At 40.8% G+C, this 46,909-nt stretch carries 39 protein-coding genes and 2 pseudogenes; 15 read left to right on the top strand and 26 right to left on the bottom strand.

Annotation, left to right across the window (positions count from 1 at the left end):
- The first annotated feature begins 110 nt into the window (after positions 1 to 110).
- From CXF60_RS09280 to CXF60_RS09250, 7 genes are all read left to right on the top strand, one after another.
- Positions 111 to 1,277, top strand: a complete 1,167-nt coding sequence (locus CXF60_RS09280) for a M24 family metallopeptidase (protein WP_102091706.1) — start codon at positions 111 to 113, stop codon at positions 1,275 to 1,277.
- Between the two features lie 18 nt (positions 1,278 to 1,295).
- Positions 1,296 to 2,897, top strand: a complete 1,602-nt coding sequence (locus tag CXF60_RS09275) for a BCCT family transporter (protein ID WP_102091705.1) — start codon at positions 1,296 to 1,298, stop codon at positions 2,895 to 2,897.
- A 61-nt stretch (positions 2,898 to 2,958) separates the two neighbouring features.
- On the top strand, positions 2,959 to 3,729 hold the full coding sequence (locus CXF60_RS09270) for a maleate cis-trans isomerase family protein (RefSeq protein ID WP_102091704.1): 771 nt from the start codon (positions 2,959 to 2,961) through the stop codon (positions 3,727 to 3,729).
- A gap of 71 nt (positions 3,730 to 3,800) precedes the next feature.
- Positions 3,801 to 4,382, top strand: coding sequence for a TRAP transporter small permease (locus tag CXF60_RS09265; protein WP_102091703.1), 582 nt, complete (start codon positions 3,801 to 3,803; stop codon positions 4,380 to 4,382).
- A complete protein-coding gene (locus CXF60_RS09260) occupies positions 4,372 to 5,649 on the top strand; it encodes a TRAP transporter large permease (protein WP_102091702.1) in 1,278 nt (425 codons plus the stop codon). The genes CXF60_RS09265 and CXF60_RS09260 overlap by 11 nt, the downstream gene beginning before the upstream one ends.
- A 27-nt stretch (positions 5,650 to 5,676) precedes the next feature.
- Positions 5,677 to 6,717 (top strand): TRAP transporter substrate-binding protein DctP, encoded by a 1,041-nt coding sequence (gene dctP, locus CXF60_RS09255; RefSeq protein WP_102091701.1) that lies wholly within the window; start codon positions 5,677 to 5,679, stop codon positions 6,715 to 6,717.
- A gap of 94 nt (positions 6,718 to 6,811) precedes the next feature.
- Positions 6,812 to 7,960: a M20 aminoacylase family protein gene (locus CXF60_RS09250; RefSeq protein ID WP_102091700.1), complete on the top strand. Its 1,149-nt coding sequence runs from the start codon at positions 6,812 to 6,814 to the stop codon at positions 7,958 to 7,960.
- A 129-nt stretch (positions 7,961 to 8,089) separates the two neighbouring features.
- Here CXF60_RS09250 and CXF60_RS09245 read toward each other — a convergent pair.
- Positions 8,090 to 8,323, bottom strand: a pseudogene (locus CXF60_RS09245) (PadR family transcriptional regulator); the annotation flags it as partial.
- Positions 8,324 to 8,525: 202 nt separating this feature from the next.
- On the opposite strand from CXF60_RS09245, the gene CXF60_RS09240 reads away from it, so the two are divergent.
- A complete protein-coding gene (locus CXF60_RS09240) occupies positions 8,526 to 8,762 on the top strand; it encodes a hypothetical protein (protein WP_102091698.1) in 237 nt (78 codons plus the stop codon).
- 60 nt (positions 8,763 to 8,822) lie between these two features.
- Here the strand turns inward: CXF60_RS09240 and CXF60_RS09235 are convergent.
- Positions 8,823 to 9,364, bottom strand: a pseudogene (locus CXF60_RS09235) (recombinase family protein).
- 185 nt (positions 9,365 to 9,549) lie between these two features.
- Positions 9,550 to 10,536 (bottom strand): hypothetical protein, encoded by a 987-nt coding sequence (locus tag CXF60_RS09230; protein WP_102091697.1) that lies wholly within the window; start codon positions 10,534 to 10,536, stop codon positions 9,550 to 9,552.
- A 428-nt stretch (positions 10,537 to 10,964) separates the two neighbouring features.
- Here CXF60_RS09230 and CXF60_RS09225 point away from each other — a divergent pair, with 428 nt between their 5' ends.
- Positions 10,965 to 11,582 carry a trimeric intracellular cation channel family protein gene (locus tag CXF60_RS09225; RefSeq protein ID WP_102091696.1) on the top strand — a complete coding sequence of 206 codons (618 nt, stop codon included), beginning with the start codon at positions 10,965 to 10,967 and terminating at the stop codon, positions 11,580 to 11,582.
- Positions 11,583 to 11,860: 278 nt separating this feature from the next.
- Here CXF60_RS09225 and CXF60_RS09220 read toward each other — a convergent pair whose 3' ends face one another.
- On the bottom strand, positions 11,861 to 12,838 hold the full coding sequence (locus CXF60_RS09220; RefSeq protein WP_102091695.1) for a zinc-dependent alcohol dehydrogenase family protein: 978 nt from the start codon (positions 12,836 to 12,838) through the stop codon (positions 11,861 to 11,863).
- A 168-nt stretch (positions 12,839 to 13,006) separates the two neighbouring features.
- Between CXF60_RS09220 and CXF60_RS09215 the strand changes: the two genes are divergently transcribed.
- Together CXF60_RS09215 and CXF60_RS09210 are read left to right on the top strand one after the other, a co-directional pair.
- Positions 13,007 to 13,900, top strand: a complete 894-nt coding sequence (locus CXF60_RS09215; protein ID WP_102091694.1) for a LysR family transcriptional regulator — start codon at positions 13,007 to 13,009, stop codon at positions 13,898 to 13,900.
- Between the two features lie 233 nt (positions 13,901 to 14,133).
- A complete protein-coding gene (locus tag CXF60_RS09210) occupies positions 14,134 to 14,358 on the top strand; it encodes a hypothetical protein (RefSeq protein WP_102091693.1) in 225 nt (74 codons plus the stop codon).
- Between the two features lie 326 nt (positions 14,359 to 14,684).
- On the opposite strand, the gene CXF60_RS09205 is transcribed toward CXF60_RS09210, so the two are convergent.
- The 7 genes from CXF60_RS09205 to CXF60_RS09175 form a co-directional block, all read right to left on the bottom strand.
- On the bottom strand, positions 14,685 to 15,911 hold the full coding sequence (locus CXF60_RS09205; RefSeq protein ID WP_102091692.1) for an NADH:flavin oxidoreductase/NADH oxidase family protein: 1,227 nt from the start codon (positions 15,909 to 15,911) through the stop codon (positions 14,685 to 14,687).
- Positions 15,912 to 16,008: 97 nt separating this feature from the next.
- Entirely contained in the window at positions 16,009 to 16,317 is a 309-nt protein-coding gene (locus CXF60_RS09200) for an ArsR/SmtB family transcription factor (protein ID WP_102091691.1), read from the bottom strand.
- A 395-nt stretch (positions 16,318 to 16,712) separates the two neighbouring features.
- Entirely contained in the window at positions 16,713 to 17,486 is a 774-nt protein-coding gene (locus tag CXF60_RS09195) for an HAD family hydrolase (protein ID WP_102091690.1), read from the bottom strand.
- Positions 17,486 to 18,622, bottom strand: a complete 1,137-nt coding sequence (locus CXF60_RS09190; RefSeq protein ID WP_228707093.1) for a TIGR03364 family FAD-dependent oxidoreductase — start codon at positions 18,620 to 18,622, stop codon at positions 17,486 to 17,488. Before CXF60_RS09190 ends, CXF60_RS09195 begins: the two co-directional genes overlap by 1 nt.
- A gap of 108 nt (positions 18,623 to 18,730) precedes the next feature.
- Positions 18,731 to 19,717, bottom strand: a complete 987-nt coding sequence (locus CXF60_RS09185) for an ABC transporter substrate-binding protein (RefSeq protein ID WP_102091688.1) — start codon at positions 19,715 to 19,717, stop codon at positions 18,731 to 18,733.
- Between the two features lie 77 nt (positions 19,718 to 19,794).
- Positions 19,795 to 21,477: an ABC transporter permease family protein gene (locus tag CXF60_RS09180; RefSeq protein WP_102091687.1), complete on the bottom strand. Its 1,683-nt coding sequence runs from the start codon at positions 21,475 to 21,477 to the stop codon at positions 19,795 to 19,797.
- A gap of 56 nt (positions 21,478 to 21,533) precedes the next feature.
- Positions 21,534 to 22,412: an ABC transporter ATP-binding protein gene (locus CXF60_RS09175; protein WP_102091686.1), complete on the bottom strand. Its 879-nt coding sequence runs from the start codon at positions 22,410 to 22,412 to the stop codon at positions 21,534 to 21,536.
- A gap of 251 nt (positions 22,413 to 22,663) precedes the next feature.
- On the opposite strand from CXF60_RS09175, the gene CXF60_RS09170 reads away from it, so the two are divergent.
- Positions 22,664 to 23,539 (top strand): LysR family transcriptional regulator, encoded by an 876-nt coding sequence (locus CXF60_RS09170; protein WP_102091685.1) that lies wholly within the window; start codon positions 22,664 to 22,666, stop codon positions 23,537 to 23,539.
- 284 nt (positions 23,540 to 23,823) lie between these two features.
- On the opposite strand, the gene CXF60_RS09165 is transcribed toward CXF60_RS09170, so the two are convergent.
- The 6 genes from CXF60_RS09165 to CXF60_RS09140 all read right to left on the bottom strand — a co-directional run bounded on the left by CXF60_RS09165 (position 23,824) and on the right by CXF60_RS09140 (position 31,307).
- On the bottom strand, positions 23,824 to 24,549 hold the full coding sequence (locus CXF60_RS09165) for a DUF3726 domain-containing protein (protein WP_102091684.1): 726 nt from the start codon (positions 24,547 to 24,549) through the stop codon (positions 23,824 to 23,826).
- Positions 24,533 to 26,272: a hypothetical protein gene (locus tag CXF60_RS09160; RefSeq protein WP_228707092.1), complete on the bottom strand. Its 1,740-nt coding sequence runs from the start codon at positions 26,270 to 26,272 to the stop codon at positions 24,533 to 24,535. Before CXF60_RS09160 ends, CXF60_RS09165 begins: the two co-directional genes overlap by 17 nt.
- A 135-nt stretch (positions 26,273 to 26,407) precedes the next feature.
- Positions 26,408 to 28,087: a BCCT family transporter gene (locus tag CXF60_RS09155; RefSeq protein ID WP_102091683.1), complete on the bottom strand. Its 1,680-nt coding sequence runs from the start codon at positions 28,085 to 28,087 to the stop codon at positions 26,408 to 26,410.
- A 199-nt stretch (positions 28,088 to 28,286) separates the two neighbouring features.
- The gene (locus tag CXF60_RS09150; RefSeq protein ID WP_102091682.1) at positions 28,287 to 29,276 is read right to left on the bottom strand and encodes a membrane dipeptidase; all 990 of its coding nucleotides are present in this window, start codon (positions 29,274 to 29,276) and stop codon (positions 28,287 to 28,289) included.
- 106 nt (positions 29,277 to 29,382) lie between these two features.
- Entirely contained in the window at positions 29,383 to 30,858 is a 1,476-nt protein-coding gene (locus CXF60_RS09145) for an aldehyde dehydrogenase family protein (protein WP_102091681.1), read from the bottom strand.
- A gap of 59 nt (positions 30,859 to 30,917) precedes the next feature.
- Positions 30,918 to 31,307 (bottom strand): RidA family protein, encoded by a 390-nt coding sequence (locus CXF60_RS09140; RefSeq protein WP_102091680.1) that lies wholly within the window; start codon positions 31,305 to 31,307, stop codon positions 30,918 to 30,920.
- A 189-nt stretch (positions 31,308 to 31,496) separates the two neighbouring features.
- Between CXF60_RS09140 and CXF60_RS09135 the strand changes: the two genes are divergently transcribed.
- Positions 31,497 to 32,387: a LysR family transcriptional regulator gene (locus CXF60_RS09135; protein WP_102091679.1), complete on the top strand. Its 891-nt coding sequence runs from the start codon at positions 31,497 to 31,499 to the stop codon at positions 32,385 to 32,387.
- Positions 32,388 to 33,223: 836 nt separating this feature from the next.
- Here CXF60_RS09135 and CXF60_RS09130 read toward each other — a convergent pair.
- Positions 33,224 to 34,027, bottom strand: coding sequence for a PaaX family transcriptional regulator (locus tag CXF60_RS09130; protein WP_228707091.1), 804 nt, complete (start codon positions 34,025 to 34,027; stop codon positions 33,224 to 33,226).
- Positions 34,028 to 34,134: 107 nt separating this feature from the next.
- On the opposite strand from CXF60_RS09130, the gene CXF60_RS09125 reads away from it, so the two are divergent.
- The gene (locus CXF60_RS09125; RefSeq protein ID WP_102091677.1) at positions 34,135 to 35,793 is read left to right on the top strand and encodes an isovaleryl-CoA dehydrogenase; all 1,659 of its coding nucleotides are present in this window, start codon (positions 34,135 to 34,137) and stop codon (positions 35,791 to 35,793) included.
- Between the two features lie 320 nt (positions 35,794 to 36,113).
- Here CXF60_RS09125 and CXF60_RS09120 read toward each other — a convergent pair whose 3' ends face one another.
- The 8 genes from CXF60_RS09120 to CXF60_RS09085 all read right to left on the bottom strand — a co-directional run bounded on the left by CXF60_RS09120 (position 36,114) and on the right by CXF60_RS09085 (position 46,126).
- Positions 36,114 to 36,806 (bottom strand): hypothetical protein, encoded by a 693-nt coding sequence (locus tag CXF60_RS09120; protein WP_102091676.1) that lies wholly within the window; start codon positions 36,804 to 36,806, stop codon positions 36,114 to 36,116.
- 12 nt (positions 36,807 to 36,818) lie between these two features.
- The gene (locus tag CXF60_RS09115) at positions 36,819 to 38,840 is read right to left on the bottom strand and encodes a hypothetical protein (protein ID WP_102091675.1); all 2,022 of its coding nucleotides are present in this window, start codon (positions 38,838 to 38,840) and stop codon (positions 36,819 to 36,821) included.
- Between the two features lie 29 nt (positions 38,841 to 38,869).
- On the bottom strand, positions 38,870 to 40,375 hold the full coding sequence (locus CXF60_RS09110; RefSeq protein ID WP_102091674.1) for a hypothetical protein: 1,506 nt from the start codon (positions 40,373 to 40,375) through the stop codon (positions 38,870 to 38,872).
- 920 nt (positions 40,376 to 41,295) lie between these two features.
- Complete coding sequence (gene map / locus CXF60_RS09105) at positions 41,296 to 42,069, bottom strand: type I methionyl aminopeptidase (RefSeq protein ID WP_102091673.1); 774 nt, start codon at positions 42,067 to 42,069, stop codon at positions 41,296 to 41,298.
- The gene (locus CXF60_RS09100; RefSeq protein WP_102091672.1) at positions 42,062 to 42,268 is read right to left on the bottom strand and encodes a ParD-like family protein; all 207 of its coding nucleotides are present in this window, start codon (positions 42,266 to 42,268) and stop codon (positions 42,062 to 42,064) included. Before CXF60_RS09100 ends, map begins: the two co-directional genes overlap by 8 nt.
- 216 nt (positions 42,269 to 42,484) lie before the next feature.
- Positions 42,485 to 43,888: a YjiH family protein gene (locus tag CXF60_RS09095; protein WP_102091671.1), complete on the bottom strand. Its 1,404-nt coding sequence runs from the start codon at positions 43,886 to 43,888 to the stop codon at positions 42,485 to 42,487.
- 96 nt (positions 43,889 to 43,984) lie between these two features.
- Positions 43,985 to 45,001, bottom strand: a complete 1,017-nt coding sequence (locus CXF60_RS09090; protein ID WP_228707090.1) for an arginase — start codon at positions 44,999 to 45,001, stop codon at positions 43,985 to 43,987.
- 30 nt (positions 45,002 to 45,031) lie between these two features.
- Positions 45,032 to 46,126, bottom strand: coding sequence for an ornithine cyclodeaminase (locus CXF60_RS09085; protein ID WP_102091670.1), 1,095 nt, complete (start codon positions 46,124 to 46,126; stop codon positions 45,032 to 45,034).
- A 168-nt stretch (positions 46,127 to 46,294) separates the two neighbouring features.
- Between CXF60_RS09085 and CXF60_RS09080 the strand changes: the two genes are divergently transcribed.
- Positions 46,295 to 46,726 carry an Lrp/AsnC family transcriptional regulator gene (locus CXF60_RS09080; protein ID WP_057761040.1) on the top strand — a complete coding sequence of 144 codons (432 nt, stop codon included), beginning with the start codon at positions 46,295 to 46,297 and terminating at the stop codon, positions 46,724 to 46,726.
- Positions 46,727 to 46,909: the final 183 nt, after the last annotated feature.

The raw sequence follows: 46,909 nt of genomic DNA, 5'->3' as shown, positions 1-46,909 counted from the left end.
TGTTTATTTATGTATATATTATATAAATAAATATAGAAATCGCATTATCTATCGTTCACTTCTGTGTCCTTTATAGTTTGCATTACCGTGATAACAGGGAAGATGTCATTATGATTAATTATCTCCAACGTGGTTTCGATCACTCTGAATTTGAAAAAAGAACTGCCCGCGCTCAAAAAATCATGCACGATATGAAGCTCGACGCCATGTTCTTTACTACCGAACCAAACATACGATATTTCACAGGGTTTCTTACCCAATTTTGGCAAAGTCCAACGCGTCCTTGGTTTCTTATCGTGCCTGCCGAAGGCAAACCCATCGCTATTGTTCCTGAAATAGGCGCTAGCGGTATGGCAGAAACTTGGATTGATGACATTATTACTTGGCCGTCACCGCGTCCTGAAGATGATGGGATCAGTCTAGTTATTAGCGCATTGAATACTCTACCCTGTCGTCATGGACGTGTGGGCGCAACTCTAGGTATTGAGTCCCACTTACGTATGCCAATCAACAACTATCTCAAGCTTACCAAAATGGTAAAAAAAGATTTTGTTGATGTATCTTTAGCTGTGCACGAATTGCGACAAATTAAGTCTCAAGCTGAGATTGAAAAAACGCGTGAAATTTGCCGCATTACCAATCATGGTTTCGCCAAGCTTCCTTATTATGCCCGTGTCGGTATGACCGAACGTGAAATCTGTAAACAACTTCGCATTGATATGTTGCAAGAAGGTGCAGATGCTTGTCCATACATCATTGCAGGTTCTGGTCCTGACGGTTATGACAGTATCATTATGGGCCCGACAGATCGTGTCATTGAAGAAGGCGATGTACTAATTATTGATACTGGTGCCGTACGCGATGGATACTTCTCTGACTTTGATCGAAACTGGGCTTTTGGGCATGCCAGCGAACAGACAAAAGCTGCTTATCGTGCTACCTATGAGGCCACAACAAAAGGTTTTGAAGCGGCACGTCCCGGCGCTACAACGACAGATATTTATAACGCTATGTGGGGCGTATTAGAGGCGAATGGTGCCCTAGGTAATGATGTTGGTCGTCTTGGCCATGGTCTAGGCATTGAGTTGACCGAGCGACCTTCTCATACCGCAACCGACAATACTATTCTTATGCCAGGCATGGTGCTGACTCTTGAGCCAGGTATGGTATATGCACCAGGTAAGTCTATGGTACATGAAGAGAATATTGTGATTACAGAAGATGGCGCAGAGTGGCTAAGCGAGCGTGCTGAACCTGAACTCATTATAATCAAATAGTTCGCAGGAGAAACTACTATGTCAGTTAAGCGTGCGGATGCTACGCAAGGTAAGCTAATATTTATTAGCACTATGAGCTTTATTGTTCTAGTGGTAATAGCAGGAATATTATTCCCAGATCAGCTTTATACCGTAGGTATTGGGACCATGACTTATTTAACCGATACTTTCGGTTGGATATATATGGCAGGCTCCTTCTTTTTTATCATGTCTATGTTCTATCTAGCATTTAGCAAATATGGCGACATCAAGCTCGGCCCCGATGATGCTAAACCTGAATTTAGCACTTTTTCTTGGATAGGTATGCTGTTCTCTGCTGGTATGGGTACGGTGATGTTGTATTGGGGTGTAGCAGAGCCTGTATACCACTATATGGAGCCATTATCTAGCACCGGTATTGTCCCACAAACTGCAGAAGCCGCAGAATTTGCGATGAAACAAAGTTTTATTCATCAAGGTATTCAAGCTTGGTCAGCCTTTGCAGTAGTCGGTCTAGCAGTAGGCTATTTAATCTATCGTAAAAATGAAAATGGTTTGATCAGTAACATCCTTATTCCTTGGGGACGTGACAAGGCAAACGGCAATCTAGGTAAGTTAGTTAACTTAGTTTGTGTCTTCGGCGCCATTGCCGGTATATCGACCTCCTTAGGACAAAGTGGTCTGTCATTAGGTGTTAGTTTTTCATATCTGTTTGGCACACCTGATGCACCATGGATAGTTTTTCTACTTGTTGGTTTTATTGCTTTAATAACCATCATATGTACGACAACGGGTCTAGAAAAAGGCATTAAACTGCTCTCCGACTATAACGCCTATTTGCTAATTGGACTTATCCTGTTGGTAGGAATTGTGGGACCGACCACCACCATGATTAATGTCTACTTTGACTCTATAGGTAATTATATTAATGACTTCTTTAAAGATGCATTGATGTTACCGACATTCGCAGCAGAAGAGGAAGCGCCTTGGATACGTGGCTGGCCTATTTATTATTATGCATGGGCTATCGCTTGGGCACCCTTTGTAGGTCCATTTATTGCACGAGTCTCCAAAGGACGCACTATACGTGAATTTATCTTAGGCTCTATGATCTTGCCTTGCATTGGTATTTTCTTGTGGGTTGCATTCTTTGGCACTATTGGCATTCAATCTGAGCCAGCGGTACTAGAAGCAGCGGCAGCGTCATCAAAAGCGGCTACCTTTATTGTGCTAGAAGATTTCCCAATGGGTAAAGTCATCTCATTTGGGGTAGTCATTGCGCTATTTACTTGCTTTATCACTTCACTAAACAGCTCTACTTTTACCTTAGCCAGTATGAGTGAAAATGGAACAGACAACCCCAGCAATAAAATGAAAATTATCTGGGTGATCGCTCAATCCGCCATGGCACTTACGTTAATGGTAAGTAGTAAAACAGGTATTGATCTATTGCAAAGCATTAGCTTGATATTTGCATTACCGCTTATGTTTGTTCTTTTCTTATGTATTGCCAGTACCTTTAAAATGCTGCGCGCTGAGTTTACTGACGGCTCAACCTCTGACCCGAAACGCATTGATTCTAATATAAAACAAGAGCCGATCACCATTACTGAAAGTACCGTATTAAAAAAGAAACGATAGCGTAGTGAGTTCATCGAGCTGCATAACTGAAAGAGCTATTTTCAATAAAGGGGGCATTAATATGCTAACAATAGATGAATTTAGAAAGTTTGAAACCCCTCTTACTTATATTGGTGCAGACCGCATTGACAGGATTCATATAGGCCTTGTTCAGTTGAGTACAGATCACTCATTAGAAATGGATTGGGCCAAGCTTATTGGCTCACAAGCCGCTGTATTTAGTACGCGAGTTTTTTACAGCAGTGAAATGACTGAAGCAGCCCTTAGTCAAATTGCAATAGGTATCAGTGATGCCTCTACTCTAATTGCAACTGGTCTACCAATGGATGTAATGGCATTTGGCTGTACTTCTGCATCAATTATTATTGGTGAGCAAAAGGTAGCTGAATTGTTGACTAAGAATAGAGGTGATATTCCAACTACCAATCCGTGGACAGCGGCTCAAGCGGCTTTTACGCATCTCGGTGCTACCAAAGTAGCTGTGTTCTCACCATATACAACAGAAGTAAATTTTCCGCTTTACCAACAACTGACTAATGCAGGTTTCGAAGTGTCTGTACTAGGATCTTTAGGTATAGAAAAAGATACCGAAATTACTACAGTATCGAAAGAGTCAATGTTTACAGCATTACATCAACTAATACCTGACTCGGATGCTGAAGTAATATTTCTTTCTTGTACGAATTTGAGAGTACTAGATTACATTGAAGAAATGGAAAGTATTTTTAATCTACCCGTGGTTTGCAGTAATTCATCATTATTTTGGCATGCTATGAATCTGACTGGTAATCAAGCTAAGTGTCCAGGCTATGGAAGACTGTTAAATATATGAATTGATATCAGTATTTAAAGGAATAAGAAGCCACGGAACTTGATAGGCCTCTTAATTTAAAAGGAACTTAAATGTTTATATTTAATAAAATCGATGATTTCGTCTCGATGATAACAGAATGGATTCTTGCTGCCAGTATCATATTGATGGCTATTACTTTAATTGCAAACGTTATAGCTAGAAAGGTTTTTGCTAATAGTATTCCTGCAGCAGATGAGATTGGTGCAACGCTCCTCATTATAGTTACTTTTAGCGGTATTGGTTATGCCGCTAGAAAGGGACGCCATATTCGAATGTCTGCGCTTTTTGATGCTGTGCCTTTTAAAGTGCAGAAAGTGTTAATCATTATTATCTCTATCTTAACCTGTATCACCTATTTGTATGTCTGTTATATCGCCTACGAATATATTCAGCATACCAAAATGTTGGGACGTGTGACTTCAGCCCTTGAATTACCAGCATGGATTATACAACTTGTTGTCCCTATCGGTTTTGGTTTAGGTGCTATCCAATATTTTTTGAACGTCATTGTTAATATAAAAGAGCCTCAATTGTATATTGGGACAGAAAAAATAGATGGAGGTGATGGAATGGAATCCGACTTATATACTGTTGATGACAAAACAAACGAAGGAGGCAAAAATGTTAATTAGCCTCTTAGTCGTTATGATTATCCTGCTTCTCATGGGTTTTCCCATGATGATGACTATGTTGTTTTCAACGCTCTTTTACATGATTTTCTTCATGCCTGACGTTGAAACTTTTACTTCTGTTCAGCAAATGGTTCTTGGCGTACAGAGTCCAGTATTGTTAGCTATTCCAATGTTTATGCTTGCAGCAGACATTATGTGTACAGGACAAACCTCGAAACGGTTGCTTGATTTTGTCGAAAGTTACGTAGGTCACCTTCCTGGTGGCATGGCAACAACAACAGCTTTGACCTGCGCGCTTTTTGGTTCTATTTCTGGATCAACACAGGCTACGGTAGTGGCTGTCGGACGCCCAGTCCGTCAAAGACTCCTTGATAACGGCTATGATGATAGTGAAGTCATGGCTCTGATTATTAACTCTAGTAACTTGGCCTACCTAATTCCTCCCAGTTTAGGAATGATTGTTTATGGGGTTGCTAGTGGTGCTTCTATCGGTGATTTATTTATCGCGGGTATAGGACCTGCGATTCTTATCTTAATAATATTCTCTATCTATAGTGCCTTTTATGCAAAGGCTAAAAAGATCCCAAGCTTAAAAAAGGCTTCAAATAAACAAAGATGGCTAGCAACAAAAAAGTGCCTTCTTGCTTTTGGGTTTCCATTAATCATTATGGGAGGTATTTATACAGGAATATTCAGCCCCACTGAAGCAGCAGCTGCTGCAGTACTCTACGCGATAATCGTAGAAGTAGGTTTTTATAAGAGTATCAAGATTCAAGAGATTTATAACATAGCCTTATCAACGGGAGTGATAACTACTGTTGTTTTCATTCTTGTTGCAGTAGGCGCTGCTTTCTCTTGGATTATTTCTTACGCTAGAGTGCCACAATTAATCGCTGAAGGACTTTTAGGAAACGACCCATCTATCTTCACTATACTTCTGATAGTCAATATTTTCTTTTTCATCGGCTGTATGTTTGTCGAAGCTATTGTTGTTATTCTAATTCTCACACCAATATTTGTACCCATTGCTTCGGCTGCTGGTATAGACCTCGTTCACCTTGGAATTATCGTTACTTTACAAGTCGCTATTGGCTCAGGAACACCGCCATTTGGTACTAGTATTTTTACCTGTAGTGCTATTTTTGATCAACCTTATTTAAAGGTCATAAAAAATGAGACCCCTTACATTGCTATGTTACTAATAGCTTGCGTACTCGTCTCCGCCTTCCCTGGAATATCATTATTTCTAGGAAGCCTCACTCAATAATTTTTTGCAATTAAAGGATTTAATGCAATGAAAAATATGAAGTTATTCCTCGCTCTTGCTCTATCATTACCACTACTTTTCGGCTGTGGTTCTAATGAAAGTGCGTCTACAGACGATCCAAATAAAGTATATACAGTTAAAGTGACTCATGAAGAATACGCAGATACTGTTCCTGATCTTTATGCTAAAGAACTAGCGAAGAGAGTTGAGGAAAAAAGTAATGGTAGAATGAAGTTTGAAATATTTCAGGTGGGCCAGTTAGGAGTAGGAGTGGATTTGGTTGATCACCTTCTAACAGGTGCCACGCAAATGGCTATTATGAGCCCTGGAAATGTTGCAACAATCATACCTGAAGGTCAAATTTTTGCTCTCCATTATCTTCTTCCAACTGATGTAAAAGAATCTTACGATTTTTTAGATGAAAGTAAAGTAGCAAATACTGACTTGCCTGCTATTTATGCCGAAAAAAACCTTAAGCTAATGGATCTTTGGCCTCTCGGTGGCAGTCAATGGCTAACTAAGAAGAATATACAAAGTCCATCTGACTTTGACGGAATGGCTTTTAGAACCATGGATACGCCTCTTATCGTCAAAAACTATGAAGCCTACAATGCGAACCCTACACCTGTCTCATATACTGATGTATATAGCGGGCTACAACTAAACATGGTTTCTGGTGTAGAAAATCCACTTGGTGCTCTTGTTGACATGAAATGGTATGAGGTTCAAGATTATCTAATCATGTCTAATCACATCATGTACCTGGAGGGTGTATTTGTTAATGATAAGTATTTCAACTCTCTACCTAAAGACCTTCAAGTCATTTTGAAGGAAACTATAGATGAGATGCATGACTACGCTTTTGAGCTTCAGAAAAAAGCCAATGAGGATGCTGGAAAAGTACTTGCTGAAAATGTCAAAGTAGTTAATTTATCTGATGAACAAACGGCAAAATTTAAAGCTGCAGCACTTCCTGTTCGAGATTATTTCAAGAAAAATGCAGGTGAAAGATCTGCCAAAATCCTTGAAGATATGGAGATGGAATTAGAGACCTTTAATAAGAAATAAATGTAAAGCTCATGATTGAATAGTGATGGTCAAGCTGAATCAAGTGTGGGTTACATTCAATGTAGCCCTTTTTTAAAATTATAAGGAAAAAATTATGACATTCGCAAACAAAGTCATCGAATGGCGTCATCATATACATAAACATCCTGAACTGAGCACCAAAGAGTTCAAAACCGCAGAATTCGTCGCTGATAAACTAGAGGAGTTTGGTTTAGAGGTCCATCGCGGTATTGGTGGGACTGGTGTGGTTGGTATCTTAAACAATGGTACAAGCGAACGCTCAATCGGTCTACGTGCTGATATGGACGCTTTGCAAATCCATGAACAGAACAGCTTTAGTCATGTATCAAAGAATGATGGGGTTATGCATGCTTGTGGTCATGATGGCCATACCGCCATGTTACTTGGTGCTGCTCATATGCTTGCTGAGAGTAAAAGCTTTGATGGAACCATTTACTTTATTTTTCAGCCTGATGAAGAACGTGGTACTGGCGCTAAAGCGATGATTGCTGATGGCTTATTCACCCGCTGGAATATGGACGCAGTTTACGGTATGCATAATATACCTGGCGTGGCAAAAGGTAAATTTGTTACACGTCCAGATGCCCTTATGGCTAGTGAAAGCAGTTTTAAAATCGTAATCAAAGCCACTGGTGGTCATGCGGCACTACCACACATGGGTACTGATCCAATCGTTGTTGGTGCGCAAGTCGTTACTGCACTACAGACGATCGTATCACGCAACTTAAGTGCGATTGATGAAACAGCTGTGATTTCAGTGACTAACTTTGAAACCAATGGCACAGTAAATGTTATTCCTTCCATCGTAACTATCACTGGAGATACACGTAGCTTTACCGATTCAGCCCTGCATAAAATTGAAAAAGCTATTGAACGTATTGTAGCCGGTCAATGTATGTCAGCAGGAGTAGATTATGAGTATTACTTTGACAATAGTTACTTATCCACTATAAATACACCAGAGCAGACTATTCACGCAGTAAAAGCGGCAGAAACAGTAGTAGGCGCTGAAAACGTCAATGGTAACTGTGAGCGTTACACTATTAGTGAAGACTTCTCGTTTATGTTACGCGAGGTTGACGGCTGTTATATTTTAATTGGTAATGGTGAAGGCGAATGTGGTGGTACCGCTTTGCATAATCCACTTTATGATTTTAATGATGATATTCTATCTATAGGTATGGATTATTGGGTAACTTTAGTAAACGATCAGCTTAACTAGTAGTAGTTATACTTTATGATGAGCCTGATAAAAGGGTTACAACCTTTAGGTTATTACCCTTTTATCAGGCTTATCATATTTTTAGTATATGGTAATGAGTCTGACGACAGCCTTAACGACTCCTATAGCTCAAGACCCCTCAATAAGCTCTCCAAATAGCTCTGTTACCTTTATTTTCGCCTCAACTAACGCTTGACGCCCCTCTATTGTAATCTCATACATACGGCGGTCACGATGGCCTGTAGGCTGATAATATGAGGTGAGATAACCTTTTTTCTCTAAGCCGTGTAACAACGGATAAAGGGTTCCTGAGCTTATTTCGTAACCGTGATGCCGTAACTCTTCGACAATACCTAAGCCGTAAACAGGCGCATCATTAGACTTATTTCTGTTATTAAACGATAGAGTGGTATTCTAAAAAGGATGCTGGCGATAAAAGTCAATAAGAAATCTATACTAAGCTCTCTGGTTCTACAGGGTTTTCAAAGCCTCAAAAATTGTTAATCAGCATACTTTTTGATACACCACCAACTATATTTACGATGGGCAATTTTAAGGTGAGAATATGAATGAAATTATAAAAGCTGAGTTGTTGGAATTGAGAAGACATATATTGACCGACTACCAACCTACTAAGGTATCAATACAAGCTATCAAATTTTTGCTTGATTATTCTAACGAGATACCTTATGAACTTCAGAGTGATCTGCACAGCTTGATAACAATGGATATGGATGAATTCATATTACCTCAAGAGGAATGTATTGAAATTATTGATAGACTAATCGCTTGGCGTTCATGATAAAAAGGCTCATTAATCAATTAATAGACTACTCATAGTAGACTGCTGTAATGGAACCACTTAATGAGCAATGATAAGTTCCTGTCTTTTTTTGGCCACATCAGCGATCAGATGCCGTGAGCACTTGGCCATTTTTTGAATATCAGAATAGCTATGACCTGATTTAAGTAGACTAGCGATGATCTTGCGCTTTTCAGTATCTTTCCTACGTCCTAAATACTTACCTTCTGCCTTAGCACGAGCAATGGCTGCGAGCATATCCAGCATCATTGAGTTGATGGCTTGCAATATACTGCTCATAAATTCAGTGCTGCTTTCAGATTGAAGCACCATATATGAGGTAGGCAGCTCTTTTGATACGATAGATAGCTTTTTTCTGATAGCATTTTTTTGAGAGTATCCCAATCGGCTTGGTTCAAATGCGCTAAGCGATCAATCAGCTGCATAAGATTGGGTCGCACCAAAGTAGCTCCTGATTCATTTTCGACATAGAAAGCGGCAATCTTGTGGCCATGATCGTTGGCAAATGCTATGAGTTCGCTTTTGGCACGCTTAGCGTCTTGTTCTTTGGTAGACGCTCGTAGATACGCTCTGATAAACATAAACACCTAAAATACTCTGCTATAAGTGGTTTCATTATACCAGTCTGTTTTAAGTAGTCTATTAATAGGTTTGAAGGGCAAAATAACTGGTTACCTTGGGGTATACCTATAAAAGACTACCTCCAGGTTAAAACTACAAGAAATCTTGATCTGCTCGAATGTAGTGAGACTTCATAGCAAAGTACTTAGAATTCGCTGTCTTCATTAACTACAAACTGACGAGAAGCCTCACCCTCTATCATATGATACTGAATTTGGCGTGTTTTACCTTGTGGATTGGCATTGCTATCGTTTTCTAAATAGAGTGGGAAACGTCTAACCAATACATTCTCAACCAATGCAAACGCATCATGACCCATATAACCTTGTTTGAGTTTATCAGTCAGCTCTGGATAAGAGACTTCACTCCATGACAGCCCTTTATTGCTCGAATAAGCAATCACGTCACCATATGAACCGCTACCCACACTTTGAGTGAATACTAGAATTTCAGGATATCCATCGCCATTCATATCACCCACATCGGCACTAACAACAGGATCGCTAATTGGTCGCTCGATAATGTCTTCACCCATGGGCTGAATCTGCAAGATATAACCACCATTGCCGTCAGAGGTACTGGTCACTTGAGTAGAAAAATCACCATAGTTGAGTGAGGTAGCGTATTGCGAGTTATCCAATTGTCGAGTATCCAACGTATCGCTTAATTTTTGATATACGCCACCAAGCGTTGCACCGCCGCTACAATAAAAAGCTGTTTTTTGTAGATGGGATGTTTCGCCTTCAATGGATAAGCTATTGTCATTAAAGCGCAAATAAACGGGGTTATTATCTACCCAAAACTGATACCGTCCATCATGAGCTTTATGAAGTACGGTGTCTAATGTACAAGTAGGTTTCTTTTTGTCTATGCGAGAACGAATAGACACACTAATAGCATCTTGACCAGCATCACGTACGCTGATCGCAAACCAGTCATAACCCTCGTTACGCTTTGTATAGCCATCTGTGACGTAATCGCCCGTTATATTGTTAGTATACTTATCGGTTACGGTTGTTGTAGGTAGGTCGTTATGTAAAACCGTTGTTGTCTCAAGGCCCTGTGTATTAGTGTTCTGGCACGCAGTCAGACTTAATAACAGCATGCTGGGCAGTAACGTTTTTCTCATCATAATTTTTATTCCTTCAGAAGATCGTTATATGGGCCATTCATAACAGCCCACATCATTTAGCAATTTAAAAAACCATTATCCATTCTTGGCGTGGAATATTGGTTTGTACCTATTTCTATCAATGAGGTCTAAGTCAGGGCACTAGGATAGTGGAGTTCAAAGCCTGTGACCATGTGTATTCAGTAATTTTTTTACTTGTTTATGAAAATTTGATGCTTACGCATAAGCCGCGATTTATGCTTGGGAAAAGCAGTGCTTTTGCATATAAAGTGACAATAACGTTGCATTCTTTTTTGCTTTCCCGTTGCTAGAATAGAGTAGTACTAGATGCTTTCAAAACGATTCAAATTATCATTCGTAATACACCAGTTTTATCTTTACAATCTCACATCATTTACACTATTAGATAGATTTAAGGTGAGTATTCCATGCTTTTGAGTATAGTTTACATTATTGGTATTACAGCAGAGGCAATGACGGGGGCACTAAGCGCGGGACGACAAAATATGGATTGGTTTGGGGTTATGCTTATCGCGAGTGTAACAGCGATAGGCGGTGGTAGTGTAAGAGATATCCTACTTGGTAACTACCCTTTAACTTGGGTAGAACATCCTAAATATTTATTAATCGTTTGTGTGGCTGGTCTTATAACGACTTGGTTGGCTAAATGGGTTGTTAAATTTAATGGCGTTTTCATACGTTTGGATGCTTTAGGACTAGCGGCCTTTAGTATCATTGGTTGTCAAGTAGGGCTTAACATGGGACTCCATTACGGTGTTTGTATAGTTGCGGCCATTGCAACAGGTGTATTTGGTGGATTGCTGCGTGATTTAATATGTCGCCAAACCCCATTGGTTTTACATCATGAGTTATACGCTTCAGTTTCTTTAATCATTGCTTGTTTATATTTAATACTTCAGTATTTTACTGTTAGTAGTAATATCAGTGTCATTATTAGTTTAATTGCTGGTTACTTAATCCGTATGGTAGCGGTTAGAGCAAAGTGGCGATTACCCATATTTCATTTGTTAGAAACTTCCAAATAAAATAGTAACCCTATCGTTATAAGAATGTCTACGAGCGGGCTGTGTTATTTTAGAGAGTCGTTATTATCTGTGAACATCTCATTTTTAACACAGCTATTTAGGGCGTGTCCTCAATTCAAACGAGTGTCCTCTAAATGGGCTAAAAACAACTAGATTTTGCCAAACATCGTCAAATAGTTGGTCAATATCTCGATATTATCTGCACTATTTTCCTTGTTTGACGGCAATTTATCTCATTTTTATCGTCATGTTCAAAATGAGGACACGCCCGAATACTACTATACAGTGAGCGTAATTTTACCCACTGCTTTACCTGATTCAAGATGGTCATGCGCGCGCGCTACCTCCCAAATAGAGTAGTTACTATCATCTATGATAGGCGTGATTTTGCCAGTATCAACCAGCTCCGCAATTATTGTCAGGATACGACCGTGCGATTCATGGTTGACGCCATGAAATAATGGAATGAGCACCAAAACACCATGAAAGGATAAGGCTTTGAGAGCAATTTGCAATGGATCAGCAATGGGTAAAATAGTGGCGACATGGCCATTGAATCTAACGGCTTGAAAAGATTTTTGAATATTATCACCAGCCACCGTATCGAAAATTTTGTCAAAACCCACGCCGTCAGTATACGTCGCCACATAGTCATCAACCTCCGCTGTTGTATAATCCACTAGATGATCCGCGCCTAGTGTTTGAGCTAGTGCACTATTAGCAGGAGAGTAGGTAGCGGTGACTGTCGCGCCAAGTACTTTTGCTAGCTGAACGGCAATATGACCAACGCCCCCTGTTGCACCATGAATCAGGACATTATCGCCTTCTTTGACATTCATTTTTTGTACGAGTGCCTCATAAGAAGTGAGTGCGACCAACGGCAGGGCTGCGGCTTGCTTCATGCTGAGTGTTTTAGGCTTTTTAGCCATCAAACGCACATCAACTAACATGAATTCAGCAAGTGCACCATCAATACCGTTAAGGCCACCAGCCATACCATAAACTTCGTCACCAACACTAAATTCAGTGACGTCGGCACCTATCTCGCTCACAATGCCAGCTACATCACCGTGTAGTATCTCTGGCAAATTCTCCGACCAAGGCAGCTCGACTGAGCGCAGCATGGTATCAATAGGGTTCACACTAGTGGCTTTCACTTCCACAACCATATGACCTAGTGTTGCAATTGGTTTTAGTTTTTCTGCCAATTGAAAAACTGCAGTTGTACCGATTTCTTTAATGATCATCGCTTTCATGTTATTACCCTTTACTGGTGTGGATGTCTTATTGTTTGTTTCAGGACAATCAGTTTAGACGTTGCTAATCCAGCAAACCATTACCTAGTAAACAAATTACTTTTGCTTTTTGAGCAAGCCATGGTTACAGTTAAATGGAATACCTATCAACTTAATAAAGGAGTGGCGATGAGCTCAATAAATCGATTGGCATATTTCAATAGTGTTGTCGAAACCGGTAGCATTTCAGAAGCCAGCCGCCTCTTTGATGTACAGCCGTCTTCCATTTCACGGCAGTTAGCAGTGCTTGAAAAAGAGTTGGGGGTACGTCTACTCAATAAAACGACCAGAAACACCAGTTTGACTGAAGCGGGGCACAAATATTATGAATACTCTCAGCGAATTGTGTCAGAGTTTGATAATGCCAAAAGAGCCGTTAATGACTTACAAATAACGCCACAGGGTAAGCTTAAAATCAGCATGACAGTCGGTTTTGGTGAAAGCATGGTATTGCCGTTAATACCGAAATTTATGTCGTTATATCCAGATATTGATATAAAAATTGAGTTAACAGAGCGGGTTGTAGATCTCATAGAAGAAAATATTGACGTGGCTATTCGAAGTGGACGCTTATCTGATTCGACCATGGTTGCCCGACGCTTGGTATTTAATGATTTTCTACTGTGTGCAAGCCCCCAATATTTAAAAAATAATGGCACGCCTTGTAGCATTGACGATCTAGCTAATCACCAATGTATCCGATATGGTTATAACGGTTGGAAAGAGTGGTTTTTGATTGCAGAGGATAGTGAAAAGTTGATGATTAATAGTCAGGTTTCAGTGAACTCCGTGAATGGTCAGAAGCAGCTGGTATTGAATCATACAGGTCTGACGCTAATCCCATTGTGGGCTGTTAAAAGTGAATTGGCGAACGGGTCATTGGTTCAAGTCATGCCAGATCATATTTTTAGTCCCTATGAAGAACTTAGTGCTACTTACGCTATTTATTTAAAGCGAGATATGGTCTCACCAAAAACGCGCGTTTTTTTAGATTTTCTGGTAGAGCACATGATAGCGATTTGAGTTTGGGTCTACAGCTTGATCGCACAGATTTTTATAGTCAACGACTGCTAGATGTACTTTCATGAAGGTTGATGTTCTTAAAGACCGAGTATGAATAGTTTATGAAAAAATAGGAGACCGTCCAATCCGCATATTATTTCATATACGATACATGCCTAGGCGCTCATGACTTGATGAATGCTTCTAAATTTAAAATGACTTATTATTCTTAAATATCAGCCTATGGAGCTTTCATGACATCTAAATTATTTATCAGTGGCTCAATTATGCTGGCCCTCGCTGGAATATCTGGGCTGATGGAAAGCTTATTTTATGGTGGCATTGCTTCTGATGGCGTGCTTCAAGACAGCTTGTTTTTACCTCTGACTTTTATTTTTTTAGCCTTAGCACTAATCCTTTATTGCTTGTCACTAATCATGCAGGTAAAAACAAGCGTGACAGGTACTCACATGAACTAAATGCTTATTCCACAACCGCATTATCAATCAGCAGCATCTCTTCGCCTACTTTAAACGTTAGGTCATGAACACTGGATCTGACGTTTTTATTTTGGTCAGTCTCTGTTGGGGGCTGACGTTTGGTGACAAAAATGGATATGATGAATATCAAATCAAAAGTAACTCTCTTTAACCTTAAAATATTAACGTTATGTATACTGTGAAGTACATCACTACTATCTCAATAATCCAAACTATTGGTGTCATTGGCACACAGCCGAAGATTCAAGTCCTCACTAGGGAACCGAACCAGTAGGAGCGCCTGACTGGTTCGTCATACGTATCCCTTAAACATCGCCAAATACTTGACGCCATTCATAGCAACGAGCCTCATCTCTTGCATCATAAATACTCATAGCAGATTCTAGATCTAAATCGAAGGCATCCTCATTATCTTCTGCTAATGCTGTTAGTCGCATGGAGTACCAAGCAGTGACGCCGCCTGGAGGGTTGGTATCGAATCTTGGAAACTTTGAGTCACCACCTTCAATATTTAACCAGTCATTGGCTAGATTTGGATTTAATGCCATACCACGACCTATACTGACCATATCGACCGCGCCACTCGCAATAGCATCAACAGCTTGCTGACGCGTTTTAAAACCGCCTGTCGCCATAATAGGAATAGTGGTTATCTGCTTTGCACGTTGTGCAAAACTAATGAAGTAAGGCCCACTACCAGAGCTGCTGTCTGAGCTTGCAGGAGCACCTGGAAAATAAGTGCCACCGCTGATATCAATCAGATCGATAGAAGTCTGATCAATGATACCAATCATTCCCATAGCATCCTCTTCTGTTAGGCCGCCTTCTAATTGATCGGTTGAGTTTATCTTAATACCAATGGGGAATGCATCGCCCACCGCCTCTCTAACGGCTTCTATTACCTCATATACGACACGGAATCTTCCTTCTATAGATCCACCGTATCCATCGGTGCGTCGATTGAACAATGGAGATAAAAACTGACTTAGAAGAAACCCATGTCCTGCATGTATTTGAACACCACCAAAACCTGCATCTTTAGCAATCATGGCTGCGTTTGCATACATAGCTGGTAACGCCTCGATATCTTCTATGCTCATCCCCTTGCATTTTAACTCTGCAAGATCTAAGGCAGAAGGGCCTTTAGGTTGACTGATAGGCAAATATGAAAGCGCTCCTGCGTGTCCAAGCTGCGGCCAAAGATGAGCACCATTGATAGATCCGCGGCGTGCCAAATCCTGTAATGCCTCGATATCTGAATTTGGGTTTAGTACTAAATTGCCAGGCTTCTCAGGATAATGAGGAGTACCTTGTACTTCGCCAATCAATGACAATGCTACGCCGCCTTGCGCCCAACGCTCATAAAGACGTGATTGAGCATCCGTTGCATCACCTTGCCCATCACCGAGAGAATCTGACATTGCAGCCTTTACCATTCGGTTTTTTAGCACCACCCCGCAAGGCAGTTGAAGTGACTGACCTAATGTATCTACTAGGTTGGATGAGTTAATTTTGGTCGTTGGTTGTTTCATTAATACGCTCCATCGTTATATTGAAATATCTCGATATTCTATGTTAATGCTACGCTGTCTTAAGATAGAACACCTCTGATTTTAGTAAGGCTGCTTACTAGATTTCTAGTAGCTCTTTCTCAACTTCATTAAGAAAAATTCTTATATTGGCCTCATGACGTTGATAAAATGTCCATTGTCCATGACGTTCAGCAATGACCAATCCTGCTTTTTTTAATACACCCATGTAATTTGAAATGGTTGATTGTGACAATCCTGCTTTTTCTTGGATATATGCCACACACACACCGCCTAAATCAGCGTGCTCTGGTAATGAGGCTGGAAAATTCGATCTGTCTTTTAGCCATGCAAGGATTTGACGGCGCATGGGATTATTAAGGGCGGATATTACATTTTCTATATTCATAAACCATGATATCTCGATATATAATTAGAAGTCAATGTAGAACAGTTATTAAAGTATTGGAAAGTTCAAAATATACGATTGCTCTTATAACGAATTTTATGACAAATAACTTGGATAAAAGAAGTAAATCACCTTCCGATATAGTCAGGGCAATTCAACCTAAGCTGCCCCCGTTTGAACAGGCTGTATTTAAGGTTGTGTACTTAGCAGCCTAGCAAGCGTCGATCCGTGACTGAACGTCTGTTTTAGAGCGCTTTATGTTTGATTCCTATATCAGTAAGCCTTTAATCTAAATGGCAGTTACACAGAATCTAGGATAGACCCTTCAAATTAAAAAAGCCATAAAAGTCATTGCTCTTATGGCTTTACTATTTTTTATATATTGAAGCTTTAAGCTAAATAAGCTCTTTTAAGTCAGTCAGCTTGTCTAAAATCGTATCAGGTGAATATTTCACTAGCTGCTGCTCATTTTGCGCACCAGATAACACACCTAAAACCAGCCCACACCCTGCATTTTGGCCTTCCTCAATATCGATACCACTATCCCCTGCTTTTAACACCTGCTGTGAGTTATCAATATTAAACTGCTTCATCGCAAGAGTAATCATATCAGGGCCTGGACGGCCATTGTCTACATCATCGGCTGTTATTAATGCATCTACTTGTTCTCCCACAGACCACCCTAAGATAGTCAAAATTTTATTAGCAGTCTTAGCATCATATCCTGTATTTAACACCACATGACGACCGCTCGCCTTCAATTGCTCGAACAACTCTGACATGCTTTCAAACTCAGACAAGGTGTCCTTGCTATAAGCAGTTTCAAGATTAACTTTAAAGGCTGCAAATGCCGTATCCGTTAACGATTCAATATCAGCATCAGATAAATCTAACCTGTTTAAAATATCGTGGATGGCGTTGCGTTTTTCCTTCCCTGCACCATATTCTAAACATAACTCAAGACTCACTTGCTTATCTGACTTGCCAGCACGCATCAATACTTCATTGATAGCATTACGTACGGTTTTATAGACCAGGTTACCTTCATCTACTGTTGTGCCAGCCATATCAAATACACAAAGCTTAATGTCAAAAAATTTATTTTTAATACTATTTAAACTATCACGATGCGAGCTGCTGCTTGTTATATTATTATTTGCTATATTCATTACTTTGATCCCAATACCAATTCAATTAACTCTTCGCCAAATGCGAAACCTGTTGATGCCCCTGTACCACTGGTGACTGCACCGACCACTACGCCTTTTTCAGGTGATGCCTTAAATACCACGTCATCTCCACTTGGATATACACCCAACCAGTGCTGAGTAATATCTATCTCGCCAATATCCATCACCTGCTTAAATTCATTGATGATTAGATCATCAATTCGAGTGTCTCTAAACGGTAGTTCTCTATCACTATAATCATGACTATCGCCAATGATTAGTGAGCCATCTTCAGACTGAACCACAATTAGGTGGACACCTGCTTGACGTTCTACACTTTGAATATCGTCAAGTAAGGTTTTTAGTACCATAGCTTCAGGTAACTGAGCAAATCCATCATAACGGGCAAAGCTTAAATCTGACATGACAGCAGCATTTAATCTAAATGCTTTTTTGGGCATGACTCGCATCATATTTAGCGTGCACATTTTAGCTTTGGTTTTAGCGAACACGTCTGGATATAAGCCAGTAAAATCTGCTCCGGGGCAGACCACACAGTGCTCAGCGTTAAGTACACCACGACTGGTATGCACTTTTGGTAATTCCACTGAAGTCACCGTAGTATGGTTGTAAAAATCCACACTCTGCGTCTCTTGTAGCCAATGAGCCAGCTTAGCAATTGCAGTATTGGACTCTATTCTAAGCTCATGCGGGCTATATAACACCCCTTCACCCTTGTTCAGATAAGGCGCGGCTTCATTAATTTCAGACTGTGTTAGTAGTCGGCACCCCTCACCCATTTCCGTCTTTAAAAAAGCTTGTGCCGCTTCTACCGCTTCAGGTCGCTGCATTAACATATGCAGACCGATATGCTCTATCTGAATACCTGCTTTTGGCGCAATCTCGGCCCAAACATTACGCGAGTGCATGGCGCGTTGCCAATGCTCACCTCGACGCTGACCACTAACGGTCACAAATCCAAAATTACGGACAGAAGCATCTTTGTTCTGAGATTGGCGTTCTACAACTGCAACACTCAGCCCCTTTTTAACGGCGGCGTAGGCGCTTGCCAGCCCAACGATGCCCCCACCTACGACGACGACATCGTATGTTTTATCAGAAAGTATTTTGCTCATTGTCATATCTGCTCTTCCCATACATCTTTATTAATTAGCCCTCTACTTGCTTAACCTATGAACTAATATAGCTAAGCATGAGTGGGCATTATTTTGATTCAACTAAAATTACTCACCGTGGAAAAAAGCACGGTGCTTATCTAACAGCTCGGCAGTTAATGGCTCTGGATAGGTCTTAGAATTATCAATCTGATTCTCAGCAGCTACTGTCTCACCGTCATACACAATATTTGGATAAATCTCTAATAAACCCGGGCGAGCTTTAGTGACAATTAACTCAGCCATTTTCATTGCTTTAGGATTGATTTTCTCTCCTTTATCAATAACAGCAACCGATTCAGTCAATGTGTAATTACCTTCACTAGGATCCACAAAATCAATTGGTAAACCTTTTGCTTTATTAGCGACTGCCTGATGACGTAGACCGAAACCGATAGGCACCTCACCTGCCATTACCTTTTTAAGAGGACCAGAGCCAGATAGCTCTAAATTAGGTCCTGCGTTTTCACGAATAGCATTCATGATTTGTTGACCTTCAGCATCGGTGCCATATTCAGCAGCAATGTCTTGTACAAACAACCAACCAGTTGATGAACCATTTGGATCAACCATAGAAATTTGATTTTTATAAATAGGATTCGCTAAGTCTTTGGCACTGGTAGGTACTGGAAGATTATTGGCTTCCATCTCTTTGGTATTGAGTAAGATAGCACCCGTAAAGCTGAGAATCGGTGCATAGTAATTAGGCGTCGCAATCTGTGGGTTTGCTGTAAATGCTAACGCTTTAAACATTGGGTTCTTTGCTTGAGCACTTTCGATATAAAACGAGCTCATTGTCACCATATCAGCTTCAATATTTTTTCCTTCTGCTAATAGTCGTCCCCCAAGCTCACCTGTTCCGAATGATTGAAATATGTATTGACCTTCAAAGCCTGCCTCATCAAGCACCTCTTGGATAACCTCGACTGCCTCTTCATCAGCATTACTATAAATAATCACCTCCTCGCCAGCTGTATCGTCCGAGCTTTGCGACCCACAACCTGCTACTAAAACTCCACAAGTTAATCCCATTACTATCGTTTTGAATAAGTTCATTGTTGTTCCTAATTATTTGATTGGTTAACGGTTCAATTGGTTTTCGTAACATCAATGCCTAAACTGTGTTGAAACATCTAAGCGACCGTCGTCACTGTGGTTTTTTTCACTTTTATTTTTGTTGTGCCGTTGATGCTTCTGGTATAAAGGTATCGAACTACTGCGAAAAATATTAATGCCGTGATATTTGTGAGTAGCACCATCAGCGACAAGATAAAGATCTCATCAAAGCGGGCGAAGTGCTGTAGTTCAACAATCTTTGTAGTTAGCACCATCGTCTTTGCACCTGAAATAAATATCACTGCACTGATGCTAACCATCGCACTGATAAAAAAGTACGAGGCCACTTCGATCAGTGTAAATATTGAGTTGGGTACAACAATTCGGCGTAAAGACTGCAGCCATGAGTCTCCAAGCAAAGAAGCTGTGGTCTCCCAGCCTAAGTTCATTTTTGATAGTGCGTTTTTGCTCATGAGATAAGGTGTCGAGAAGTAATGAATGATATTGCTAATCACAATAATGAAGATGGTGTTCGATATCGATGACCCTGAAAAAACCATCAGGTAAGCAATACCAATAACCATACCTGGCACTGTATTGGTTACTAATGCTGAGCTTTCGATCGTCAACTTACCTATCTTGAATAGCCCTGAACGCTCGTATATCAACGCGGCAACATAGGTAATAATAGTGCCAAAAACAGCCGTTAAGGTCGCGACAATAAGTGAATTTTTATACACTCGCATTAGGTTCGAGGACTCGATCACCTTAGTAAATGCGTCTGTACTAAACGCCATCTCGTAAGGCCATGTCTTAATCCATGGAATGATGAAGATCACAGCAAATACAAATAGCAGTGAAGTTAAAATGCCGCTGGACAACACACCCAGAATCCTGTCTTTGACTTTAGAGGTAGGCAAGTCAAAATGCTCTACTGAGTCATACCTGACATTAAATCGAGCCACATACCAAAGCAGTAGAATGCTCAAAACAGAGGGGATTAGCATAAACAAAGCAACCACAGAGCCCTTTTCAAACGAGGGAGATGCACCCAGTATTTGGGTATAAAGCTCAGTGGCGATAACCTTGTACTGACCACCAATAGAGGCTGGAATACCAAAGTCAGTAAAGGCCAAAAAGAAGCATTGAATGATAGCGGCTGCAAACGTACCAATTAAGGGACGAATGACCGTCATATCTATCTGGCGTAAACGTGAATCGCCCATCAGTTCTGATACGATCACAAACTTCTTATCCAAATATTGAAAGGTATTGTTAAGCAGTAAAAAGGCTATTGGCAAGGTATAGATGGTGTAGCCAAGCCACATACCATAGAAACCATATATGTCTTCAAACAACTGAAATCCAATTATCTTAGTGAGTAGACCTTGCTTACCAAAGGTGTAAATAATGGCAAATCCATAAGTCACTGTTGGCAATAGCATAGGGAACAGTGATGCAAGCTTAATGGTTTGTTTAAAACCCTTTGGCAAGTTAGTCCAGTGCACCGTATAGGCAAGGATAAATGCCAAAAAGGTGGCACTCATCGCACTAACAATGGCGACAAAAAAACTATTTAACATCACTTGTCTGAAGTCATTACTGCTGATGATATCGACGTAATGTCTTAGACCTAATCCATCAGCCACATTAAATGACAGCACCAACATTTTACCCAAAGGCACAAACATAAAGACGAGAAATAGCGCACCAATGAAAAGCCACGAAGCTTTCATTAGCGGTGAGTTATTAAGTTTCATAATGACCTACGCGCGAAATAAGTAAGTTTTGAGAGACCAGCGTTGGCCTAGTGCGATTAACCTTTGGAGGTGTCTTTAATTGATTTAGTAGCTGTGCGCTGGATTATGGAATTGATATCTTCAGTGACTGAGCTACTGTTTAGTGCAGGTCTCATTTGAGTGTATTTTTCTAATGGATCAGCTGGCGCATTGTCCGCTTCAAATAGGCTTAAGATATTACGACGTTTGATATTTAGCTGATTTAAGATAAAGCTCTTAACAAAATCATTGGCAGGGTTTTTGATGATTTCTGATGGTTTAGCATATTGAGCTACTTTGCCGTCTGATAACAACAAAATACGATCAGAGAGTGTCATCGCTTCTTCAGGATCATGTGTCACAATCAAAGTGGTTAGCTCATAACGCTCTGCAATCTCACGAATACGTGCCTTAATGGTCTCTTTGATAACCCCGTCTAAGGCAGATAAAGGCTCATCTAATAATAAAATCTTAGGCTTCATCACTAAAGTACGTGCTAATGCAACACGCTGCTTCTGCCCACCAGAGAGCTGGCTGATTCGCTTATTCAAATGCGGCTTAATCTCCAAAAGGTCAACTAGCTCATCAACCTCCGCTTGTGTGCTGACGTTAGGTCTATTGCGCAGCCCATATTCAATATTCTGCTTTACATTCAAGTTAGGAAACAATGCATAGTCTTGGAATACAATATTGAAACCTCTGTGCTTCATAGGCACACGTGTGATGTCTTCCTTATCATAGGCAAGTCGACCAGAACTAATATCGGTTAGACCTAAAATAATATGCAGCAACGTGGTTTTCCCACAGCCAGATGGGCCCAATATTGAAACAATCTCACCCTTATTCACTTTTAGGGAGATATCCTCAAAAATAACTTTGCCATCATACTTCTTAGTCACATTTCTTAGTTCTAACATAATTCAAGCCCAAACTTATATTTTGGTATTGGCAGTGAGTGATAGCTCAAGCAAATACACTTAGGTAAATTTCTCAATGCTTTAATCGTTTACATGTGACTAATATAAAAGATGGATATGACAGTTTGGCGTCAAATATAAGGTTAGCTTATACATTTAATCATTCAGTCTTATTTATCGTGTATAACTTCTCGTACTACCCAGAGATAGACCTAACAATCTCTGAAACCGATACGAAAAACGGCGGTCATATGATGAAAAAACCTTATACCTATAATCAGCTAAACATCTTGAATTCTGTGCTTGAAGAAGGTAATTACACGCAGGCAGCTAAGCATTTGGGCGTGTCTCAATCCGCCATTAGCCAAGCACTATCTACGCTTGAGAACAATCTTGGATTTAAACTATTTGTGCAGCGTGGCCGCGACCTTGTGCCAACAGATTACTGCTTAGAGCTTGGATCGCTAACGAGTAAAATACGAGCAGTTGAAGATGATCTAGAGTGTCTGATTCAAAGAAGTAAAGTTTTTGAAGCGGCTATATTAAAGGTGGGTTTATGCAACCCTCTACCGGGTACTGAGATTATCAGGCAGTTTAGTAGGCGCTATCCTAAGCTACAGACTGAAATCTATTTTGGTAATTTTCATGAAACGTTTAGTAGAGTAGTTAATGGTCAGGTTGATGTTGGCATTCTTGCAAATGTTCCAAGAAGTGATAAGTTACAGCTTAAAAAATGTGCTACCCAAAGGCTCGTTGCTTTATGCTCACCTAAACATCCTTTTGCATCAAGAGAGTCTATAAGTTTAACTGAATTAGCGACGGAAACCGTTATATTCCGCACGCACGGCTCCACCACTCAAAAACTTATAAATGAGGCACTAGCAAAGATTAATTTGGAGATAACCCCTACGTATATCGTAAATACCCAAGAAAGTGTTTACGATGCGGTTTACCAAAACTTAGGGGTAGGATTTGCATGGAGCGAAAGCGCGATCAGAAAAGGTGGTTTTGTGAAGGTGCCTATTGCGGAGTTGCCTTCAGACTATGATGAGGTGATTTTTTCACTCAAAAATGTAAATAACTTAGTGGTGACTGCTTTGATGAACTCTTTAGATGCTTCTGGTTAAACCGTGTCAAAAGAGTATCCTAGTGTTTTCAATATATACGTATCTTGCGAATTAGGTTTTTTTCTTCGTATTCATTTACTTTAATGTACCTTTGTGTATACGATTCGATGAAGTTGAACGGTACTATTAATGAAATAACTAACGACACGATCTTATTTAATAATGATGGTGAAGAATTCACTTGGCCGTTACTGACTGAACATTGTCATCTTCTTGAGTGAAGAAGCTAAGCAATACTGAGCATTCACAGTACTAGACCTCTGCTGCTATACGTTCTCTCTAGCCTATACTCCTCCAGCCCCTCTACTAGACGCTTCACTATTTTCAACCAATATAGCCGCTGCTGTTTTTTTGAGTATCGCCCACTGTTCGTCATCGACATAGATGCCTTCTTTCCATGCGCGCTGATGGGTTTCAAACAGCTCGTCGGTCGATATTTTACGATCGAAATGCTGGATATCATGTTCGATATCGAAGTTTTGAGTCGCAATCTCAATAACCATATCATTGGTATTGTAATTTGACTGTGCCTTGTCAAAAAAGTAAAGATCAGGATAGACAAACCCTTGATTCAACGTAAATAACGTATGCTTAGGCACCGAGCCATTATCCCATTTGGCCAAACAAGCATAGCCTTTGGCCGCCAGCCCTACCAGCTCGCTATAAGCCAGCCAGCGATTGTGACAATTCTGCAAGTAAATATGAAAGTGTACTGAATCACTCATTTTTTCAAGAGCGTAATCGATGATCGTCGGCAAATGACAGGCCAAGCTACTACCGTGCAAGTCTAAACGCATAGCTCCATCCTCTTGATGAACGATATCAATTGGCGTATCGTTCTCAGTTAAAATATAAGGACTGGCATTGTTAAAGTGTCTGACACCATCCAAGCCTGCCATCTGCAATTCAGCAACCATCGTAGCGATTACATCAGCCTCTCCAACTTCTCGATGCATCCCAGTAAAGGCTTTATACACCATTGCTACAATTTCATTATGCGATACGATCATGAGTCAAACCTCCCTGCTCTGTCGACAAATTGGGTAATAGAGGAAACAGCCATTCATCACTATGCACTTCTGCAAATAAAGGTGCGCCTTGGAACAAGGTGATTCGCACCCAGCGATCTGATCTCGGATCAAACTTGGTCGCACCAAACATCGACAATTTACACCGTAACAGATGCATAGGTAACGCGTCTTCGTGTAAGACATTCATCTGAATATCACCCAACTGTTTATGTCCCATCGTCCAAACGCGACGCGCAATTGAACGATACTTTGGTTGATTTAAGATAAATTCAGATATCAGTTGTTGAGCGTTGACTTGTTTAAGCGCGAAGTACAGCTTGTTTGCTTGCCTTGCGATGTCTAGTGCAAGCTCACGATCTGCGCCTACCTCTTGCCCGCGCACACCTAAGCGCGGCTCTTCTTTATCCACCGAACGATACCAAAACCAATGACTATTATCAGGCTGGCTAAAATCAATATTAATCGCCCACTGATAGTGTCGCTCCAGTACATCAATCAAATCTTGAATCACCTTGCCTTTCGGTAGCGACAAGGTTTCATCGGCATTTATTTTCTCTTGAAACGCATCAACACGCTCAGGATATAGCTCCATCAAGCAAGAAACGATGACCTCTTGGCTCTCAAGGCTTAGATGGTGATAGGCTTGCAAGAACTCTGCCCATATCGTGTAGTGATTAATGGTTGTCATCAAATTGTTTTGTAATACTGATAATTCCGCGACGACCGTTTCATTGAGTCTAATTTGCTGCTCATTGATGGTGACTATCTCGCCAAAATGCTGAATAGCTCGTTTGATTAAGCTGGCAAAATGTGCCGTTTCTTTGGGCTCAATCTGACATATCAATGTCGCTTGCAATGCTTCCTCACGGGTGGTCAGCCATTGATCAACCACGCAAGGATGATTGATCAAGTAAGGCGCCATACCCAGACCGGTGGCATTACCAATTCCCAAATAACACTTAATCTCTGGATGCAGCTTGACTGCGTTGCTGCCACCTTTTTGCTGTGCCAAATAATCAACCCAATCTAAACTAAACTCACGTAGCAAATACACTGCACACATCTGCGCTCGAAACGATTGATCAAAGTCTGCACTATGATCTAACGGTTTAAAGTCATAAATACCGAATTTACCGTTGCCATAGACGGCAGTGGTACGCAGGATGTAGCCGACTTGAGCTAATACATCTAAATCTGGTTGCCGACCAACGGCGAGTGAGCTAACGATATGATCAAAAACTCGTACACTCTTATTTGCTCGTGCCAGCACCATCACCATATTAGAATTGCGACCTGCTTCTTGTAGCGGCACATTAGCTTGCAAATTATCTAGCAACACTTCGCTTATCTCACCAAAGACCAGACCAAATGTCACATCCCACTTTTGGGCAATCACTCTATCGTTACGTTCTTCATCAGCCAACTCATTGCAGAACACTACCAGATGATATAGGTGCTCTGGGGTATTTAGGCGATAGATAACTTTGCCATAGCCTTGTTCATCCAAATCCCATAAGTGCGTACTGAGTGTCCATTTTTCTTTGTCAATTTTACGGAGTAATGTGCGCACAAAGCTAATACGGGTCTGGTGCATTGCACCTAATCTTTCTGCATTCATAATCACGTCACGAGTACGAAAACCCGTACTAAGCGAAGGTTGTTTGACGTTACTGTTTTCGTTACTTGCATAAACTATATTCATAATTTCACTACCTTACCTAATATACTGAGCCAGCAGCTTCGTTAATAGTCTCAATGATAATATCTATCGATAAATAAGAAGTCAGCGGTATAGATGAGGGCTAGTTTCTTATTTACCGTTCAGTGATTTAGTGCTTCAATTAACTTTTTCAGCCAATTTTTCCTTAGCCTGTTTCTCTTCACTGATTTTATGCCTTACCTCTACTTTATTAGGACGATACAAGTCCTGCTCTCGTGCCATTTTCTGAGCAATCTGTGGCCCATTCCATAACGAAGGCAACAATACAAAAGAGACTGGTACTGCGGTGATAACGATAAAAGACTGCAACGCTGTCACACCGCCCGAACCTAGAGAGATTAAAACAATCGCCGTCACACCCATCATGATGCCCCAAAAGGTACGAATCATGGCGTTTGGTTCGCGTTCGCCACTGATGACGACACTGATGGTATAGGTCATCGAATCGCCTGTCGTAACGATAAAGACGGTGGTCAGAATCAGAAACAATATCGAGGTAATTAAAGGAAAGGGTAATTGCTGCGTGACAGCTAATAATGCACCGGGTAAGTTAAAGCCTTCAAAGGCGCTACTGACACTTCCTGGATTGGCAATCTCAAACGCTAAGCCAGAGCCACCGACGACGGTGAACCAAAAGCAGGTGACAAACGGCGCAATGATACAGACGGTGGTAATCAATTGACGAATAGTGCGACCACGTGAGATGCGAGCGATAAATATCGCCATCATCGGGCCATAGCCTAAAAACCAACCCCAGAAGAATACCGTCCACCAGCTCAGCCAACCCTCATCACCGCGAAAAGTTGCCATTGGAACGAAGTTGTCAATCATCGTACCCACACCCTGAATGTAGCCGTTGACAATAAAATTGGTCGGTCCAAATATCAAAATAAAGACCATCAGCGCAAAAGCCAAAATGACGTTAAAGCGGCTGAGTAGCTGCATACCACGAGTCAGACCACTGATCGCAGATAACGTATAGAGTACGATGGCAAAGACAATGATGATTAGCTGAGTCGTGAACGTATCGGGAATACCGAACAATTCATTCAGCGCATAGCTGGTTTGCAAGCCCAAGAAACCAATAGGACCGATAGTACCGGCAGCCACTGCCACGATACAGCAAGCATCGATGATTGCGCCAGTTTGGCCGGTGAGTACACGCTCACCAAATACTGGATACAGTAACGTACGCGGCTTCAACGGCAAGCCTTTGTCATAATGCAGATGCATAATCACAATCGCGGTTAAACTACCTACAATAGCCCACGCCAAAAACCCCCAATGCATAAATGATTGGGATAATGCGTTAAAAGCACGCTGTTGTAGATCGGCTGATTCACCGTATAAAGGAGGTGCTGAAACGAAATGCGCAATGGGCTCGGCGGCAGCCCAAAAAACCCCGCCCCCAGCCAATAGTGTGCAGAAAAGAATGGCCATCCATTTAAAACTGTCTATCTCAGGTACGGGTAAATTGCCTAAAATCACACGTCCTGTACGACCAGCACCGACGGCCAAAGCAATGACAAAAGTAGCTAGTAGCAATATCTGCCAAAAAGGCCCAAATATTTTGACGGACCACGAGAAGCCCACTTCGACTATTTTTGCTAAGCGCGCTTCTGCAAAAATAGCCATCAAAACAAAGGCTACAATGAATCCGCCACTGTACCAAAACGCGGGGTTTTTGAGGCCTAACGTGTCGGTAGAAATAGTGGCGGCTTCGGACTCACTTACTCCTTGATTAACAGGAGTTGAGCGTCCTTGCTCACCTTGATTAAATCCCTTTAAATCGGCCATGATGTGGCTCCATATACTATGCTAACGTTGCGTTTTAGATCAGAGTGGTAGCAATGAGCGTGCGATAAAACAACCTCACTATACATACCTATCTAACTTAAAATTACCTACTTCGAACAGATATACGCTATAACACGACTGTCGTCTTATAGCGATTTCGAGTAACCGTTGATTGAAACACTGTTTTCAGACTGATTGGTTAAGCCAAAGGCTTTAAGCCTTGCTCTAAAAAATCGAACCAGTTTTGACCGATGACTTTTCCAGCATCGCTTTCGTTAAAACCGTGCTTTAGCAGACCGTTATAGATGTTTTCCATACCGTCTTTGCCAGCGAACCATGGCAAAGTATCTGGCCAACCTGAATTACTGGCATTGCCTTCGCCATAGTCCATCGCTTTTGACCAACGTCCATTACGCATCCACTCAAGTACAGCTTGTGGTTGATTAAGACACAAGTCACTACCAATGGATAAATGCTCAACGCCATATTTGTCAGCACAGTTAGCAATCATCGTACAGAAGTCATCAAGCGTACATGCACTACCATTTGGCAAATGAAACGGGTATAAGCTAAAACCTAACAACCCGCCTGCTTGGGTCAAGGCACTGATGACCGTATCCGATTTATTGCGTAGCGCGTCATGAGCCGTGGTTGGATTGGCATGACTGATACATATCGGACGCGATGAGATTTCTATCGCTTCAAGCGTGGAGCGCTCTGCGCTATGAGACATATCGATGATCATACCGACACGGTTCATCTCTTTGATCGCCTGCTGACCAAAACGTGTGATGCCGCTGTCATTCTGCTCATAACAACCAGTGGCTAGTAAGCTCTGGTTGTTGTAAGTCAGCTGCATAATCAATAAACCTAAACGACGCATCACGCTAATCAAACCAATTTCATCATCGATTGGTGAGCAGTTTTGTGCGCCAAAGAAAATGCCCACTTTGCCCTGCTCTTTTGCCGTTTTTATATCAGCTACTGAGTACACTGGCAAGATAAGATCGTTATTTTGCTCAAAGCGTGTGTGCCACTCGCTAAAGCGGGTCATGGTCTGACGGGCATCTTCGTGATAGACCAAGGTGGCATGTACCGCATTGATACCACTGGCTTGTAGCATCTTAAAGTAGTCACGATCCCAATGGCTATACTGTAATCCGTCAATGACGATATGATCTTGGTACATATCAATTCCCTTTAATACTTTTATCAGTGGCCGCTATCATTGGCTATTAAGTGCTTTTTCACACCGTGTCACTTCGATAGCGGCGAGTATGCTTGTTAAGACATGCCTAGTACGCTTTTTGATAAGCGGTCTTGACGATGGTATAGAATTCTTTAGCGTATTGACCTTGCTCACGCGGGCCAAAGCTTGACTGTTTACGACCACCAAACGGCACGTGGTAGTCAGTTCCCGCAGTCGCTAGATTGACCATCACGCAACCTGCTTGCACTTGCTCTTTGTACATCGCACTGCTACGCAAGCTCTGGGTAATGATGCCGCCCGTCAGACCAAAACGCGTGTCATTGGTCATCGCAATCGCTTCGTCCAAATCCTTGACACGCATGACGCAAGCGAGCGGGGCAAATACTTCTTCTTGGTTGATATCCCAGCTGTTGTCCGTCTCGGTAAATAACGTCGGCGACATATAGTAGCCGTCATGCGGCATCTCTAAACGCTCACCACCAAAGGCTAAATTGGCACCGGATTGCTTGGCTTTTTCGATCCAGTCCATGTTTGATGCCAGCTGCTTGTCATCGACGACAGGCCCCATAAAGATACCTTCATCAAGCGCATGACCGACCTTTAAAGTCTTCATTTTTGCGACCACACCTTCGACGAAGGCATCATGAATACTGTCCATTACGATGAGGCGTGAAGAAGCCGTACATTTCTGCCCTGAACCACCAAACGCACCAGCCACTGCCGCATCGATAGCAACTTGCAAATCAGCATCATCAGCGATGACCAAGGCGTTTTTACTACCCATCTCAAGCTGGCAGCGAATAAAGTTCGGTGCCGTCGCAGCAGCAACTTTGCGACCTGTTGGTACAGATCCGGTAAAGCTAACGGCATCGATATCTGTAGAATTGATGAGTGCATCGCCGACTGACGAGCCGCCACCCAGTAGCAGGTTAAATATCCCTTCTGGCATGCCTTGACGGTGAATGATTTCAGCCAATGCTACTGCGCTGGCTGGCGTTAAATTCGCAGGCTTCCAAATGACAGTGTTACCAAACGCTAGCGCTGGCGCGATCTTCCATACAGCGGTGGCCGTTGGAAAGTTCCAAGGTGAGATAATAGCGACCACACCGACTGCTTCGCGGGTGACTTCAACCTTGACACCAGGGCGTACTGAGGCGGCGTTATCACCGATTTGGCGCAATACTTCAGCGGCATAGTAATGAAAGAACTGACCTGCGCGGTAAATCTCGCCGCGACCCTCTAGGAAAGGTTTACCTTCTTCAAGAGACAACAGCGTACCTAGCTCATCACAGCGATCAATCATTTCATCGCCAATTGCTTGTAGGATAGACTGCTTTTTTTCTAAAGGAGTCGCTTCCCATTTTGGCTGAGCGTGACGGGCCGCCGCGATGGCATCCTTGACTTGATCGCCACTGGCTTGGGCGAACTCACCGATAGTGTCGGTGATATCAGATGGGTTAATATTGGCTACGGTATTTACGCCTGACTGCCATTCACCGTTAATATAAAGTGATTTGGTTGGGTCTTGCTGCAATATCTGTTGGGCAGTGTGTGCTGACATAAGAGCTTCCTTGATAAAGTATTAACTATTTGATTTATTGACTAGAGTACATTCAAAATTTAAGGCACAGCGGCATATACGACTAGCTCTACTAGCATTTCTTCACGAGCCAGCCCTGCTATCACGAGCGCGGCCCGATTTGGATAGGGTGCTTCAAAGTATTCGGCGTAGACTTGATTGACTGTTTTTAGATAGTCGCGATCGGTCACATAGATCATGACCTGTAGTACCGAATCCATACCAACATTGGCACATTCTAGTGTGTGCTTGAGATTGTCTAGCGTTTGACGGGTTTGCGCTTCGATACCACCTGCAACCACATCACCATTTTCATCAATAGGAATCTGCGCGGTGTACAAGGTTCCGTTATTAGTGATGGCCCACTCCAACGGTGCTTTAGACGCATAAAGCGAGGTTTTAACGGCCTGTTTGTTTGAGTGAGTCATCATATTGTCATGTCCTTTGATAAGTGGTTTCAGCAGTAAGTGATCTGAAATTTATTTAATCACCGCCAATTGCTATATGACTTATCCTACTTAATTAATAACGATAAATCTAACTAATTAAATTTGAATTTTGATAGATTTAACCTATCATTTAAGATAGATTATTAAAGAATAATTTTGAATGGTCTGAATATGAAGCTACAGCAATTGCGTCATTTCTTATTTGTCGTGGAAGAAGGAGGGTTTCGTGCGGCGGCTGATCGCGCCAATCGCTCGCAAGCGGCGTTGTCTGCCTCGATAAAGGAATTGGAAAAAATACTAGGTCAGCGCTTATTTGAAGGAGGAAATAAAGCAACACTCACGCCTTTTGGAGAGACTTGTTTACCCAAAATCGAGCAGTTTATGACGGTTTATCAAGCGCTAGAGGATGATTTAAAAGGAGCAGCCGCTGGCGATAAAGGCAAAATAAGGATTGCAAGCGTGCCATCACTGGTGACAAAACTCTTGCCTAGCGTGTTGGTCGAATACTCAAAAAAATATCCTGATATTGAGATCGTACTGATAGATGATAACTCTGTCGGTGTGGCCAATCGATTGTTAGCCGGAGAAATTGATTTGGCACTGGGCAATTGCACCAGTATTGATCAAACGAATATAGATTTTACTTTACTCATATCAGACCCAATTGGCGTGGTCTGTCTGAAAAGTAATGAGCTAAACAACCAGTTAAATCAGTCGCAAGGGCTAACATGGCAGCAACTCATGGCACAGCCGTTTATTTATAACGGTACTTGTAGATTGCTTGAAAATACGCCAGCCGAAGCGCTTAATCGCCGTGCGCGATATACGGTAGAGAACATCACATCGCTCTTTTCTTTATTGCGTAATGACCTGGGTATCACTACCCTTCCCAAGCTTGCCTTCCCTGCGAATGAGCCCGATTTGGTTTGGATAGATTTAACTGAGCCCACCTTAAACAGACAGATTGGAATTTTTAAACTCGCTGATAAGTCTATTTCTCCGCCTGCTCAGGCCTTTTATGAGTTATGTATTCACTATGTGAAGGAACACTATCTACTATAGTTTATTGACAGTAAAATCGATAATGGTTGTATTTATTATTGACAGATTACATGAGCACTCAAGGAAGATATTTGCTTCATTATAAAAGTAGTCTCTGAAGAGAAAGCAAGTTCATTAATATTAACGATACATTTTAATATAGGTATGACTGTCCAAACTATGATTGTCGCGTGACATTAAATTGTATTGATCTTCCGTAGAGTAGAGGTAAAAGCACTATAAAAATACAGTGCCCAAATACGAGTTAAATTTTATTTTATTACAATTTACATTGTGATTATTCAATCGTATAATATCTATAGGCCATAAAGGTCAATGTATGTAAGATATTGTCATAATATGCATTTTGGTCGAGCGACTTTGACATGGTAGAGGATGAAGTGCGTGCTTTTATAATACATTTGCTTGAGCACTAAAATAGTGTCTTGCGCTCACCTTTACAAGGCAACAAAACAATACTGCTATTATTTGGAATAATGGCTTTAAGCCGCAACTTGCTCATTTAACACCTTTGATTATTTGGTTATGGCGACTGGGCAAGCCCTGGTTCTGCGATGCTGGTTGTAGCTGGGCGAAGTGCGAGAGGAAACGTGCCAGCGTTATTGAACTTTTTACGTACATAAAACATGCTCAATCAATATCGTTGGTACTGATACACAGATTTGATATCAGTACTTCAGGATTTTTTCAGGTCAAGAGCACCTGAGTTATGCTGCTTTAAACAAGATTAACTGCTTTAAACAAGATCAAAAGTGACCTGTATTCTAGCCTTGCTAAACTCTAGTTATTGATTATTGTCGCACTTTATCCTATTTAAACTCATTCTAATGACTTGGCTAAACGGACTCTAACGATTTAGCCTCTTCGAAAAAGGCAAACCATAAACGCCTACCCTCCTCATTAATACGCCCCACCGTCTCAAAATACTTTTGCCGTGCTTCCTCATCTACTAAAGGTGCAGGAAGTAGAGGGTCAAAAACAACACTGCGGATACCTGCATCTCCAAGCATGAATATTTCTCGAAGCGCTACATGGGATGGAAGATCGTCCAAACCACGTAACCAGTCGGCGAGCTGCTGCGACTTCTCTTTATAACGCTTTTCAAGATGCATGTCCGACCAGAGCGCTAGTGCTTTTTTCTGCCTAACCTCATCAAATTCATTGGCTTTCAAAACTGCAGCTTCCTCTTCTAAGCCCAAGTCCAATAGGCGCTGACGGACGACATCAACACCGCCTAATAAATTATTGGGACGCAGATAAAGCCCTTTATCAAGTTCACGAAACCCCAATAATGATAAAGCACGAGCACGGGCACGCAGCACTTTGCGGTCACTGCGAGGTAACCCACCGGTCGCTACCGCTATCCATGAGCCGTCGGATTTTATCGTTCTTTTATCCGCTGTCTGCCATAAGGCCACATCAGCGCCTAATTTTTGAGCTTTCGGTCCGAGTTTGTAGGTGGCAGGACCAATTAACTCAGCAAGATCCGCTTGGATCAGACGAGCCAACGTCACACGTATACTATTTTCTGTCATACCAAAGATCGAGCCTGCCAGCACCGCTTCAGACGCACTAAGTGTGTTTGCTTCTGTCACCATAAGTAAGCGTAAAAGCAATAAACGAGGCGTTGGTTTGTTCATATTACACCTATTGACTAAATTATTTTTTATATGTAATACTCATCGTGGAAATTACTGAACTACTGAAACTTAGTAAATGACATTTAAAATCAGGGAAGATAATCATCATGTCAATTGTAAATCAATTTAAGACCCATGAGGTGCAGAATCAACCTTTTGCCTTAGCCAATTATAATGCATGGGAAACAGATACAGCGCTCAAAGAAGCTGTCGCACGAGAGGGTGCTGCTTGGGCAGCAATTCACTTAAAAGAGTTTGGCGCACTGACTGGTGGAGATCTGATCAACAGCGGATTCTTAGCCAACGAAAACAAGCCTAAATTGCGCAACTTTGATAGCTATGGTCGGCGTATAGATGAAGTAGAGTTTCATCCGGCTTACCATGATTTGATGCATGCAGGAATGAAATACGGCATGAGCAATTTTGCTTGGCGCAATGAAAAGCGTGATAGTGCTCACGTGGCTCGGGCGGCAGTCATGTATCTCGGCTCACAGCCTGAGGCTGGGTTTGGTTGCCCTATGTCTATGAGCTATGCTGCTATCCCTGCCCTACGTCATTCGCCAGTGCTGGCCGAAAAATGGCTGCCCAAGCTATTATCCGAACACTATGATCCGCGCAGCTTGCCCATGGAAGAAAAACTAGGCTGTACGATAGGCATGGGCATGACAGAAAAACAAGGTGGGTCAGACTTACGCCGCAATACGACTCGAGCCACACGACAAAAGGATGGCTCTTATGAAATCGTTGGGCATAAATGGTTTTTCTCAGCGCCAATGTGCGATGCTCATCTCGTCTTGGCCCAATCTGACAGTGGTCCTAGTTGCTTTTTAGTACCACGCTTCCGGCCTGATGGGACACGCAATGCAATACAAGTTCAACGCTTAAAAGACAAATTAGGAGATTGGGCAAATGCTTCCTCCGAGGTAGAGTTTCAAGGTGCATTCGGTGAGCTAGTGGGCGTTGAAGGTCGCGGCATCCCGACCATTATCGAGATGGTCGCGCTAACCCGACTTGACTGTATGATTGGCTCCTCAGCTCAAATGCGCCAAGCGATCGTCCAAGCGATTCATCATACCAGTCAGCGCGAAGCCTTTGGTAAATTATTAGTCAACCAACCTATTATGCGTAATGTGTTGGCAGACTTAGCCTTAGAGTCGGAAGCGGCTTTAGCCCTAACAATGCGAATTGCACGCGCAGTTGATAAGATAGAAACAGACCCTCATGAAGCCGCACTTGCTCGTATCGCGACAGCAATTGGGAAGTATTGGATATGCAAACGCGCGCCCGTTCTTATTAATGAGGCACAAGAGTGTTTGGGCGGTAACGGTTATGTCGAAGAGACTATTATGCCGCGTCTGTACAGGCAAGCGCCGCTAAACTCAATCTGGGAAGGCAGTGGCAATGTGCAGTGTCTAGATGTGCTGCGTGCCTTAAAAAAGGAGCCAGAAACTCAGCGAGCTTTATTTAAGGAACTGCAGCAAGCAGCAGGAAAAAATGCTGATTACGATGCAGAATTAAACCTACTGATAGAGCGATTTGAGGATACGCAAACCTTGGAGTTCCGTAGTCGTTATGTGATTGAGCGCCTGGCATTGATGCTACAAGCTTCGATACTACTACAGATTGAACATACGGAGATCGCTCAGGCATTCTGTCGTTCTAGGATTGGGAATGAGCATGGGCTAGTCTTTGGTACATTAAGTCCTGATGCACCCGTAGATTTATTGATCGAACGGGCGGCTGGCGCGACCAAAGCAGTTCTCTAGATATCTTTATATATAAAATAGTCCTTTGCTACTGATTTTTATAACATACAGCATTACTTGATCAGGTGTGTGGTTGGCAATTTGTGACATCACACCATTATTCTCATAAAATTTATCAGCAACGATATTGGCATTATTCCATATCTTGATTAGTCAGCTTAAGGGAGAATCCCGAGACATTTATGATGTTTTGATGCTTTAAATTCCATAAAATACTAAAACATAAAAGAGCCCTCTAGAGGACTCTCTTGTTTCTTTAAATGATTTAATCATCATTTATAGTTTTGATTATATTTAAGATGTGACCTAAATCAACCTTCTTAAATATCACTTAGTACTTTTGGTTTATCTGCTGAACTTGTCGGCATTTTGAATTCAATACCAGCCTTTTTAAATAGTTTTGGATATTCTACCAATGCCATAGTTGAGTTTTTGGCAATACCAGTTATATCTCCGACCACACTTTTAGCTTCAACTAAAGACATCCCTGTATTGGCCAAGCTTCTTGGATTTGCGATCACACTGGTTCCTACTTGTTTAGCTCCTATCGCCAATTCACGAGCGGTTAAACTTGCGATTACAAAATTTCTTGCAGAGTCCAACAAATGCTGCTTCTGCTCCACATTCAATGCTGACAGTTTAGCCACTGTTCCTTCTTCATCCTTTTGAGAGGCTTCTAAAACAGTATTAGACAACACTACAATTTGTTTTTGAATTGCTTCTTTTTCTTTCGGATCAGAAGTCGTTTTCAGAATTTTCTGTTTTGCTTTTAATTCATCTGAATCTTGTTTACTTGCTAGTAATGACGCTAAAGCAGTACGACTCTGAGTAAACATTTCATTGGTTGCTTTAGCTTGCGTAAAGAAACCGTTGATATCCATATTTGAAGAAGATACGCCAGTGACAGATTCAGATAATGACGATGCAATACTACTCAATGACCCAAAACCTGCATAGACGCTTGATGCTCCCATTGAAGCTGCTATTGCTAAAACAATTGCAATCTTTTTCATACCTTGTTATCCCTATTGTGAAGAATCGGCTGTTTGCACGATTTGATTTAAAATTTTTGGTAAAGCCTCAAACATTTGAATGTTATACATTTCATCACGATGCCGATGATCTATACCCTCTAATTCGATTTCTTGTTGCAAACCATAAGCCCCTATTTTTTCAGACTTTTGGTTGAATATGCGTGCACCACTGGCCATAACTAATGTGGCATCACAATTACTTTTGTCTACATTACATGTGACACTGTCTTGTTTCACTTCAACCTTAAGTACTGGCTGTAAACATTCATCTTTTGGAACAAAAAAATTAACTTTCATATTTTTTTTGAACCCAGCATTTTCAGTCATAGCAATGACTGAATCCTTCAGGAGAGTCTGTCCTTTAAAGCCTGAACCCGTCGCATAAAACGGTCGTTTCGACTGACTGGCAAAAGCGTGGTAGATTAAAGGACCAAAACCATCAAATGGAATTTCACCGACTTGTTCGGTATGTAAGCTTGGGCATAAAACGCGAGATTGCTTTGAGTCACCTACTGGAGCAGAACTATCAAGCAAAATCCTGTCTCCTGAACGCACGGGTAACCGATCACTGCTGTTGACAGGGAAATCTAATTGCGCAGTAACTCTCGCACCTTGACGTTCCAAAACAGTCGCTTCCCATGTTGGAATCAGAATATTACGTCCTGCTGCCTTATCTGAATGATAAACATGGACTTTCATTCCGGTACTTAAGCGTTCCCCCGCATCATCAATGGTAATGTTATGACCACTTGAACTTAAGACTTTTAAATCAGAACGAGTAAATTGAATCCCTTTTTGAAATTGTTGACCTAATTTCAAAAGTGCGTTTTTCAATACAACCTCTTTACGCGCCTCTAGAGAAAACCCCATTCCTTCTGAAATCACCTCTTTAATATCATCTGTTGCATGTGCTGAGTAAATCACGCGACCAGAACGATCAATCATTTCGGCAAAAACTTCACTATGAAGAACCTGTTGCTGAGTTATTTTTCCAATCTGCTGTTGATAAGCAATAACAGGAACGACATTAATCCGAATAAAAAATTCAGGTAACTCACGTTGGTGAATGTCTTCACTTTGCGCTAATGCAGTCTGTTCACTAATACTTTGTGCCATAGTACTATAGCGTTGATTGACTGGAGTCAAAGTAAATGAAGCTTGCTCCCCTACTGCATCAGAAAAAATTTGCTCAATTAAATCTTCTGACTCGCCTTGATAAGTCAGTACATCAACTACTAATACTTTAGGTTTATTCATAGCCTGACGAGTATTGGTTGATAGTTTACTAAAGCGCTTAGTACGACCCTGCATCAATATTGGGACAGCTACAGCGTAATCACTGTCCGCATGCACCACACGTAACAAATCGCCATCTATTGAACTCAGCTCATCTTGTACAGTGATGCCTTGTTTAAAGCCTTTATCTAAGACTAAATAAGATTTCCACCGATCAATCACCTGAGTCTCAATTTCAGAAACTTTAAGTTTCGACTTTAATTGATTAGTCAACTGATTAGTCAATGTCAACAACGTGCTTTGAAACTTTTGTTTAATGGCAGCTTTTGTTGCAGGGGAATCAATGTCAGTCGTCAGTATTTGAATCGGTTGCGACAGTGTTGCACTGTCACTATAAATGACTTCACCTGATAATATGTTAGTGAGTTTTAAACTTAGGGTGACTGGCAAAAAAATTTCTGTTGTTGAGTCTTTTTTTACAACATATTCACTCGCACGTAAAACGTCTAAAGAGGCTATATAAGTACGATTTTTAGTTTTTTGCGAAATAGTGTCGACAACTTGATCACCGAAACCTTGTTTTAAACCTTGTAAAAACAACTGCTCGGCTTGTTTACGAATGATTTCATTATCAATTGCTTGGCTGAAATCACATACAATAGAAGAACCATTCTCTTCATATTTGCTAGGATCGGTACGACAACCTTGTTCTAACCCAAAAACACCTTTCGATGGGTAGATTTGAATGTTCGCATTTGCCCATGCTGACACAAACATCGGTATCGCCAAGCATAACGCTTTAAGTTTTATTTGCACTGAATACCACCCATGCAAAGTGTGATTGTATTTCCTGCTTGTAGACGCTCGGCGCTCGATAGCATTGGGCTTACTTTACGTAGTGCTTTTGCCAATTCTCCACTAATTGGCTTGTCACTCTTATAGGTCATGGTCATCTCAACAAACTTGCCATTTTGAGTGCGAATATCGATATTTTCAGCGCCATCCATCTCATCTAGGGCAATATACAAATCATCCCCAAGACGTGAAGTTACAATACCAGAAGCACTTTTTAAGAAAATGGTAATCTCTTTACCGTACATAGTGCGGTTCTTTGCGTAACCTAAAATCTGTGGTCCAACTTGGCTAACTGCTAATTCACCCAGTTTCTTTGCTACATTGGTACGGCATGAATCTGTGGTTGCACCTGTTGAGGACTCTGTACGAGTTTCCCCGCCCATCAAAGTTGAATCATCTACTGAATAAATCTTAAAGCTTACCGCACCATCGCAGACAAATTGACCCGTGGCATTTGAACGACCACGATCATAAATATAAGAACTACCAGCCATAAACCAGTCCGCTTTTTCTTTACGCGCGGCAATTACTAGTTTGTTAAGCTCTGCATCACTCATGAGTTGTTGAATTGTCATACTACGGCCATTTAGATACTGACTTCTGAAACGGTCAGAATCGAGCAACCGCAAATCATAACGAGAGGCTGCACTTGCAATTGAATTTAAGGTTTGATTATTACGCTCAGCTTTAACACTTGGTGTTTGATATTCCACATATTTCACAAAACTTTGAATATCATTTTGACGTTCAGACTGGCTATATTTTGCAGACTCATTAGCATTGTAGCTACTTGAAGATGCTGATTTACCTGAATTATTGTGGCTTGATGAGCGGGTAGCAACACCTACACCGGCCCCGTAATAATTACCATAGGCATAACCTGCGGCAGCTGATGAACGCCCTTTTGAAGAATGAGATTCTGATGCACTGGCTTTAGCATTTTCACTAGCTTTGTAACTTGCATCTTCATCATAGCTATAGCTACGATCTGAAAAATAAGATGTAAACTCTTTAACTGGCTTAGAGTTGTCTTTTGGTACGCCGAAGTATTCATCCATCACAATCATAATCGGACTGGTTCGACTATTTTTCTGCGCTAAGCCTAAATCATTAAGAATGGTACGAAATTCTTGGTCATCCATTTCTAGACTAACTTGAGTGACCAACTCATCATTACTGTTAGTATTACTGCCTCGGTTCAACACATAATTATTATCAACTTGTTTTACAATGTCATTCAAATATTGATCCGCTTCATTCATCGCCTGTGGACCATTGATACGTTTAATAAGAGCAATGACGGCATCAGTTTTTGCATTGTTGTATGCTTGATTACGTGTACCATTCAGATCTTTTTTTACAATAGGTGTCGCACCCTCACCATTCACTTTAATAATTTCAGCATTACTAACTTGAACAGCTAACAAGCACAAAAGTGTCAATATAGCCTTCTTCATAACTTACCCTCTTAATTAGAATTTTTAGTTATCTTTATAATTTTTTACTAAATTTTAAACTCAGGGCTTACTTGATAAATATCTTTATCAACAATGAAGATTACCCTCTTTTAAGTTTACGTAAGTCATAAAATCAGAGCATTATATACAAAAAACAAACATTCAGCAAACAAATGTTAGTATTGGGCATAAAAAATAACTTTACCCTTATTGCTTTTTAGGAAAATATTGTTGTAAAAAGATAGAACAACTTATCAATGATATAAGGTTTAAGCCATGGTGAAGTAACAATGAACCTAAATTTGGTAAACTAAATATACTGACAAGAGTTTGTTCATGCACCTTATTTTGACGCCATAGATTTGAACCCGTTATAAAATCTATCTAAAGTTACCTCATAGCTTGTACTACATTATGAAGCCTCAGATTCTCGTATCATACCCTTGTAGATCAGACCATTGGATATGGTAGTAACTTACCTTTTCACCACTGTAAAAACTGGCTGGAAGATAGCCTGTTTTTTGATCCTCAAACTCTACGCCATTAATACTAGCGTCGACGGAATAGTCTTGATTTCTTTGGTTCGAATCCGATTACGCCTGTCAGATACAAAAAGCCCCAATCCTAAGATTGGAGCTTTTCTTGTGCGTGTTATTTAAGGGTATTATTGAAAAACCTATGGTTGTATCAACGATACAATGATGGTTATTCAATCAGTTACAAGTTAATTAAAAAGTGATTATCACCAAGACGTGCTCGGCCCTCAAAAAACAACATTCTCTTTTTGACATGTATTCAGTACTTCGGAGGTAGCTACATAGACATTTTTAATATTAAAAAATGCTTATATAAAACACTAAAAAAGGCGCTTCTGAATTATAGAAACGCCTTACCGAATAGCCGTTCAATTGTTAAATAGTTTAAATAAGCTCATCTCTTCGCAAAGTAAGAACTTCATAGCCGTCAGAAGTAACCGCAATTGTATGCTCCCATTGAGCAGATAATTTTTTATCATTGGTGATTACGGTCCAGCCATCTTTTTTGACTTTAACTTTGGCTTTACCTTGATTGACCATCGGTTCAATGGTAAATGTCATACCTTCTTGTAGGACTAGACCTTTTCCTTGATGTCCGTAATGTAGAACTTGCGGTCCCTCATGCATCTCGCGTCCAATACCATGGCCACAATACTCTCGCACTACTGAATAGCCTTGCTTCTCAGCGTAACTTTGGATGGCATGACCAACATCGCCTAACGTTGCTCCAGGTTTCACCACTCGTATTCCTTCCCACATAGCTTCATAGGTCTGATCAACCAAGCGTTTTGCAAGGGGCAACACCTCACCTATCAAATACATTTTGCTAGAATCAGCGATAAAACCCCCTTGTTCTAGGGTAATATCCACATTCACAATATCACCCGATTTAAGTATTTGCTGATCTGAAGGAATACCATGACAGACCACGTTATTCACCGAGGTATTTAATGCATACTGATAACCATACTGACCTTTACTGGCTGGACGTGCACCTAACTGATCAACAATATAGTGCTCAGCAAGGTTATTGATGTCCATCGTAGAAGTACCAACTGTAATTTGTTCATCAAGATAATCAAAGACAGAGGCGAGAAGTCGCCCAGACTCGCGCATGATTTCCAGTTCCGCTGCATTTTTAAGTATGACCTTATCCACCTATAAGGTTCCTTACATTGACATCAGCTTGTCTCATTTGCTCATTAATAATTTGGTTGTAAGACATGTTAGGGTTGGCTTCAGCAAGCATGCCTATCTTCATCCAATATTCAGCTTGAGCGTTGATGGAGCGCACCATGACGGCACTTGCTTTACGAATATCTTCATGCAGCTCATCATCAATTTTAACAATACCCATAAAAACACCTTGATATACGAAACGTATATGAATCGTATATCTATTTTTGTATGGTTGCAAGAAATAATGTATCGCTTAAACTCGATTTCCTTATATCGAAATTATTTAAATTAAACTGTAGATTGAGACTGATAGCAAAAAACCATCTATCAAGGTGGTTTTTTACTGCTGATTCTCTACTCAAACGTGTTGTAGCTAGCTTTTAGAAAGCTCTATTTAAAAAATCATATGAGCACATACCGCAATGATTGGTAATGAGATAATAGTTCTTAATAGAAAAATGACTAATAACTGAAAAAAGCTCACTGGAATTTTTGTCCCTAAAATCAATCCGCCTACTTCTGACATATAGATCAATTGAGACACTGACAAGCAAGCGATGACAAATCGCGTTAACTCTGACTCTATTGAAGAACCGATAATAGCTGGCAAGAACATATCGGCAAAACCTACCATGATCGTTTTTGACATTTCTGCGGCAAACGGTATATTCAATAATTCTAAGAATGGAATAAACGGCATACCTAAATAATCAAATACAGGTGTTTCTTCTGCAACGATTAAACCCATAGTACCGATTGCCATAACGACAGGTAGTATCCCAATCCACATATCCAAAATATTTTTTAGACCATCTCTTAAGAAAGTAAGAAAACTTGGACTCTTGTCTGCTTTTTGGACAGCTTTATGTAGACTGTGGGTAAATAATGTTTTTCCTGCGGGAATAGTTTCATGATCTCTATCACTGTTTTCGATAGTATAGGTATCTTCAATTCTAGATAAAGGCAATAACCTTGGGACTATAAGAGCACAAACAATGCCGCATAAAGCAACGACCCCAATCATATTGATAAAGTAGCTCTCAAGCTTAACCTGAGAGATGACAACCAAACAGAATGTAATCGACACTGCTGAAAAACTTGTAGCAATAATTGCCGCTTCCTTTTTGGTATAGAACCCACCTTCCAATTGTTTATCGGTTAATAAGACACCGATAGTGCCATCACCCAACCATGACGTTAAACAATCTACAGATGACCTACCTGGTAAACCAAATAAAGGTCTCATTACTTTACTTAGTAGAACCCCAAAAAATTCTAATAAGCCAAAATCAAGCAATAAAGGCAGCAGTAATCCAGCCAAGAAAAATACAATAAAAAGTATTGGCATTAATTCATATAATATTAAGCCGCCAATATTTTCTGAATATATTGCCTCAAACCCAAATTTAAAATAGGTCACGACAACGAAGAACGCACCAAGCATCCTAATAACAAGCCAAGGCGTTGTAACGTTTAATAAATTATTTAGAAACGCATTATTCAGAATAAATGCAGGCTTCATGATTTTAGTATATAAGGTACAACACAAGGTAATCATGATTGAGGTGACAACCAATAACGGCAAAAGATCACCGATATAACCCTGTATATAATCCTTCAATACAGATATAGGAATGGTAAATCCTTCTGCATAGGTGACAAACTTACCGTCCACATAGGGAATTGGAAATACGAAAAGCATCAAACCTATAATAGATGGAATAAAAAACTTCAAAAACTGTTTGATATTGATACCGCTAACATCTCGACTTGCAGCGCTGGCTTTAATAATGTCCATATTATTTTTACTCGCAGTCCCTTTTTAACCAACCTAAAGAAGGTTTTAACAAACCCCTTTAGGCTAGATTCTTTTACTCATTTTGAATATTCAGTACTAGTAGTTGCTCAAAAGTGTATGGGTCACTTTTTCTAAAATTTTAAATATTCTGGTCGAGTCATCTTTTGAGTTGTTGTACAAAGGATTTATCTCTGCCATTTCCCAGCAGCATACTTTCTTGTTCTTAATTAACTCTATATTAAGTTGCATCGCTTGCTCGTATGACAGACCATTCATTGCAGGCGTACCGGTTCCTGGCACATATAAAGGATCGACACTATCAACATCAAATGACACGTAGATATGATCGCAATATTCTAGTTTTTTGAAGATTTCCTCTACGGTAGAACTGATGCCTTTTTGGGTTATCTCAGCCACGCTATATAAAGGGATTTTATGTCTTCTAATTAGATCCATCTCTTCTTCTTGATAATCTCTAACCGCACAAAACACCACATTTTCTGGCTTAATTGATGGCTCGCTTGATGCCATAAACTTCAATTTTTCCCAATACTCTTTTTCTTTTTCAGAAAGCTTGTTACGCTGACATTCCAAATTATCAATGGCACAAGCCATTGCCAAAGGCATGCCATGCATATTTCCTGATCCGCTGGTATATGGTGAATGGAAATCAGCGTGTGCGTCTATATAAACCACACCGATTTCAGCATCAGGATGCGCCATTTTTAGACCATGCATCGTACCTGCACAGCTAGAATGATCGCCTGCAATAACAATCGGAAATTGATTCTCATTTCTTATATCTTTGATTTTATGCGCCAATTTAGAAATAACAGGCTCAATTACATCGGCGTATTTTGCATGATTAAATGACGACTCTTCTACATGTATATATTCATTTTTTATACTATCAAGTTGCAATTTTTCATAGTAGTCTGCATTCATCTCTTTTGATGACGCGCGCAATGCATCGATTCCTAGTGACGCGCCTTTTTTATGCCCTGCGACGTCTGAATAAACTTCTACTATTCGCACGTTTTTCATTAAATCATTCATTATTTTGTCTCTATTAAATAAAACAATTTTTTCATCATTTGAGTCCACATCTGGCATTGAACTCCTATTTTTCTATATTCAAATGACTTATGATGCAGCCATCGCTTCATCCGTCTCTAGGCTACGATCTTTGCTATGAGCTTTGACGACCGAATAGAGGTTTTTAGGGTCTTGTTGCTGAGGAATCAAGTCAAGCAGCTCATATGCGTCTTGCTTTTTGATCAAATCACGCAAAAATACCAAAGCCGTAAAGTCTTCTGAAGCAAAACCAACACCATCAAATACAACCAAGTTATCTTCATTGGTGCGTACTTCTTTTTCACCATTTACGATGCGGTGGAACTCTGTCACAGGGAAATCCTGAGAGAGCTGTTGAATATCGCCTTCAATACGGGTTTGCGGTTCAAACTCCACAATGACATGATCGGCTCTTAACAAGATGTTGGCATCCAACTCTGTTTTGCCAGGACAGTCACCGCCAATGGCGTTAACATAGACGCCTTTTTTGACCATATCATCACGGAGAATGGTGGCGTTTTTCTTATCTGCGGTACAGGTAGTGATGATATCTGCACCTTCAACCGCCTCTTCTACCGTTTTGCAAATAGTAATCTCTAGGCCTGAATCAGCAAGGTTGCGCGCTACTTTTTCAGATGCGGCTGGGTCGACATCATATAAACGCACTTTTGAGATACCCACGACTGCCTTCATACCCATTGCTTGGAACTCACCCTGAGCACCATTACCGATGAGCGCTAAAGTCTGAGCGGTTTTGGGTGCACAATGCTTGGCAACCAGTGCAGAAGTCGCTGCCGTACGCAAGGCGGTTAAGATACACATCTCTGTCAGCAGAATGGGATAGCCTGTATCGACATCAGACAACACGCCAAAAGCGGCTACCGTCTGCAAATCGCGCTTGGTGTTGATCGGATGACCATTGACATATTTACACGCAAACATTTCACCATCGCTGACAGGCATCAACTCTATGACACCATCTTTGGAATGTGAAGCAAAACGACTGGATTTTTCAAAACTATCCCAACGAGAAAAATCTTGCTCTAAAGCATCTACCAATTCTTTTATGGTCTGTTCTATACCATAATTACTAATGATTTCAGCCATCGCCTGTACGCTAACAAATGGCACACCCTGCTTCTGTGATACGATAAATTTAGACATTAATTTTGCTCCATTCCATGAATATTATTTATTTAACCGACAATTAATATGCTACCAATTATAATTGTCAGTTAAAATGTCAATAATTTACCAAATATGGACATTTTTTTGACACATTGTTAGGTACTACTTAGCATAATGTTAAAATCCAATGAAGGAAGCATCTTTATGGCGTATTACACTTATGACTCTTTGGATAGCGAACTGATATCTGAACTTCGACAAGATGGTCGAGCAACCATCTCAAACCTGGCTAAAAAACTCAAAGTCTCTCGTGCCACTGTCCAAAACAGATTGGATAGACTGATTCACAACGGTGCTATTTTAGGATTTACAATTCGAGTGCATGAAGCATTAGATAAAGAAACGGTCAAAGCGATGATGATGATTGAAGTAACAGGAAAGTCTACTTCACAAGTGATTAGGAAACTGCGAGGTATCCCTCAATTAATTAAGCTGCATACGACCAACGGGGCGTGGGATTTGGTAGGAGAGATACACACGACAAGTTTGAGAGAATTTGATGAAGTGCTGCGTCAAGTCAGAGAGATTGATGGCATTTTGAATAGCGAAACAAGTGTTCTGCTTTCGAGTTTGTAATGTCATTAAACTCACAATCGCATAAGCTATGCTGTTTATCTGATAGATATTAACTTAGGATGTTGTGATTAAGCTGCCTGAAGGTAAGCGTAAAAAGAATATATTGGCGCTTTATAACCTAGATTTTTTAATTTTTATTTGACTGGTACAATAAAACTAAAGAACGTATCTTTTACTACGTTC

Source organism: Psychrobacter sp. 4Bb, from assembly GCF_002836735.1.
In the GTDB taxonomy this organism is placed as follows: domain Bacteria; phylum Pseudomonadota; class Gammaproteobacteria; order Pseudomonadales; family Moraxellaceae; genus Psychrobacter.
This window is presented reverse-complemented; position numbering and strand designations above follow the sequence as displayed.

Excerpts from the sequence above, each read along its gene's own strand:
- CXF60_RS09210 (WP_102091693.1), top strand. The coding sequence starts at position 14,134 with ATGACATCTAAATTATTTATCAGTGGCTCAATTATGCTGGCCCTCGCT.
- CXF60_RS09220 (WP_102091695.1), bottom strand. The coding sequence starts at position 12,838 with ATGAAAGCGATGATCATTAAAGAAATCGGTACAACTGCAGTTTTTCAA.
- CXF60_RS09155 (WP_102091683.1), bottom strand. The coding sequence starts at position 28,087 with ATGGCCGATTTAAAGGGATTTAATCAAGGTGAGCAAGGACGCTCAACT.
- CXF60_RS09150 (WP_102091682.1), bottom strand. The coding sequence starts at position 29,276 with ATGTACCAAGATCATATCGTCATTGACGGATTACAGTATAGCCATTGG.
- CXF60_RS09265 (WP_102091703.1), top strand. The coding sequence starts at position 3,801 with ATGTTTATATTTAATAAAATCGATGATTTCGTCTCGATGATAACAGAA.
- CXF60_RS09080 (WP_057761040.1), top strand. The coding sequence starts at position 46,295 with ATGGCGTATTACACTTATGACTCTTTGGATAGCGAACTGATATCTGAA.
- CXF60_RS09100 (WP_102091672.1), bottom strand. The coding sequence starts at position 42,268 with ATGGGTATTGTTAAAATTGATGATGAGCTGCATGAAGATATTCGTAAA.
- CXF60_RS09230 (WP_102091697.1), bottom strand. The coding sequence starts at position 10,536 with ATGATGAGAAAAACGTTACTGCCCAGCATGCTGTTATTAAGTCTGACT.
- CXF60_RS09125 (WP_102091677.1), top strand. The coding sequence starts at position 34,135 with ATGTCAATTGTAAATCAATTTAAGACCCATGAGGTGCAGAATCAACCT.
- CXF60_RS09135 (WP_102091679.1), top strand. The coding sequence starts at position 31,497 with ATGAAGCTACAGCAATTGCGTCATTTCTTATTTGTCGTGGAAGAAGGA.
- CXF60_RS09240 (WP_102091698.1), top strand. The coding sequence starts at position 8,526 with ATGAATGAAATTATAAAAGCTGAGTTGTTGGAATTGAGAAGACATATA.
- CXF60_RS09190 (WP_228707093.1), bottom strand. The coding sequence starts at position 18,622 with ATGAGCAAAATACTTTCTGATAAAACATACGATGTCGTCGTCGTAGGT.
- CXF60_RS09115 (WP_102091675.1), bottom strand. The coding sequence starts at position 38,840 with ATGTTTGTGTCAGCATGGGCAAATGCGAACATTCAAATCTACCCATCG.
- dctP (WP_102091701.1), top strand. The coding sequence starts at position 5,677 with ATGAAAAATATGAAGTTATTCCTCGCTCTTGCTCTATCATTACCACTA.
- CXF60_RS09130 (WP_228707091.1), bottom strand. The coding sequence starts at position 34,027 with ATGAACAAACCAACGCCTCGTTTATTGCTTTTACGCTTACTTATGGTG.
- CXF60_RS09140 (WP_102091680.1), bottom strand. The coding sequence starts at position 31,307 with ATGATGACTCACTCAAACAAACAGGCCGTTAAAACCTCGCTTTATGCG.
- CXF60_RS09160 (WP_228707092.1), bottom strand. The coding sequence starts at position 26,272 with ATGAATATAGTTTATGCAAGTAACGAAAACAGTAACGTCAAACAACCT.
- CXF60_RS09095 (WP_102091671.1), bottom strand. The coding sequence starts at position 43,888 with ATGGACATTATTAAAGCCAGCGCTGCAAGTCGAGATGTTAGCGGTATC.
- CXF60_RS09270 (WP_102091704.1), top strand. The coding sequence starts at position 2,959 with ATGCTAACAATAGATGAATTTAGAAAGTTTGAAACCCCTCTTACTTAT.
- CXF60_RS09085 (WP_102091670.1), bottom strand. The coding sequence starts at position 46,126 with ATGTCTAAATTTATCGTATCACAGAAGCAGGGTGTGCCATTTGTTAGC.
- CXF60_RS09165 (WP_102091684.1), bottom strand. The coding sequence starts at position 24,549 with ATGATCGTATCGCATAATGAAATTGTAGCAATGGTGTATAAAGCCTTT.
- CXF60_RS09170 (WP_102091685.1), top strand. The coding sequence starts at position 22,664 with ATGATGAAAAAACCTTATACCTATAATCAGCTAAACATCTTGAATTCT.
- CXF60_RS09185 (WP_102091688.1), bottom strand. The coding sequence starts at position 19,717 with ATGAACTTATTCAAAACGATAGTAATGGGATTAACTTGTGGAGTTTTA.
- CXF60_RS09200 (WP_102091691.1), bottom strand. The coding sequence starts at position 16,317 with ATGAATATAGAAAATGTAATATCCGCCCTTAATAATCCCATGCGCCGT.
- CXF60_RS09090 (WP_228707090.1), bottom strand. The coding sequence starts at position 45,001 with ATGCCAGATGTGGACTCAAATGATGAAAAAATTGTTTTATTTAATAGA.
- CXF60_RS09250 (WP_102091700.1), top strand. The coding sequence starts at position 6,812 with ATGACATTCGCAAACAAAGTCATCGAATGGCGTCATCATATACATAAA.
- CXF60_RS09225 (WP_102091696.1), top strand. The coding sequence starts at position 10,965 with ATGCTTTTGAGTATAGTTTACATTATTGGTATTACAGCAGAGGCAATG.
- CXF60_RS09175 (WP_102091686.1), bottom strand. The coding sequence starts at position 22,412 with ATGTTAGAACTAAGAAATGTGACTAAGAAGTATGATGGCAAAGTTATT.
- CXF60_RS09280 (WP_102091706.1), top strand. The coding sequence starts at position 111 with ATGATTAATTATCTCCAACGTGGTTTCGATCACTCTGAATTTGAAAAA.
- CXF60_RS09110 (WP_102091674.1), bottom strand. The coding sequence starts at position 40,375 with ATGAAGAAGGCTATATTGACACTTTTGTGCTTGTTAGCTGTTCAAGTT.
- CXF60_RS09275 (WP_102091705.1), top strand. The coding sequence starts at position 1,296 with ATGTCAGTTAAGCGTGCGGATGCTACGCAAGGTAAGCTAATATTTATT.
- CXF60_RS09120 (WP_102091676.1), bottom strand. The coding sequence starts at position 36,806 with ATGAAAAAGATTGCAATTGTTTTAGCAATAGCAGCTTCAATGGGAGCA.
- CXF60_RS09145 (WP_102091681.1), bottom strand. The coding sequence starts at position 30,858 with ATGTCAGCACACACTGCCCAACAGATATTGCAGCAAGACCCAACCAAA.
- CXF60_RS09260 (WP_102091702.1), top strand. The coding sequence starts at position 4,372 with ATGTTAATTAGCCTCTTAGTCGTTATGATTATCCTGCTTCTCATGGGT.
- CXF60_RS09195 (WP_102091690.1), bottom strand. The coding sequence starts at position 17,486 with ATGAATATAGCAAATAATAATATAACAAGCAGCAGCTCGCATCGTGAT.
- CXF60_RS09180 (WP_102091687.1), bottom strand. The coding sequence starts at position 21,477 with ATGAAACTTAATAACTCACCGCTAATGAAAGCTTCGTGGCTTTTCATT.
- CXF60_RS09215 (WP_102091694.1), top strand. The coding sequence starts at position 13,007 with ATGAGCTCAATAAATCGATTGGCATATTTCAATAGTGTTGTCGAAACC.
- CXF60_RS09205 (WP_102091692.1), bottom strand. The coding sequence starts at position 15,911 with ATGAAACAACCAACGACCAAAATTAACTCATCCAACCTAGTAGATACA.